The sequence below is a fragment of the Streptomyces sp. NPDC002640 genome (assembly GCF_053592575.1).
In genome coordinates this window covers 108845-166515 of sequence record NZ_JBSFVZ010000012.1, presented here as the reverse complement: position 1 = coordinate 166515, position 57671 = coordinate 108845, and the positions used below count along the sequence as shown (strand labels likewise).

The window sequence follows — 57671 nt, the reverse complement described above, 5'->3', positions numbered from 1 at the left end:
CAGGGTCGACGCGGCGGTCAAGGCCCCCGCCCTCGCTCCGGGGCCCGCGGCCCCTCGCCCGCTGCCGCCCGGCCCGCTGGGGATACGGATGCGTGACGTGAGCTTCGACTACGGCGCGGGGTCCGTACTGGACGGCCTGGACCTGACCGTCCCGCCGGGCCGGACCCTCGCCCTGGTCGGCGCCTCGGGAGCCGGCAAGTCGACCTGCGCCCATCTGCTGGCCCGCTTCTGGGACCCGTCCCGGGGGACGGTCCAGCTGACACCGGCCGACGGCGACGACCCCGTCGACCTCCGCGACGTGAGCGATCCCGACCTGCGCGCGGCGGTCGCCCTCGTGGGGCAGGAGGCGCCGCTGTTCCACGGCACACTCGCCGAGAACCTGCGGCTCGCGGCGCCCGACGCGGACGACGGCCTGCTCCGGCGGACGGCGCGGCTGTGCGGGGTCGACCGGATCGCCCCGCTCGACACCCTGGTCGGTGAGCGGGGCGCCACGCTCTCCGGAGGGCAGCGCGCCCGCATCGCCCTGGCGCGGGCGCTGCTGGCCAGGCCGAGGATCCTGGTCCTGGACGAGTCCACCGCACACCTCGACAACGCGAGCGACGCCGCCCTCGCCGCCGCCCTCCGCACGGAGAACCGCACCACGGTCGTCATCGCGCACCGCGCGGCCACCATCCGCAGGGCCGACCGCATCGCCGTCCTCGCAGGTGGACGCGTCGTCGAGGAGGGCTCCTGGGACGAGTTGTCGACGCGTCCGGACAGCGCCCTCAACCGGGTCCTCGCCTCCGACGCGGCGAACGGCCCGGACGGGGCCCGGGCGAGGTAGGCCGTCCGGCCATGGGCGCGGCGAACGGCCCGGCACGTCGAGTTCCGATGTCCGCCGGAGCGAACCGGAGCAAAGCGGTGCCGGTCAGGGCGTGGGCGGAGCACCGGGCGCGGGATGTGCTTCCCAGGCCTCGGCCAGGCTGCTGTGGAGGGGGAAGATGCTGTCGGTGCCGGTGAGGGTGAGCAGGCGCAGCATCTGCGGGGGCGGCGCGGCCAGGACGAGCTGCCCGCCGGTGTCCTGGGCGTGTCGGCGCAGGCGCAGGAGGGTGTTGAGGCCGGAGGAGTCGCAGAAGGTGACGCCTGTCAGGTCCAGGATGACGGTGGGGTGCTCGCTGAGCGCGTTCTCGACACCGCGGCCGAGTGCTGCCGCGGTGGTCAGGTCGAGTGGGCCGGTCACGGTGAGGGCGGCTGTCCGTCCGCGGGTGTCGGTGAGGTCGACCTTCAAGGCGGAGTTCACGGTCGGCTGTCCCCCTCCTTCGAGGTCGGCAGATCGCTGGCGGGCAGCCCGGCCAGGATGGCCGCCGGTTCGGTGTTCTCCAAGGCGGGACCGAGCCATTCGCACATCATGACGGTGGCGTCGTCCTGGAGGTCGCCGTGGTGGTAGTCGAGGACGGCCTGGACCAGGCGGCGCAGGGTTTCGGGGACGGGCAGGCCGTCGGCGTGCCGGCGGATGAGGAAGTCGGTGAAGCGTTGCAGGCCGAACTCCTCGTCGCCGTGGCCGCGGGCTTCGGTGATGCCGTCGGTGTAGAGGACGATGCGGTCCCCGGGCTCGAGCTGTTCGCGGCAGACATGGCTGGGCAGCCCCAGGCCGGTTCCCATGGGATGGGCCGGTCGGCACTTGAGGTGGCTGACCCACCGGTGGCTCCGGATGATCACGGGCGGGTGATGGCCGCGGTTGACCCAGCTCAGCATGCCGGTGCGGGTGTCGAGGGTGGCGAGGATGCCGGTGACGTACCGCCGGTGGTCGTACTGCTCGATCAGAGCCTGCTCGACGGCCTCGCCCTTGGCGGCGAGGCCGGCTCCCCGGCGGCGGGCGCTGCGGCAGGCCCCGAGCGCCAGGGCTCCGCACAGCCCGGCGGCGGCGTCGTGTCCCATCGCGTCGAAGAGCGTCAGATGCACCAGAGGGCCGTCGATGGCGTACTCGAACACGTCGCCGCTGATCCGGTAGGCCATTTCCATCGAGGCGGACACCACCACCCGCCCGTCGGCGTAGGTGCGCGGAGGCATCAGGTTCCAGGCCATCTCCGCCCCGATGTCCATCGGCTCGGTCCGCGTCAGGCGGGCGAGGGTGTCGCTGGAGGTGCGCTTGGAGACGATGAGCAGCGCCAGCAGCGCGGCGAGACGGGCCACGTCCTCGCGGGCCCGCGCATCGTCGTACGCGGAGCGCAGCCGCAGCATGCCCAGACGCTCGGTACCGTCCACCACGGGCACCCACCATCCGGGACCTGCCGCCTCCTGCGGTGGAGCCGACGTGATGCGGCCGTACTGGTAGGCCCATCCGGCGGCCGTGCCCTCGATACGGATGACCTGTTCCGCGTCCGGGGGTGTCTCACCCGCTCCGGGCAGCAGACGCAGCTGCCGGCGCCGGACGTCGGCGACATAGATGCGCAGGTCGGTGAAACCGGCGGCGCCGGCGTGTTCGGCGGCCGTCTGCGGCAGCGCGTCCAGGGGCATCAGGTGGCTGGCCGCCAGCAGACCTGCGAGCATCGCCCGCCCACCCGCCTCACGGTCCGTATCCACAGCCTTTCCTCTCGTCGCCCCACAACGGCCCGAGCCGCTCTCGTACCCCGGCGGTCCCACCGCACCACACGGCAGCCGCCGCTGCCAGCGGGGCAAGCTGTTCGGCCCTTCGGCGCCCTGGTGGCTCGACCGGTGAGCGCGCCGAAGCGGCCTGCCTCCTCGCCGCGTCCGTCGCTTGGTCCAGACCATTGACCCTCGGCCGGACGCGCTCCTAGCATGACCGGCACAGCGGTGGCCGGAAATCGCGGCCGCCGTGGCGCCCCGTGCGCTTCTCCCCCCACCGGCAGGCCTGCGATCCGTCATGCCCGCACACCGTCGTATCCGGCAGGCCGTACGGGCCCGAGGAGAAGAGTGAACACCACCGTCAGCGGATCCGTCCTGTCCCGTGGGCAGGAACGGCTCTGGTTCCTGAACCAGTTGGAGCCCGGGGACGCCTCGTACAACATCCCGCTGGTGCTCCGGCTCACCGGCGTGCTGGACCGCTCGGCGCTGCGGGCGGCCCTGGACGCGGTGGTCGCCCGGCACGACGCGCTGCGCACCCGGTTCCCCGCCGAGGACGGGCGCCCGCGAGCGGTCGTCGAACCGCCCGCCCCGGTGCTCCTGGAGGAGACGGACCTGCGGGAGGACCCCTCGGCGGAGGCCGGCGAGCTCGCCCGGCGCGTCAACCTCGGCTTCGACCTGGCCCGCGGCCCCCTGCTGCGCGCCGCGCTGCTGCGCACCGGCGAGAACGTCCACGTGCTCTGCCTGGTGTTCCACCACATCGTGGCCGACGGCTGGTCGCTCGGGCTGCTGCGCGCGGAACTCGCCCGCCACTACGCCGACGTGTGCGCGGGCCGGGCCCCGGACCTGACCCCCGCGCCCTCGTTCCTGGCCCACGCCGCCGCGACCCGTGAACGCGCCGACGGCGAGGAGGTCGCCGAGGCGCTCGCGCACTGGCGTGACACGCTGGCCGGCGCGCCGGCGCTGGAACTGCCTCTGGAGCGGCCCCGGCCCACCCGGCCGAGCAGCGCCGGAGCCTTCCTCACCCGGCGGCTGCGGGGTCTGGGGCCGCAGCTGGACGCCTTCGCCCGGGCACGGCGGCTCACCCCGTTCATGGTGCTGGCCGCCGCCTACCAGGCGGTGCTGCACCGCTGCACCGGGCAGGACGACTTCTGCGTCGGCGTGCCGACCGCGGCCCGCACCACGCCGGAGAGCGAGGAGACCGTCGGCTACTTCTCCAGCACCCTCGTGCTGCGCGCCGCCCTCTCCGGCGCCCCCACCTTCGACGCCCTGCTGCGCCGCACCCGCTCCGCCTGGATGCGCGCGCTGACCCACGGTCACGTGCCGTTCGAGCGGCTCGCCGAGGAGCTCCGGCTCGAACGCGACCCCGGGCGCACGCCGGTGTTCCAGACCCTGCTGACCGTGCACACCCAGGAAGGCGGGGCGCTGGAGGAGCACCGGTTCGCCGGGCTGACCTGCGTCGAAGGGGACGGCGGGCACACCGCCAGCAAGTTCGAACTCACCCTGGACGTACGGCGCGAGGGCAACGACCTGGTGGCCGTCCTCGGTCACCGGACCGACCTGCTGGAGCAGGCCTGGGTCGCCGCGCTCGGACGGCGTCTGGAGTCCCTGCTGCGCGCCGGGATCGACGCCCCGGACACCCCCGTCCATCTGCTGCCCGTCCTCGACGAGGCCGAGGCGTCGGAGACGGTGCTCCACGGGCCGTCGCTGCCCGGCCACCCCGGCACGGTGCTCGAGGCGGTCGACCGCGCCGCCGCCGGGGCGCCGGACGCGGTGGCCCTGGTGGGCGGAGGCGAGACGCTGTCCCACGGACGGCTGGCCGACGAGAGCGCCCGGCTGGCGGCCCGGCTGGCCCGGCACGGGGTCCGGCGAGGCGACGTGGTGGCCTTCTGCCTGCCGCGCGGCCCGCTCGCGGTGGTCACCATGCTGGCCGCCTGGCGGGCCGGCGCGGCCTACCTGCCGCTGGACCCGGGATACCCGGCCGCCCGGCTGGCGTTCATGCTCTCCGACAGCGGCGCCCGGGTCCTGGTGACCGAGGACGGGACCGCGGTGGAGGGACTCCCGGGCGGCGTCCCGGTGGTGGCCGCCCGGGCGGCGGACGCCGCGGACCCCCAGGACCGGCCCGCGGCACGCGCCACGCCGTCGCCGCCCCGGCCGGAGGACGGCGCCTACCTCGTCTACACCTCCGGCTCCACCGGCACGCCCAAGGGCGTCCTGGTCCCGCACCGGGCGCTGGCCGCCCGCGTCGCCTGGATGCGCGAGGGCTACCGGATCACCTCCGCCGACCGGGTGCTGCAGTTCGCCTCCCTCTCCTTCGACACCTGCGCCGAGGAAGTGTTCCCGGCCCTCGCCTCGGGCGCCGCCCTGGTGCTCGCCGAACCCGGCGCGGGCCTCCCCGAGCAGCTGGCCCGCGAGAGCGCCGCCGGGCTGACCGTGCTGGACCTGCCCACCCCCTACTGGCACCACCTGGTCGCCGACCTCGACGCGACGCCGTGGCCGGACACCCTGCGGCTGCTGATCCTGGGCGCCGACCAGGTGCGTCCGGAGGCCGTCGCCGCCTGGCGCACCCGCTTCGGCGACCTTGTCCGCGTGGTCAACTCCTACGGGCCCACCGAGACCACCGTCATCGCCACCACCGCCGAACTCGAAGCGGCGGACGCCGCGCGCCGGCCCCCCATCGGCGTGCCGATCGGCGGCACCCGGGTGACCGTGCTCGACCGGCACGGCGGGCCGGTGCCCCCGGGCTCGCCCGGCGAACTGGTGGTGGGCGGCGCGGGAGTGACGTACGGCTACCTGGGCCGGCCGGGCGCCACCGCCCGGGCCTTCGTGCCCGACCCCGACGGGCCGCCCGGCTCCCGCCGCTACCGCACCGGGGATCTGGTGCGCCGCCGGTCCGACGGCGCCCTGGAGTTCCTCGGCCGCATCGACGGCCAGGTCAAGGTGCGCGGCTTCCGGGTCGAGCCCGGCGAGACCGAGAGCGCGCTGCTCGCCCTCGACGGGGTGGGGCAGGCCGTGGTCACCGTACGTGAGGACGCCCTGGTCGGTCATGTCGTGGCCGCCGCGGGCCGGCCCGCGCCCGATCCGGACGCGCTGCGCGCCGCCCTGGCGGCGACGCTTCCCCCGCACCAGGTCCCCGGCGTCCTGCTGGTGCTGGACGCCCTGCCGCTGACGCCCAACGGCAAGCTGGACCGGCGCGCGCTGCCCGATCCGCGGAGCCTCGCCCGGTCCCGTCCCGCCTACGAGGCGCCGCGCACCGAGGCCGAGGAACTGGTGGCGGAGGTCTGGCAGGAGGTCCTGGGCGTGGAGCGGGTCGGCGTCCTGGACGACTTCTTCGACCTGGGCGGGCACTCGCTGCTCGCCACCCGGGTGGTCGCCCGCATCCGCGCGACGGCCGATCTCGCGGTGCCGCTGCGCACCCTGTTCACCCACCGCACCGTGGCCGCCTTCGCCGACGCCGTCGAAGCCGCCCTGGTCGCCGAGCTCGCCGAGCTGTCCGAGGAAACCGCCGAGGAACTGCTCGCCGCCCAGGACGCCCTGGCGCAGGACGTCCTGCCACAGGAAGCCCTGGCGCAGGACGTCCGCGAAGGGACAAGCACCGTCTCATGAGCACCGACACCACCCCCGCCGCGGACGAGCTCTCGGCGGCGAAGCGGGAACTCCTCAAACGGCGGCTGCGCTCCCGCGCCTCGGCCCGACGGGCGGTGCCGCGCCGCCCCGACGACGCCGTGGTCCCGCTGTCCTTCGCCCAGGAACGGCTCTGGTTCATGGAGCAGTTCGCGCCGGGCACCGCCGCCTACAACATCCCGGTGGCGCGCCGGCTGCGCGGCCCCCTGGACCGGGCCGCACTGCGCCGCGCCCTCGACGCCTCGGTCCGGCGGCACGAGACCCTGCGCTCGCGCTACCCGGCCACCGAGGACGGCCGGCCGGCGCTGGAGATCCTCGGCTCACTGCCCGTGGAGCTGCCGGTGGTGGACGCCGGCGACGAGACGGAGGCCGCGCGGCTGGCCGACGAGGCGGCCGCCGAGCCGTTCGACCTGGAGCGGGGCCCGCTGTGGCGCGCCCTGCTGATCCGGCTGGACGCCGAGGACCATGTGCTGCTCCTCGTGGTGCACCACAGCGTCGGCGACGGCTGGTCCAGCGAGGTGCTGGTCGGCGAACTGCTGCGCGGATACGCGGCGTACACGGCGGGCCGGCCGGACCCGCTTCCCGAACTCGAGGTCCACTACGGCGACTTCGCCCTCTGGCAGCGGGAGCGGCTGTCCGGGGACCGGCTGGCCGCCGAGGTCGCCCACTGGGCGGACGAGCTGGCGGAGGTCGAACCCCTGGAGCTGGCCCTGGCCGCGCCCCGCCCGCCCCGGCAGACCTTCGAGGGAGCCGGCTACGGCTTCACCGTCCCCCGCGACCTGCTGGACCGGCTCGCCGCCGTCGGCAGCCGGCACGACGCCACCGTGCACATGGTGATGCTGGCAGCCTTCCAGGTGCTGCTCGCCCGATACGGCGGCCGCCGCGACTTCGCCGTCGGCTCGCCCGTCGCGGGCCGCCCGGAGCCCGAACTCGAGCCGCTGATCGGCATGTTCGTCAACGTCCTGGCCCTGCCCGCGCGGCTGGAGGGAGACCCGTCCTTCACCCAGCTGCTGGAGCGCGTCCGGGAGACCTGTCTGGAGGCGTACGCCCACCAGGAACTGCCCTTCGCGCAACTGGTCGCCGAACTGAACGTGCCGCGCGACGTCAGCCGCCCGCCGGTCTTCCAGGCCGTCCTGGCCGTCCAGAACTACGCCGTCGAACGCGGGACGCCGGAGGGACTCGGACTGGAGGTCGAGCCGTTCGGGCTGCGCGCCGGCGGCACCCGGTTCGACCTGGAACTCTTCCTCCAGGAGTGGCCGCAGGGCCTGATCGGGGCGTTCAACTACAACACCGACCTGTTCACCGAGGCCGCCGTCGCCACCCTCGCCGGCCATCTCGACCGGCTGCTGCGGGCGGTGGCCGACCGTCCGGACGTCCCGCTGTCCGCCCTCGACGCCCTCTCCGGCGAGGAACGGGCCTTCGAGCTCACCGCGTTCAACGACACCGCCGTCGACCGCCCGGACACCACGCTGACCGCCATGGTCGCCGAGCGGATCGCCCGCACGCCGGACGCGGTGGCGGTCTCCTTCGAGGGCGCCGACGCCCTCACCTACGCCGGACTGGACGCGGCGGCCGACCGGATCGCCTACCGGCTGGCCGCCGAGGGAGTCGGCCCCGGCAGCCTGGTCGCCGTCTGCGCCGAGCGCTCCCCCGAACTGGTCGCCGCGCTCCTGGGCGTCCTGCGCACCGGCGCCGCCTACACCCCGCTCGACCCCGAGTACCCGGCCGAACGGCTGACGTTCCTGCTCTCCGACAGCGGCGCGTCCGTCCTGCTCACCCAGCGGCGGACACCGGCGCCCGAGGGCGGCACGGCCCGTGTCCTGCACCTCGACGACCCCGCCGCGTGGCCCGACCCGCCGGCCGGCAGCGCCCGCCCGGCGGGCCCCACGCCCGCCGACACCGCCTACCTGATCTACACCTCCGGCTCCACCGGCCGGCCCAAGGGCGTCCCCAACACCCACCGGGCCATCGCCAACCGGCTGCGCTGGATGCAGGACGCCTACCGGATCGGCCCCGGCGACACCGTCCTGCAGAAGACCCCGGCCGGCTTCGACGTCTCCGTCTGGGAGTTCTTCTGGCCGCTGATCACCGGCGCGCGCCTGGTGTTGGCCCGCCCAAGCGGGCAGAAGGACGCCGCCTACCTGCGCGACCTCATCGACGAGGCCCAGGTCACCGTCGCCCACTTCGTGCCCTCGATGCTCTCGGTCTTCCTGGCCGAGGAGGGACTCGAGGACAGCTGCCGTTCGCTGCGGCGCGTGGTCTGCAGCGGCGAGACGCTTCCCGCGGACACCGCCCGGCAGTTCGCCGCCCGGCTGCCCCGGTGCGCGCTGGCCAACCTGTACGGCCCGACCGAGGCCGCCGTCGACGTCTCCTCCTGGGAGTGCGAGGGACCGCTCGGCACCGTGCCCATCGGCCTGCCGATCCACAACACCCGCCTGTACGTGCTGGACGAGGCGCTGCGCCCGGTGCCGCCCGGCGCCCCGGGCGAACTGCACATCGGCGGCGACGCCGTCGCCCTCGGCTACCACGGCCGTCCGGGCCTGACCGCCGCCCGCTTCGTGCCCGACCCGTACGGACCGCCCGGCTCCCGCCTCTACCGGACCGGGGACCTGGCCCGCCGCCGGCCCGACGGCGCCCTGGAGCACCTGGGCCGTATCGACCAGCAGGTGAAGATCCGCGGCATGAGGATCGAGCCGGGGGAGACCGAGGCGGCGCTGCGCGCCCTGGACTTCGTCGCCGAGGCCGCGGTGGTGGTCCGCGAGGACACCCCCGGCGACAGGCGTCTGGTCGCCTACCTGGTGCCCCGGCGTTCCGCGCGGGAGGCTCCGGAGCCCGATCCGGCCGAGCTGCGCGCCGCGCTGAAGGTCACGCTGCCCGAGCACCTGGTCCCCAACGCGTTCGTGGTCCTGTCCGCCCTTCCTCTCACCCCCAACGGGAAGCTGGACCGCCGGGCGCTGCCCGCCCCGCAGGCCCGCCGTGCCGACGGCGGTGTGCGGGCGCCCCGCACCGAGGCGGAACGGGTGCTCGCGCGGATCTGGGCCGAGGTGCTGGGCCTGGAGGAGGTCGGCACCGACGAGGACTTCTTCGACCTCGGCGGCCACTCGCTGCTGGCCACCCAGGTGGTCGCCAAGGCCCGCCGCCGGCTCCCCGAGGCGGGGGCCCGCCCGGTCGGCGTGATGGACCTGTTCACCTGCCGTACGGTCGCCGCACTCGCCGCGCTGGCCGAGCTCGACGACGCCGACCGCGGCCCCCGCCGGCTGCTGCACCGCCTCACCCGGCCGGTGGACCCCCGGCGACGCCGGCTCACCCTGGTGTGCGTGCCGTTCGGCGGCGGCAGCGCGGTCGTCTACCAGCCGGTGGCCGACCTGCTGCCCGACGACGTGGAGCTGTGGGCGGTCTCCGTCCCCGGCAACGACCTCGGCGTCACCGAGGAGCGGCTGCCGTTCCCCGAGCTCGCCGAGCGGCTCGCCGGGGAGATCCGGGAACGCGTCGAGGGCCCGCTGGTGGTCTACGGCCACTGCGCGGTCGGCAGCGCCCTGTCGGTGGCCGTCGCCCGCCTCCTCGAGTCGTCGGGCCGGGAGCTGGAGGCGGTGTACACCGGCGCCCAGTTCCCCTTCGCCAGGCCCCGCTCCCGGGTGCTGACCGCCCTGTCGAAGATCGCCTCCATGGACCGTCTGGTCAACGACCGGGCCTACGTCAACTGGCTGACCGGCATGGGCCTGGACACCTCGGAGATCGACGAGGAGCAGATGCTCTTCATCGTCGGCAACATGCGCCGGGACACCGAGGCGGCCGAGGAGTACTTCACCCGGGCGATCGCCGAGACCGCCGCGGGCGCGCCGAGGCTGCGCGCCCCGCTGATCTCGCTGGTCGGCGACCGGGACCCGGCGGCCGACTTCTACCAGGAGCGCTACCGGGAGTGGCTGCTGCTCGCCGAGCGGTCGGCGGTGGCGGTGCTCGACCAGGGCGGCCACTTCTTCGTGAAGTTCCGGGCCGCCGACGTCGCCGAGGCGGTCACCACGGTGCACCGCGCGCTGCTCGACGGCGACACCGCGCGGCTGCCGTCCCGGGACCCGGACAACTCGTGGTGGTTCCACGCCGAGACCGGGCGGCCCGGGCAGCCGGAGGACACCGGCGGGACGCCGCCCCAGGACGCCGGGACACAGCCCCAGGACGCCCGGGCACACCCCCAGGACTCAGGGGCGGCGGCCGGGACCGGTGAGGGCCCGCAGCCCGGCATGGGCCGCTTCCTCACCGTCGCGGGCGGACAGATGGCCTCCATCATGGGCTCCGCGCTGACCGAGTTCGCGCTGCCCGTCTGGATGCTCCTGGAGACCGGTTCGCTCACCCGCTACGCCCTGTACGCGGTCGTGGCCATGCTGCCGGGCATCCTGGTCGGGCCGGTGGCGGGCGCCCTGGTGGACCGGCTCGACCGGCGCCGGGTGATGCTGGCCGGCGACGTGGCCGCCGGTGCCACCCAGGCGGGGATGCTGGGCCTGCTGCTGACCGGGAACCTGCACTCCTGGACCCTGTACCCGCTGCTCGCCGTGCTCTCCGTCGCCCTCACCTTCCAGCGTCTCGCCTATTCCTCGGCGGTGCCCCAGCTGGTGCCCAAGCGCTACCTCGGGCACGCCAACGGCGTGGTCCAACTCGCCTTCGGCGCGGCCCAGTTCGTGGTGCCGTTGGTGGCGGTGGCCCTGATGAGCGTGATCGGCCTGCAGGGCATCCTGATCCTGGACGTGGCGAGCTACGCCCTGGCCGTCGGCGTCCTGCTGGTGGTGCGCTTCCCGCGGACCATGCCGTGGAGCCGCCGGGAGTCCCTGGGCGAGGAGATCAAGCACGGCTTCGGGTACTCCTGGCGCAACCGGGGCTTCCGCTCGATGCTGCTCTGGTTCGCCGGCCTGAACGTCTTCCTCTCCCCGCTGTTCCTGCTGGCCACGCCGATGGTGCTGGCCTTCGACGACCTCGGCGGGGCGGCCCGGGTCGCGGTGGCGGGCGGCGCGGGCGCGCTGCTCGGCGGCGTCGCCATGGGGTTCTGGGGCGGGCCGCGCCGGCACCGGATGCGCGGCATGCTGGGACTGGCCGCCGGGCTGGCGGTGGCGGCCGCCGTCACCGGGCTCCGCGCCGACCTGTGGGTGGTCGCCGCCGGCGTCTTCGGCATGTCCTTCGCCCTGTCCATGGTCAACGGCGTCTACGCGACGATCGTGCAGACGAAGGTCCCCCAGCGGTTCCACGGCCGGGTGTTCGCCCTGAACACCCTGGTCGCCTGGTCCACGCTGCCGCTGGGGCACGGGGTGATCGCGCCGCTCGGCGCCTCCTTGTTCAACCCGCTGATGGAGGACGGCGGAGCGCTGGCCGGCCTTCTCGGCCCGCTGATCGGCACCGGGCCGGGCCGCGGCATCGCCCTGATGTACGTGCTGTTCGGCCTAGCGATGGCGGCCCTGGTCGCCCTGGGACTGCGGCTGCCGACGCTGGCCCGCTTCGACCGCGAGGTGCCGGACGCGGAGCCCGACGACCTGGTCGGCCTGCGCGAACGCGCCCGCGCCCGCGCGGCCCTGACCACCGCCGAGGGGCAGTCGTGACCGCCCCGGCGTCCCGCGCCGCGACCCGCCGGACGGCTGCCGTGCGGCCCGCGCCGCCCGGGTCGCTGCCCCGGCTGCTCGCCCACCGTGCGGCCCTGCACCCGGAGCGGACCGCGATCGTCAACGGGGAACGGCGGCTCTCCTTCGGGTCCTGGCAGACCCGTTCGGGGGCGCTGGCCGGCGCGCTGCGCTCGGCCGGCCTGCGGCCCGGGGACCGGGTGGGGCTGCGCTTCGGCGGCGCGGACTGGACCGAGTACGCCGTCGCGTTCCTCGCGGTGCTGCGGGCCGGCGGGGTCGCGGTGCCGCTCTCGGCCCGGCTCGCCCCGGCGGTCACCGCGCACGCCCTGGCCGACAGCGGCGCCACCCTGCTGCTGCACGCCACCACGGCCGCGCCGCCGGCTCCGCCCGGCAGGACGCCGGCCGTCAGGACGCTCACCGAGGAGGCCGCCGCCGGCCTCCCGGAACCGCCGGACCTGCCCCCGGCGGACCCGGCGGCCGACGCGCAGATCCTCTACACCTCCGGCACCACCGGCGTCCCCAAGGGCGTCACCGCCCGCCACGCCAACCTGGCGTACGGCTGCGTCCTGGACGAACGGCGGCGCCCGTTGCGGCACTCCGCCGCCTTCCTGCACGCCTTCCCGGTCGGGACCAACGCCGGGCAGACCATGCTGGTCAACGCCCTGGACGCGGCGGCGGTCTGTGTGGCCGCCCCGCACTTCACCCCGCTGCGGTTCCTGCGGCTGATCGAGGAGCACCGGGTCGGCAGCGTGTTCGTCGTCCCGGCGATGGCGATCGAACTGCTCTCCTCGCCGGCCCTGGACCGGTCCGGGCGGGACGGCGTGCGGCTGGTCGGTTCCACGGCCGCGCCGCTGCCGCTGCCGGTCGCGGCCCGGCTCGCCCGCGCGTTCCCCCGGGCACAGATCGCCAACTACTACACCTCGACGGAGGCCGCGCCCGCCCAGGTCACCCTGCTCTTCGACCCGGAACGCCCGGACTCCCCGGGGCGGCCCGCGTCCCTCGACCTCCTGCGGATCACCGACGACCGGGGCGCCCCGCTGCCGGCCGGCCAGGCCGGCGAGATCTGGCTGCGCTCGCCCACCGCGACGCGCGGCTACCTGGGCGAGCGGGACGACGAGGTGTTCCGGGGCGGCTGGGTGCGGATGGGCGACCTCGGCCGGATCGACGAGGACGGCTTCCTGCACCTGATCGACCGGGAACGCGACGTCGTCAAGTCGGGGGCGCACAAGGTGTCCACCCTGCAGGTGGAGAACGCGCTGCACGCCCATCCGCTGGTGGCGGACGCCGCCGCGCTGGGCGTCGCGCACCCGGTGCTGGGCAGCGTGGTGGCCGCCGTGGTGGTGCCCCGGGGCGAACTGACCGCGGGCGCCCTGCGCGCCTTCCTGCTCGACCGGCTCGCCGCCCACGAACTGCCGGCCACCGTCCTGTTCCGCGACGCGCTGCCGCGCAACGAAGGCGGAAAGGTCGTCAAGCGCGAGCTGCGCCGCATCCTGGACGAGGAGACATCCCGATGACCGCCCCCTTCCCGCCCGTCCCCCTCACCCCGGCCCAGCACGGCGTGTGGATCACCGAGCAGGCGCTGGACTCCGGCTCGGCCTACCACCTCTCGCTGACCGTCACCCTGGACGGCCCGCTCGACCCGGCGGCGGTGGCCGCGGCCTGCGCCGAGGCGGTGCGCCGTCATCCGGCGCTGGCGTGCCGGATCGACCCCGAAGGGCCCGCCCTGGTGCCCGGCCCGCCGCCGGTGCTGCGGGAGGTGGATCTCACCGGGGAGGAACCCGGCAAGACCGCCGAGGACGAGCGGGCCGCCCCCTTCGACCTCACCGCCGGGCCGCTCGCGCGGTTCACGCTGCTGCGGCACGGGGAACGGGAGCACACCCTGCTGGTCGTCGCCCACCACCTGGTGTTCGACGGCGAGTCCAAGGACGTGCTCCTCGCCGACCTCGCGGCGGCCTTCCGCGGCGAACGGCCCGCGGGCCCGGTCCCGCCCCTGACCGCGGAGCGGCCCTTCGCCGACGAGGAGGTCCGGGGAGCCACCGCGTTCTGGGCCGGGCGGTGGCGGGAGCCGGCCTCTCCGGTGCTCCCGGGGCTCGCCGCCGCCGGGGCGGGCACCACCCCGGCGGCCGGAGCCGCCGCCTCCTTCCGGATCACCGGAGCCCGGCACACCGCCGTCTCCGCCGCGGCCGCCTCCCTCGGCGTGACCCGGTTCGAACTGCTCACCGCCGCCTGGCACGCCCTGCTGGGCCGCTACGGGGACCCGGCCCCGGTCACCGCCGTGGAACTGTCGGTCCGCCCGCCGGGCGATGCCCGCCCGGCGGGCCTGTACGTCAACGAACTGCCGCTGTTCACCGCCCCCGCCGACGGCCTCTCCTTCGGCGAGTTCGCCCGGGCGGTCCGCGCCGAGCTGCGCGAGGTCTACCGGTACCGCGCCGTCCCGCTGGGCCGCGCGGTGCGCGCGCTCACCCCGCGCACCGCGCTCACGCCCCTGTCGGTCAGCTACCGGCGGCGCGCGGACGTCCCCGCGCCGCGGTTCGGCGAGGCGTCCGCCGAGGTGTCGTGGGCCGACTTCGCGGGCACCGCGCGCAACCTGGCCCACCTGCAGCTGGTCGACTCCGCCACGGGACTCGAGGGAAGCCTGCAGTACCGGGCCGGGGCGTTCGCCCCGGGCGCCCCCGAGCGGATCGTCCGGCACTTCACGACCCTGCTGGAAGCCGCGGCCGCCGGCCCGGAGACGCCGCTCGGCGACCTGCCGGTGCTGCCCGCCGACGAGCTCGCCGCGCAGCTCGACATCCCGGCCGCCCGGCCGGAGACCGCGGCCGCCACGGTGCCGGAGCTGTTCGCCGCGCGGGTCGCCGGGTCGCCGGACGCGGTCGCCCTGGTCTGCGGCGGCCGGAGCTGGACCTACCGGCGGCTGGGCGCGCTGGTGGCCGCGTTCGCCGGCCGGCTGGCAGCGCGGGGCGTGGGTCCCGGCGACCTGGTCGCCGTGGAACTGCCGCGCTCCGCCGAGCAGGTGGTGGCGGTCCTCGGCACCCTGGCGGCCGGCGCGGCCTATCTGCCGCTGGACCCCGACTACCCGGCCGAGCGGCTGGCCTTCGTCCGCGGAGACGCCGCGCCCTCCGTCCGGGTCACCCGCTTCCCCCAGGGGCCGGACGAGCTGACGCCGGCCCTGGAGGACGGAGCGCCGCAGGCCACCCCGCCCGCCGGCCCCTCCTCCGCCCATCCGGCGTACCTGCTGTACACCTCGGGCTCCACGGGCGCCCCCAAGGGCGTCGAGGTGCCGCACTCCGCGCTGGCCAACCTCCTGGCGGGCATGGGTGAGCGGCTCGGTTCCCGCCCGGGGGACCGCTGGCTGGGTCTGACCTCGCTGTCCTTCGACATCTCCGCCCTCGAACTGTTCCTGCCGCTGACCACGGGCGGCTGTCTGGTGCTCGCCCCCGAGGGCGGCTCCCTGGACGGGGCCGCCCTGGCCGAGCTGATGGAACGGGAGCGCGTCAGCCACGCCCAGGCGACGCCCAGCGGCTGGCGGGTGATGGTGGACGCCGGACTGCGCCGGCCGGAGCTGACCGCGGTCACCGGCGGCGAGGCGCTGCCCGCCCCCCTGGCCGCGGAGCTCACCGCCCGGACCGGGCGGGTGGTGAACGCCTACGGCCCCACCGAGACGACCGTCTGGTCCACGCTGGCCGAACCCGTCGAGGAGAACGGCCGGGTCGTCATCGGCGGACCGCTCGCCAACACCCGCGCCTACGTGCTGGACGACCGGCTCCGGCCCGTCCCCTGCGGCCTGCCGGGCGAGCTGTACCTCGGCGGGCTGGGCGTCGCCCACGGCTACCGGGGCCGGCCGGGGCTCACCTCCCGCCGCTTCCTGCCCGACCCGTACGGCCCGCCCGGCTCCAGGATGTACCGCACCGGCGACCTGGTGCGCCGTCGGCGACCGGGCGCGGCCCTGGAGTTCGCGGGCCGGGCCGACACCCAGGTCAAGCTGCGCGGGCACCGGGTGGAGCTCGGCGAGATCGAGGCACGTCTGCTCACGCATCCCCGGGTCGCCCAGGCCGCGGCCGCGCTGCGCGGCGCCGACGGCGACGCCCGGCTGGTCGCCTACCTGGTGGCCGACGGGCCGCGGCCCGGGCCCGGTGAGCTGCGCGAGTGGCTCGCCGCCGCGCTGCCCCCGGCGGTGCTGCCGTCCGGCTACGTGTTCCTGGACGGCTTCCCGCTCACCCCGAACGGCAAGGTGGACCGGGCGGCGCTCCCCGAGCCGCCGCGCGAGGACGGCGTGGACCAGGCGCGCCCGGAGGGCGGGCCCGCAGTGGGGGAGGGCGAGGACGAGGTGACCGCCGCCGTCCTGGCCGTCTGGCGGGAGGTGATGCGCCTGGACGACCTCGGCCCCGACGAGGACTTCTTCGACCTGGGCGGCCATTCGCTGATGATCACGGCGATCGCGGCCCGTATCCGCAAGCAGATGGGTGTGGTCGTCCCTCTGGACGTCTTCTTCGACACCCCCACCGCGCGCGGCGTCGCGGACGCCGTCGCCGACCTTCTCGAGGAGCAGCAGTGAGCACAGCGGAGCCCCGGTACCAGGTGGTCGTCAACGAGGAGGAACAGCACGCCCTGTGGCCGGCCGCCGCGCCGCTGCCGCCCGGGTGGCGCGCGGAGGGGTTCACCGGCAGCGAGGAGGAGTGCGCGGCCCATGTCGACGAGGTGTGGCCCGACATCCGCCCGCTGAGCCTGCGCCGCCGGATCGCCGACGAGGCGTCCCGGTGAGCGGTCTGGAGGAGCGGCTGGCCGACATGGTCTCGGCCGCCACCGACGGGCAGCTCTCCGCCGCCGAGGTCCTCGGCTGCCGGGCGTCGTTCGCCGAACTCGGGGTCTCCTCGCTGGCCCTGCTGCGGCTGGCGGACGCCTTGGAGGAGGAGTTCGGCCTCCAGGTCGACCTGGGCGATCCCGCGTTCCACCATGAGGGCCCTGCGGGGCTCGCCGGGCGGCTGCGGCCGGCCGATGTCTGACGGGCCCTCCGGCGGCGTCCGCCTGACCGTCCCGTTCCGCGGGGAGCGGGCCGGCCGGGCGCCGCTGACCTGGGGGCAGCGGGCCATCTGGCACGCCATCGGCCGCACCGCGCCCAACGACCACTACTTCAACCTGGGCCGGGTGCTGCCGCTCGCCGGCCGGGGACAGGCCGTTCCCGAGGAACGGTTCACGGCCGCGGTGGCCGCTCTGATGGCCCGGCACGAGGCGCTGCGCACCCGCCTGGAGACGGCGGACGGCGAGGACCGGCAGCGGCTGTTCGCCGACGGCGTGCTCCAGGCCGAGGTGGTCGACGCGGCCGGCCCGGCGGCCGGCCCGGCCGCAGCCGCGCTCCTGCAGCGCCTGTCGGGCGCCCGGTTCGGCTACCGGGACGAGTGGCCGGTGCGGGTCGGCGCGGTGCGCGGTCCTGAGGGCGTCACCCACGCCGTCCTGGCGGTGTGCCATCTGGCGGCCGACGGGCACGGCATGGAGGTGCTGGTGCGGGACCTGCGGCTGCTGGTCCGGCGCGGTTCGGCGGGCGGCCCGCCGGCCACCGCCCCGCTGGACCTGGCGCTCGAGCAGCACGGTCCCCAGGGCCGCCGGCGCGGCGCGGCGGCGCTGGCGCTGTGGGAGGACGGCTACCGGCGGATGCCGCCGGCCATGTTCCCCGAGCCGGTGGCCGAGCCTCTGACGCCCCGGTTCTGGACCGGCCGGCTGGTGTCCCGCGCGCTGGCCCGGGCCACCGACGCGGTGGCCGCCGCGCACCGGGTCAGCGGTTCGACGGTTCTGCTGGCGGCGTGCGCCGCGCTGGTGGCCGCGGGGCACGGGCATCCGCTGGCCGCCGTGATGCCCATCGCCGGCAACCGCGCCGGACGGGACCTGCGCGACATGGTGTCCACCCTCTCGCAGGACGCCCTCTTCCTGCTGGAGACACCGGACGCGTCCGTCACCTTCACCGAGCTGCTGCCCGGGGCGTGGCGGGCGGCGCTCGCCGGTTACCGGGCCGCCTCCTACCCGCCCGGCGACTGGGACGCGATGCGTGCCCGCGTCGGCCGGGAGCGCGGCACGGAGGTCCATCCGTACTGCTGCTTCAACGACATGCGGCTGGCCGAGCGGCCGGCCGCGGAGGGCTCCCCGGATCCGGAGGCGCTGCGGGAGGCCCGGCGCGACACCGTGTTCGACTTCCCGGCCACCCAGGAGCGGGTGGCCTGCCGGTACTGCGTCCATGTGACCGGTGACGACGAGGCCCTGACCGTCACCTTGACCGCCGACACCGCCTATCTGCCGCCGGAGACGATCCGGGCCCACCTGGAGGCGCTGGAGGAGGTCGTGGTGGCGTCGGCCTGCGGTACGCCGCCCCGCCTGTCCGACCTGCCCCGTCTGCTGGTGCCGGCCGGGGCCGCGGCGGCGGCCGCGGGAGGGGAGTCCTGATGCCCGGCGCCACCGGCCCGGCGCCCCGCCCGGCCGGCGCCACCGCCCCGGTGCCCCGCCCGGTCGTCCGGGCGGAGTCGACGTCCGTTCCGCAGGGCGGGCGGCTGCGGTTCCATGTCTCCGCCGGCGACGGCGGTCCGCTGCGGGGGCGGGTCGTGGTGAGCGACCCGGTCGGCGGCGCCGTCATGCTCAAGGCCCCCGTCTGCGGGACGTCATGGGAGCTGGAGATACCCGGCGACTGGCCGAGCTCCCTCTGCCGGGCCGTCTTCCACGACGACCGGGAGGAGGAACCGGAGCCGCTGACCGACGCCGAGCACGAGGTGTGGTTCGTGGTGCGTGCCGCCACGCCGGGCGAGACCTCGGCGATCCTCGTCTCGGTGCCGTTCGCCACCTGGCGCGCCTACCACCGGTCCGGCCAGCCCGGCCGGAGCCTGTACTACGCGGAGCAGCCCGGCCGGGCCACCCGGGTGCGCCTCGACTCTCCCGGCGGAGGGCCGCCCCCCGAGCGCTGGGAGGAGCCGCTGCTGCGCTGGCTGCCGGCGGCCGGCTACCGGGTGGAGTACTGCTCCAACCTGGACCTGCACGACGGCGGCGACCTCCTGTCGGCCTACCGCCTGCTGGTGGTGAACGGGCACGACGAGTACTGGACGGCCGGGATGCGCGACAGCGTCGAGGAGTTCGCCCGGCGGGGCGGCAACCTCGCCTTCTTCGCCGCCAACACCGCCTGGTGGCAGATCCGGCTGGAGGACGGCGGACGCACCATGGTCTGCCACCGCGACGCCGCGACCGACCCGCTTTCGGCCGTGGATCCGCGCCTCACCACGGTCGAGTGGTCCAGCGCCCCGGTCGGCCGCCCGGAGAACGCGATGACCGGGGTCAGCTTCCGCAACGGCGCCGGCGCCTGGGGCGACGGCATGGCGGTGATCGGCCGGGAGTCGTACACCGTGCGTTTCGCGGACCACTGGGTGTTCGAGGGGACCGGTCTGGCCGACGGCGACTCCTTCGCGCTCGGCGCGCTGGGCTACGAGACCGACGCCTGCGAACTCGACTGGTCGGCGGGCACGCCCCGGGCCACCGGCCGGGACGGCACCCCTTCCTCCTTCGCGGTGCTGGCCACCGCGGATCTGCGGCACTGGCGGCGCTGGGGACAGGGCGGCTGGGCGACCATGGGGGTCTTCCGGCTCGGCGCGGGCACCGTGTTCAACGCCGCGACCATCAACTGGGGCCGGGCGCTGGGCGATCCGGCTGCCGACCGGATCACCCGCAACGTCCTGGACCGGCTGGGCGGGGCGGTTCCCGGCGAGCCGTGGCAGGTGATCGGCCGTGCCGACGGGCTGCGCTCGGTGGCCGCCTGCGAGGGCCTGCTGTTCGCGGCCTCGGCGGACGGCGAGCTGTTCTGCCGGGAGCCCTCCGAGCAGAACCTGCCGTGGCGCCGGGTGGACGTGGCCCCCGAGCCGGGCCTGCGCTGTCTGACCGCGCCCCGGGAGGCGGCCGGTCCGCTGCCGCTGAGTCTGTACGCCGTCACCGCGGACGGCAGGCTGCTCGAGCGGGACCCGCTGCCCTCCCACGCCCCCTGGCGGACCGCGGGCACGGTGCCGCCGGACACGGTGGCCCTGGCGCTCTGCGACGCGGGGCTGTTCGCCGTCACCGCCGGCGACCGGCTGGCGTACCGTCCGGCCACCGGTCCGTCGGCCTCCTGGCGCACGCTGGGCCCGGCCGGCGGGGCGACCGCGCTGGTGTCCCTGAGCGCCCGGCTGTACGCCCTCACCCCGGACGGCCTGGCGGGCCGGCCGCCGGTGACGGGCCCGGCGCCGTTCACCGGCGTCGCGCCGTTCCCGCCGTCGCACGCCCTCGCCTCGTACGCCGGACGGCTGATCGCGATCACGCCGGACGGCCGCCTGATCAGCCATCCGGCGCCGACCGCCACCGAGCGGTGTGCGGTGCACGCTCCCACCCCGCGAACCTGACGGAGCGACAACCGATCACCTGACGACCGCCACCGCCCCACCCTGCGCGCCGCCGGCCTTCGGGGAAGCCCGCTTCATGATCACGGTCACGACGCCGTAGGCGTCGGCCGGCTCCAGGCCACGCTCCGTGGCCACCGGGGGAGGGGGGCGAGCGGCGTGGCAAACCGGATGGCAGGCCGCCGGGACGGGTTGTTAGCCTCGCCGGATGAGCATCCCGTCGCCCGAAGAGATCCGCGCCCTGCACGAGGAGTGGGCGCCCACCCCCGAGGCGTTCCGGTCGGTCCACACCCACTGCGAGATCGTGTGGCGGATCGCCGAGCACCTGATCGAGGCGTCAGGGCTCGACGTCGACGCCGAGCTGGTGCGCGCCGGCTGCCTGTTGCACGACATCGGGGTCTACCGGCTCTACTCGGACGACGGGGTGCTGGATCACAAGAACTACATCCGGCACGGGGTGCTCGGCCATGAGGCGCTGGAGAAGGCCGGGCTGCCGGAGACCCTGCGGCGGTTCTGCTCCTGCCACACGGGTGTCGGGGTGACCCGCGAGGACATCGAGCGGCAGGGGCTGCCGCTGCCGCCGGGGGACTACGTGGCGCAGACGGTGGAGGAGAAGCTGGTGATGTACGCGGACAAGTTCCACAGCAAGTCCCGGCCCACCTCCCTGCTGACGCCCGACGAGTACGCCGCTCATGTCCGCCGCTTCGGCGAGGAGAAGGTCGTCGCCTTCCAGGAGTTGCGCGCGGCCTTCGGCGACCCCGATCTCGGGCTGCTGTCCTCCCTCGAGGCGCTGGAAAGCCGGTCGGCATGACGACCGAGCTTCCGTCCGCGACCACCGACCCGCTGTCCGCCCTGTCCTGGCCGCTGGCCACCGAACGGCTGACCCTGCGCCGGGTGACCCCCGGCGACGCCGAGGCCATGTGGCGCTACCGGGGGCTGCCCGAGGTGTCCCACTGGCTGACGTTCCGGCCGGGGAGCCTCGACGACTGGCGGCGGCTGCTGGCGGCGCCGGACCGGCTGGCCACCACGCTGGTGGCGGAACGTGACGGTCGTGTCGTCGGTGACTTCTACCTGCGGGTCGAGGACGCCTGGGCGCAGCGGGAGGTCGCCGATCGCGCCCGCGGCGTCCAGGCCGAGCTGGGGTGGGTGCTCGACCCGGACCTCGGTGGCCGCGGGTACGCCACCGAGGCGTGCCGTGCGCTGCTGCGGGTCTGCTTCGAGGAGCTGCGGCTGCGGCGCGTGGTGGCCAACGCCTTCGCCGACAACGAGGCGTCCTGGCGCCTGATGGAACGGCTCGGCATGCGGCGCGAGCAGTACACCGTGCGTGAGTCGCTGCACCGTGATCTGGGCTGGATCGACGGGATCTCCTACGCGCTGCTCGCCGACGAGTGGGAGGAAGCGCGGGGGGCGGCCTCCGCCTGAGCGGACCTCCGCGGTGCGGTCGTGCGGCGCAAGGTTCCGGCTCGCACGGGTGAATGCGGGGGCCGAGGCGGCCGAGGGCGGCGGGAGAGGGGAATTCCGTCCACGCGCGACGGCACATCCGCCGGTCGCGTTCCCTGCCTCTCTCCCGTTGGAGGAACCCATGCGCGTACGCCGCGCCACCGTCACCGTCGTCGCCGCCTTCGCTCTCGCCGCCCTGGGCGTGAGCAGCGCCGCCGCGGAGGACGCCCCCCGCGATCAGCAGCACCACGCCCAGTCCTCCGAGCACGGCAAGGACGCGGACAAGGACAAGAGCCGCGAGCACGGCAAGGACAAGGACAAGGGCAAGGACAAGGACAAGGACAAGGGCAAGGACAAGGACAAGGATCGCGAGCACGGCAAGGACAAGGGCAAGGACAAGGACCGCGAGCACGGCAAGGACAAGAGCCGGGAGCACGGCAAGGACAGGGGTCACGAGCACGACAAGGGCAAGGACAAGGGCAAGGACAAGGGCCGCGACCACGACAAGGGCAACGGTCACGAGCACGGCAAGGGCAAGGACCACGGCAAGGACGAGGGCCGCGACCACGGCAAGGACCACGACAAGGACAAGGGCCGCGACCACGGCAAGGACAAGGGTCACGAGCACGACAAGGGCAAGGGCCACGGCAAGGACGAGGGCCGCGAGCACGGCAAGGACCAGGGCAAGGACGAGGGCCGCGAGCACGGCAAGGACAAGGACAAGGACAAGGGCCGCGACCACGGCAAGGGCAACGGTCACGAGCACGGCAAGGGCAAGGGCCACGGCAAGGACGAGGGCCGCGAGCACGGCAAGGACCAGGGCAAGGACGAGGGCAAGAACCGCGGCAACGAGCACGGCAGGGGCCACGGGCACCACGACGGCCGTGACCACGGCAAGCAGCAGCACTGCGACGGTGACGTGGTCGCCGCCGGCACCCGTTGGGCGTCGTGGAACGGCAGCTACTCCACCTACGCCGTGGTGTGCTCCACGGTCGAGTTCGACGACTGAGTTCGCCGAGGCCGGTTGAGGCCGGCCGGCAGTGGCTCCTCAGAGGTTGCGGAGGCCGTCCAGGACGGCCTCCAGCAGTGAGGGGTCGCTGCCGTCGGCGGAACGGTCGGGCATGGCGTGGATCAGGAAGCCTCCGTGGAGGAGGTCCGCGACGACCACCTTGGCTACCTGCAGCGGCAGTTGGAGCAGGGTCGCCAGCTCGGCCACCGAGAGGGCCTGCCCGGCGCAGAGCCGCACCGCGGCCAGGCCCTCCGGCGAGACCGCCTCGTACGGGGGGCTCGCCGCCGTCCGGACCAGTGAGCCGGACTCCAGCGGCACGGCCGGACGCGTCCGGCCCACGGTCACGGCGTAGGCGCGGACCGACGTCGTCTCCTGGGTCACCCACGGGTGCGGCCGGGCCACCTCAGTGACCGCCCGGCCGGTCGGCGGCGCGCCAGGCGCCCCCGGTGTACGGGCCGAACAACGCGTCGTCGGCCGGGGAGACGGGGGACGCGGGGGAGACGGGCTCGGACACCGCGGGCGAGGCCCCCGTCGTCCGGCCGCCCCGCGCCGGACGGCCCCGCACCACGCGTCCGGCCGCCGGCACGGTCCTGAGCTCCGGCCGGTCGGACCTCACCTGGGCGAGGGGAAGGGTGTCGGCGGCCGGAACGGGACGGCGGTGCTCCGGCTGCTCGCGGCCCGCGGGATCCTCCTCGGTCCGCTGCAGCAGGCTCGCGGGGAGGCGGACGAGCGCCTGCACCCCGCCGTAGAGGTTGGTCTGGAAACGCACCGCCAGCCGCAGCCGCTGGGCGACCCGGGCCACCACCGCCAGGCCCGTGCGGCCGTCCTCCCCGTCCGGCTCACGGACCAGGGAGACCAGTTGGTTCATCTCCTCGAGCTGGTCGCCGGTGAGGCCGGGACCCTGGTCGTCGATCTCGACGACCAACCCCTCGCGGGCCAGCGCGGTCCGCACCGTGACCCTCGTGTCGGCGGGGGAGAAGCGGGCCCCGTTCTCCGCGAGCTCGGCGATCAGGTGGATGACCTCGGCGGCGGCCGGACCCGCCAGCGCGTACCCGGCGGGCGGCGGCGCCACCTGGATCCGCGTGTAGTCCTCGGTCTCGGCGGCGGCCTGCCGCAGCACCGTGGAGAGCGGCACCGGACGGCGGACGTTCCGCGGCAGCCGGCCGTCGAGGACGGCGACGCTCTCCACCGCGCGCTGGGTCCGGGTCACCAGGTGGTCGATCCGGAAGAGCACGTCCAGCAGTTCCGGATCCTCGGTGCGGTCGTGGGCGTCGTCGAGGAGTTCCATGGCCCGCAGGACCAGTGTCTGGATCTTGCGGACGATGGCGAGGGAGGCGTCGGTCTGCCGGCCCGCCCCGGCGGTCAGCACCGCCGTGTAGGCGTCGGTCAGCGTCCGGCGCACCGTCTCCTCGAGGCCGGCGACGGCGCCGGGCGGGCGGGCGGTCCCGGTCGCCGGGGGGTCGGGCAGCTCCAGCGGCAGCGGGGTCTCGCCGCGCCGGACCCGGTGGGCGGCCCCCTCGAGTTGCCGCAGGCCCGCCTCCAGCAGCTCGCCCAGCCCTTGGGCCAGCGCCGCGGCGGACTCCTCGCGGGCGGCGGCCGAGGCGGCGGCGCGGCGGGCGGAGACGGTGGCCGTGGCGGTGACCGCGGCACAGCCGATGGCCGCGCAGATGCCCGCGCCCACCGCGGCCGAGGTGGGTAACGGCGAGAGGGCGGCGGCGTAGGCGGCACCAGCCAGGAGGGTGGCCGAGGCGGCGGGCAGGGCGCCCAGCGCGGTCGCCCGGCGCAGGGGAGCGCGGTCCAGGGGAGCGCGCCGCCCCGCCGGCGGATCCGCTGCGGGCACGGCGGACGTGGACCGGTGCTGCGGCGGACGCGTTGCCATGCGGAGCCCTCCTCCCCACACTGCCGGGTCCGCCGGGTGCGCGTGCCGGTGGGCGCGCGCGGGGCGGCGACAGGCAGGAGTGGTGGAACAAGTGGGACCAGACCAACGCGGATTATGCCCGTGGGAAGTGGACGACGACCGGACAAACGGGGAGCCCGGTGGCCCGGAAGACCGGTCCTGGCCGACTTTCGTCGCCCGCCGCCGGGCCTTCGGACCTCCTGTGCGACGGAGTTCCCGCACCTCGGGCGGGAGGCGGTGTTCCGGTGCGGCCCGTCCGCGGGTGACGTCGTCTCCCGCCCCCCTTGCCGCACTTTGGCCGAATCGGTCCCGTCCCGCGAGGGCCCCGCAGCAGCCACGGGCGACCCCGGACCACCGCACCCGGCGGTCGCCCGGAACCCCACGCGCGGGGGCGGCTCGTTCCCCCGCCCGGCGGACCCGGCCTGCGGAGTGCGGGACGGCTGGCCAGGCTGGGCATCATGGATACCGAGGCTCCCGCCAGGCGCACGTTCGCCGCAGAGTTCAAGGACGCGGTCCGCCCGCGCTCCGCGCTGCTCGTCCTGGGCGTGCTGGCGCTCGGCGTGCTCTTCATCGCCTCGTACGCCGGCGCCTTCCACCAGCCCAAGCCCAGGGACATCGCGTTCGGCGTCGTCACCGCGGAGCAGGGGCCGCGCTCCACCCGCCTGGTCGAGCAGCTCGACGCGCTGCCCGGGCGGCCCCTCGACGCCCGGCCGGTCGCCTCGGCCGAGGAGGCGCGACGGCAGATCGAGGACCGGACGCTCTACGGCGCACTGGTCGTCGACCCGCGCACCCCCGCGGACCGGCTGCTGGTCGCGAGCGGCGGCGGCTCCCCGGTGGCCGACGCGCTGGAGGAGGTCGTCGGCCGGGCGGAGGCACGGCAGGGCCGGCAGCTGCGGACCGTCGACCTGGTGCCCGTCGAACGGGGCGACGCGCGCGGGCTGTCGTCGTTCTACCTGATCGTCGGCTGGTGCGTGGGCGGCTACCTGTGCGCCGCCATCCTGGCCGTGGGCTACGGCGCGCGCCCGGCCAACCTCCCCCGGGCGGTGATCCGGCTGCTGGCCCTCGCCGTCTACGCCGTGCTCCTGGGGCTGCTGGGGGCGGTGGTGATCGGACCGGTGCTGGGCGCGCTGCCGGGCAGCGTCATGGCGCTGTGGTGGCTCGGCGCGCTGGTGGTGTTCGCCACCGGGGCCACCACGTTCGCCTTCCAGGGCGCGTTCGGCATCATCGGCATCGGCCTCACCGTCCTGGTGGTCGTCATCGCCGGCAACCCGAGCGCGGGCGGCGCCTATCCGTACCCGCTGCTGCCCCCGTTCTGGCGGGAGATCGGGCCCGCCCTCATCCCCGGCGCGGGCACCTGGACCGCCCGGTCCGTCGCCTACTTCGACGGGCGGGCCGTCACCGGGCCGCTGCTGGTCCTCGGCGCGTGGGCGCTGGGCGGCACGCTGGTGACGCTGCTGCTGTCGTCGCTGCGTCCCGGCCGACGGGCGGTCGAGGAGAGCGAGGTCCGCCAGATGTGACCACCACCCCGACGGCACGCGGCCCCCGCCTCGCCGCCGCCTCGCCCCGGCCGCGGTCCGGCCTCGGCCCGGCTTCAGTCCGGGAGGTGGCGCAGCGCGAACCAGAGCTCCATCCGCACGTCCGGATCGTCCAGGTCCGCCCCCAGGAGCGCCGCGCAGCGGGCGATCCGCTGCCGGACGGTGTTGCGGTGCACGGAGAGCGCCACGGCGGTGCGGTCCCAGCTGCCGTGCAGGGAGAGCCAGGCCCGCAGGGTCCCGGGCAGCGCGGGGAAGCCGGCGAGGGGCGCCAGCAGGGCCCGGGCGTGCTCCTCCGCCTCCCCGGGCGGCAGCAGGTCGGCCAGGCGTCCCCCCGGGCCGTGCCGGACCAGCGGAACCCGGGTGGCGCGGGCCCGGCCCAGGGCACGCGCGGCCTGCGCGTCCCCGGCCGCCAGGTCCTCCGGATCCACCACGGCGCTCACCCCCAGCCTCCAGCCGGGCCGCCGCTCCACCCGGCCGCCGGCGGGCACCAGCACCCGCACCAGACCGCCGGAGAGGTCGACCAGCGGCGAACCCAGCGCCTCGCCCAGCTCCGCGGCGGCCGCCGGGGCCGGGTCCGCGGCGTCCGCGGAACCGGCCTCCGGGCGGGCGTGAACCACCGTCCAGCGCTCGGCCCCGAGCAGCGGCGACACCTCCCGCGCACCGGCGCCCAGCAGCAGCCGCACCAGGGCCGCCGACCGGGCGGCGTCCGGGCCGTCGCCCCGCTCCCCGGTCAGCAGCGTCAGCAGCACCGTGGCCACCGCGGTGATGGTGTGGTCGCCCGGCTCCGTGCCGCCCGTCAGCCCCAGCGCGCCGCCCGTCCCCGCCCCGAGGGCGTACGCCGCCAGCCGCACGCCCTCCACCGTGTCGGTGGCCGAGGACGGCGCCGGGGAGACCGGCGATGGGGAGGGCAGACCCGCAGCCGACGTGACCGCAGCCGAGGTGACCGCAGCCGACGTGACCGCGACCGATGACACCGCGGCCGACGAGCCCGCAGCCGACGAGCCCGCAGCCGACCCGACCGGCGCCGACGAAACCGCAGCCGACGCGCCCGCCGCCGACGGCCGTACCACCCGGGCCAGCCCGGCCAGCGCCGCCCGTACCCGGGGACCCGGCTCCTGCCCGGCCGAGGCGCCCTCCGCCCCGTCCGCGTCGTACAGCACCGCCCAGCCGCCCAGCGCCCGGGCCAGCTGCCGCAGCACCGCCGGCACCGGATCGGGCCGCGAGGCCGCCGCCGCCAGGCTCCGCTGGGCCTCGGCGACCCGCCGCACCTCCGCCAGCCGGGCCCCGGCCACCAGCTCGCCGACCGCGCGGGCCACCGCGGAGAACGTGGTCCCCGGCGGCACCTCCACCAGCGGCAGCCCGCGCGCCCCGCAGGCGGCGACCAGCGCGCGCGGCACCGTGTCGTGCACCGGCGCCACCCCGAACCCCAGCGCCGCGCCGCCCGCGGCCAGGATCCGCTCCACATAGGCGTCGAAATAGGCGTCGAAGCACCCGGCGTCCGCCTCGGCGGGCACCTGCACGCCCGCCGTCAGCAGCAGTTCGCCGCCCAGCAGGTACGGGAACGGGTCGGCCATCTCCGACGCCTGCGCCCAGTGGACGTCCCCGTCGCGCGGCCCGGCGAGGTGCACCAGACCCAGATCGGCCCGCGCCAGCAGCGCAGCCAGCGGCACCGGGGGAGTGGGCGGGAGCGCCGGTGCGGAGGTCATGGTGGATGTTTCCTCTGGTTCTCGCCGGTCAGATGGAGGAAACGTACACTTCGCAGCCGTCGCCGGGCCGTCTAGGGTCGGTCGGTGGTGCGCTCCGCGCGGGTGACCCCGGCGCCACGTACCCTCGGAACCGGTGACAAGAAGGGCCTCACCCCATGACTTCCTCGAGCAACGACCGGACGCCCCGCGGACCCGTCGACTCCTCGCGGATCCCGCGCTACGCGGGACCGGCGACCTTCGCCCGGCTGCCCCGCCTGGACGAGGTCGGCACGGCCGACGTGGCGGTGGTCGGCGTCCCGTTCGACTCGGGCGTCTCCTACCGGCCCGGCGCCCGGTTCGGCGGCAACGCCATCCGCGAGGCGTCCCGGCTGCTGCGCCCCTACAACCCGGCGCAGGACGCCTCTCCGTTCGCGCTTGCGCAGGTCGCGGACGCCGGGGACATCGCGGTCAACCCGTTCGACATCGACGAGGCCGTCGAGACCGTCGAGGCCGCCGCGGACGACCTGCTCGGCACCGGGGCCCGGCTGATGACGCTGGGCGGCGACCACACCATCGCGCTGCCCCTGCTGCGGTCGGTGGCGAAGAAGCACGGCCCCGTCGCCCTGCTGCACTTCGACGCCCACCTGGACACCTGGGACACCTACTTCGGCGCCGAGTACACCCACGGAACGCCGTTCCGGCGGGCGGTCGAGGAGGGCATCCTCGACACCTCGGCCCTCTCCCACGTCGGCACCCGCGGACCGCTCTACGGCAAGCAGGACCTCACGGACGACGAGAAGATGGGCTTCGGCATCGTCACCTCGGCCGACGTCTACCGCCGTGGCGCCGACGAGGTCGCCGACCAGCTCCGTCAGCGGATCGGGGACCGGCCGCTGTACATCTCCATCGACATCGACTGCCTCGACCCGGCGCACGCCCCCGGCACCGGCACCCCGGAGGCCGGCGGCATGACCTCGCGGGAACTGCTGGAGATCCTGCGGGGCCTGGCCGACTGCAACCTGGTCTCCGCGGACGTGGTCGAGGTCGCCCCCGCCTACGACCACGCGGAGATCACCTCCGTCGCGGCCTCCCACACCGCCTACGAGCTCACCACCATCATGTCCCGCCAGATCGCGAAGGCCCGTACGCAGTGACCCACGACCACGACCTGGTGCTCCGCCCGACCGCCGCGCAGACGGAGGCGGCGCTCAACCCTCCGCCCGGCCGCCTGGGCGGGGACCTGGTCGTGGAGACGCTGGCCGGGCTGGGCGCCACCACGGTGTTCGGCCTGCCCGGCCAGCACGTCCTGCCCGTCTTCGACGCCCTGCGCCGCTCCGGCCTGCGCTACGTCGGCCTGCGGGTGGAGAACAACGCGGGCTTCGCCGCCGACGCCTACGGCCGGATCACCGGCGAGGCCGCCCCGCTGCTGCTGTCCACCGGCCCGGGCGCGCTGACCTCGCTCGCCGCGCTGCAGGAGGCCGCCGCCGCCTCCGCGCCGGTGCTGGCCATCAGCGGCCAGATCCCCTCCACCGGTCTCGGCGGACGCCGCCGCGGCCACCTCCACGAACTGGAGGACCAGGCCGCCTCCGTCCGCGGGATCGTCAAGTCGGTGCACACCGCCCGCACCCAGTCGCAGATCCCGTCCGCGATCGCCGAGGCCTGGCGCTCCGCCCTCACCGTGCCGTTCGGGCCGGTCTGGGTGGAGATCCCGCACGACGTCCTGGCGGAGCCGGCCCGCGTCCCGCAGGTCACCGCCGTGGACGCCACCCCGGAGGAACTTCCGCCGCGGCCCGAACTCACCGCCGTCGCCGCCGATCTGCTGGCCCACGCCGAGCGCCCGGTGATCGTCGCGGGCGGCGGGGTGATCCGTTCGGACGCCTCCGGAAAGCTCCGGCAGCTCGCGGAGAAGCTGGCGATCCCGGTCGTCACCACCTTCGGCGGCAAGGGCGCCTTCCCCTGGACCCACCCGCTCTCGCTCCGCTCCTGGCTGGAGGACCGGCACACCACCGACTTCCTGGAGGACGCCGACGTCCTGCTGGTCGTCGGCTCCGGGCTCGGCGAACTCTCCTCCAACTACCACACGCTGCGGCCCCGCGGCACGATCGTGCAGATCGACGCCGACGCCGGGAAACTGGAGGCCAACCACCCCGCCCTCGGCGTCCACGCCGACGCCCGGCTCGCCCTCCAGGCCCTGCTGGAGACCCTGGAACCGGTCCCGGCGCGAGAGCACACCGAGCCCGCACGGCGGGTGCGGGGGCTCCTCGACCGGGTCGACGCGCGCATCGCCGCGCAGGGCCTCGAACGGGAGCAGGAGATGCTGGCCGCCGTGCGCTCGGCGCTGCCCTCCGGCTCGCCCTCGTTCTGGGACATGACCGTCCTGACCTACTGGGCGTGGTCCGCCTTCGACGCCCGCCGCCCCAACACCATGCACTCGGCGCAGGGAGCGGGCGGCCTCGGCTACGCCTTCCCCGCCGCCCTCGGCGCGGCCGTCGCCGAACCCGGGCAGCCGGTGCTCGCCGTCTCCGGCGACGGCGGCGCCCTCTACTCCGTCGCCGAGCTGGCGACGGCCCGTCAGCACGCGCTCGACGTCACCTGGCTGATCGTCGACGACGGCGGCTACGGCATCCTCCGCGAGTACATGACCGACGCCTACGGCGAGGCCCACGGGACCGAACTGCCCGGCCCGGACTTCGTCGCCCTGGCCGAGTCCTTCGGCGTGCCCGGCGTGCGGACCACGCCCGAGGACCTGCGCGCCGACCTGGCCAAGGCGCTGGCCGCCCCGGGTCCCTCGGTGGTGGTGCTCCCGGCGGCCCCGCGCATGTTCGCCCCCACCCACCTGGGCCGAAGCGCGGGCTGACGCCCCTACGGGGCGCGGGCGGCGGGCGTCATCCCCCGGTATGACACGCCGCCCGCGGGTCCGTCCCAGGTCGCCCCCCGGAACCGGAGGGCCGGATGACGGACCGGCCCCCCGGCGGCTGCCACGATGAATCGGTCACCTCGCACACGACCGATCCACAGGAGCACCACCGTGAACACCCCCTCCACCCCGGGCCGCGTGAGCGCCCCGGTGGCCGCCCGAGCGGCCGAGCTGACCAAGATCTACGGGCAGGGCCAGACCCGGGTGGTCGCCCTGGACCAGGTCTCGGTCGACTTCCACCAGGCGGAGTTCACGGCCATCATGGGGCCCTCCGGCTCCGGCAAGTCCACGCTGATGCACTGCGTCGCCGGCCTGGACTCCTTCGACTCCGGGTCGGTGCGCATCGGCGGCACCGAACTCGGCTCGCTCAAGGACAAGGACCTCACCCGGCTGCGCCGCGACAAGATCGGCTTCGTCTTCCAGGCGTTCAACCTGGTGCCCACCCTCACCGCGGCGGAGAACATCACCCTCCCGCTCGACATAGCCGGCCGCAGGCCCGACCGGGACTGGCTCGACAAGGTGATCGCGATGGTCGGGCTCTCCGGACGGCTCGGCCACCGCCCCGCGGAGCTCTCCGGCGGCCAGCAGCAGCGGGTCGCGGTGGCCCGCGCGCTGGTCTCCCGCCCCGACATCGTCTTCGGGGACGAACCCACCGGCAACCTCGACTCCCGCTCCGGGGCCGAGATCCTCGGCTTCTTCCGCGAGTCCGTGCGCGACCTGGGGCAGACGGTCGTCATGGTCACCCATGACCCGGTGGCCGCGTCCTACGCGGACCGCGTGATCTTCCTCGCCGACGGCCGGGTCGTCGACGAACTCAGGGAGCCCGACGCCGAGGCGGTGCTGGACCGGATGAAGCGGTTCGACGCCAGGACCCGCGTCAGCTGAGTCGCCGCACCCCTCCGCTCCCCACACCCCCAGGACCGATCACCCCCATGCTCCGCACCGCCCTGCGCACCGTGTTCGCGCACAAGGCACGACTGCTGATGACCACCCTCGCCGTGATGCTCGGCGTGGCCTTCGTCTCCGGCACCCTCGTCTTCACCGACTCCGTCTCCGACGCCCAACGGGCCGGCGCCATGCAGGGCTTCGACGGCGTCGACGTCGCCGTCCGGCCCGAGCCCGCCGAGGGCGACGACCGTCTCCGCGAGACCCCCGAACTCACCGAGAAGGTACGCCGCACCGCCGAGGCCGCCCCCGGCGCCGAGCGGGCCGTCGGCGTCGTCACCGGCTTCACCGCCGTCGCCGGCCGCGACGGCGCGACCGTCGGCGACGGTTTCCGGTCCCAGGGCGGCAACCTCTGGGACGCCGACGACCCGCGCCACCCGCTGACCGGCGGACGCGCCCCCGACGGCCCCGACGAGGTCGTGCTGGACGAGCGCACGGCACAGCGGGCCGGCTACCGGATCGGCGACACCGTCCGCCTCTCCGTGGACGGCCCCGTCCTCACCCCCACCCTGACCGGCCTGGTCACCACCGACGACGGCAACGTCACCGCCGGCGGCACCCTCGCCCTCTTCGACACCGCCACCGCGCAGAAGCTCTTCCACAAGACCGGCCGCTACGACGAGATCCACGTCGCGGCCTCCGCCGGAACCACCCCCGACGCCCTGCGCGGCGCCCTCGCCGCCGACCTGCCCGACGGGTTCACCACCGTCACCGGCGAGAAGCTCGCCGCCGACCAGGCCGAGCAGATCGCCTCCCAGATGGAGGAGCTGAAGCACGGTCTGCTGGTCTTCGCGGGCATCGCCCTCTTCGTCGGCACCTTCATCATCTCCAACACCTTCGGCATGCTGGTCTCCCAGCGCACCCGCGAACTCGCCCTGCTGCGCGCGGTCGGCGCGTCCCGCGGGCAGATCACCCGGTCCGTGCTGGCCGAGGCCGCCGTCATCGGCGTCGTCGCCTCCGCCGCCGGGCTCGCCGCCGGCATCGGCATCGGCGCCGGCCTGCGGGCCCTGGTGGGCAGCCTCGGCGCGGGCTTCCCCGACGGGCCGCTGGTCGTCGCGCCCGCCACCGTGGCGGCCGCGGTGGCGGTGGGCGTCCTGGTCACCATGGGCGCCGCCTGGCTTCCCGCCCGCCGGGCCGCCACGGTGCCGCCGGTCGCCGCCATGAACGGCACCCACGCCGCCGCCACCGTGAAGTCGCTGGTGGTCCGCAACACCCTCGGATCGCTGCTCGCCGTTGCCGGGACCGCGGTCGTCCTGCACGCCACCACGCTGGACGGCTCCGCCGCGCAGGCCCCGATGGGGCTCGGAGCGGTGCTGCTGATCGTCGGCGTGTTCGTGCTCACGCCGCTGCTCTCACGGCCCTTCGTGCTGCTCGCCGCACCGGCGCTGCGCCTGTTCGGAGTGTCCGGCCGGCTGGCCCGGCGCAACGCCGTCCGCAACCCCCGGCGCACCGCCGCCACCGCCTCCGCCCTGACGATCGGCCTCGCGCTGATCACCGGCATGACCGTGGCGGCGAGCAGCCTGCAGACCTCCATCGACAAGATGGCCTCCTCCGCGGTCGAGGCCGACTACATCGTGTCCATGGCCAACGGCAGCACCCTCTCCACCGACGTGGCACGCCGTCTCGCCGAGGCGGACGGCGTGGTAGCCACCAGCCCGCTGCGCATCGTGCCGGCGCAGGTCGAGGACAGCACCGAGTACCTGACCGGCGTCGACGGCACCACCATCGGAGACCTGACCGAACTGCCCCTCGCCGCGGGCGAGTTCCGGGTCGGAGGCGACCGGGTGGTGGTCGACGAGGCGCTCGCCGGCCACCACGGCTGGCGGCCCGGTGACACCTTCACGGCACGCCACCAGGACGGCGCCCGGCAGGAGCTGACGGTCTCCGGCGTCTACCGCGCCAACCAGATGTTCCGCGGCGTCTTCGCCGACGTCCGCACCCTCGAGCCGCACCAGAAGGAGGTCTCCGACTTCCAGGTGATGGTGAAGACGGCGGACGGCACCTCCCCGGAGGCCAAGGAGCGGTTGCGGAAGGTGCTCGGCGACAACCCGGCGCTGCGCGTGCAGGACAAGCAGGACGTCTCCGACGAGCTCGGGCAGGCGTTCACCCTGGTGCTCAACATGCTCTACGGCCTGCTCGCCATGGCGGTGGTCGTGGCGGTGCTCGGCGTGGTCAACACCCTGGCCATGTCGGTCTTCGAACGGACCCGCGAGATCGGACTGCTCCGGGCGGTGGGCCTGCACCGGGCCGGAGTGGCGCGCACGGTGCGCCTGGAGTCGCTGGTCATCTCCCTCTTCGGCGGCGTGCTCGGCATCGGCCTCGGCGTGTTCTTCGGCTGGGCGGCCGGTGAGCTGATCGGCGCGAGCATGGGCACCTACGAACTGGTGCTGCCGTGGGGGCGGATCGGCGTCTTCCTGCTGCTCTCCGCGCTGATCGGCCTGCTGGCCGCGTTCTGGCCGGCCCGGAGGGCCGCGCGGCTCAACACGCTGGCCGCCATCCACAGCGAGTAGGTCCGGCACGGCGGCGCGGGCCGTCCCCTCCGGGTCGGCCCGCGCCGCCTCGCTCGGCCGCCGCTCCGGTCATGCCGCGCCGCCGCGCCGCCGCGCTCGGCCCGTTCCGGGTGTGCGTGGCCCGCGGCGGTCATGCGCGGCCCGAGCGGACCCGCGAGCCGGCGGCCTCCGAGGACCCGTCGGCGTCCTCCCGGCCGCCCCGCCGGTCCCGGCGCCAGTCGGCCACCGCCAGGCCCAGCGCCGCCGTCATACCGATCAGCGCGGCCCCCAGGGCGATGGCCAGGGCGTCGCGGAAGTTGTCGTCGTCCCGGGCGAGCACCAGGTAGAACAGGCCCGGCAACGCGGCCGTGCCCACCGCCGCGCCCAGACGCTGACCGGTCTGCAGCGCCCCGCCCGCCGCTCCGGCCATGCGGACCGGGACGTCGCGCAGGGTCATGGTGATGTTCGGCGAGATCACCGAGCCGCTGCCCATGCCCGCCACGAACAGGGCGGGCGCGGCCAGCCAGGTCGCGGCGCCCTCCGGGGCGAAGCGCAGCAGCAGTGCGGTGGCGCTCATGCCGACGATCACCGCGGCCAGCCCGCACACCGTCAGCAGCCGGCCCAGCCGCTCCACCAGCCGGCCCGCGATCACCGCGGCGCCCGCCGAACCGACCGCGAACGGGGTCACGGCGAGGCCCGACTCGAGCGGCGAGTAGCCCAGACCGTGCTGGAAGAAGAGGGCGAACACCAGCCAGACGCCGCTGAAGCCCACGAAGTAGAGCGTGCCGACGCCCGCGCCGACCGCGTAGCCACGGGTCTGCGTGAACAGCCGCAGGTCCAGCAGCGGCTGCCCGCCGGCCCTAAGGACACGGCGCTGCCAGAGGACGAAGACGCCGATCAGCGCGGCGCCGACCAGGAACAGCCACCACAGCCGGTTCAGTCCTCCGGCCTCGGCCTGCACCAGCGGCAGCATCACCGCGAGCACGCCCACGCCAAGGAGCAGCACGCCCGGAACGTCGACCTGCCCCTTGCCGGTCGGCCGGGTGCGGGGGAGCAGCCGACGGCCGAGCAGCACGGCCAGGACGCCGATGGGGACGTTGACGTAGAAGATCCAGCGCCAGCCCTCGCCCCCCGAGGCCAGGGCCAGGATCAGGCCGCCGACGATCGGGCCGACCGCGCTGGAGATGCCGACGGTGGCGCCGAAGAAACCGAAGGCGCGGGCGCGTTCGGGCCCGCGGAACATCTGCTGGATCAGTGCCGAGTTCTGCGGGGCCATGCAGCCCGCCGCCAGGCCCTGCGCCAGCCGCGCCACCACCAGCCAGGTGATGCCGGGGGCGGCCCCGGCGAGGGCGCTGCAGACCACGAACGCGCTGAGCGCCAGCAGGAAGATCCGCCGCCGGTTGAGCGCGTCACCGAGCCGCCCCGCCGTCACCAGCGCGAGGGCGAAGGTGAGCGCGTAGCCGGAGACCACCCACTGCACCTCGGCCGGATTGGCGCCCAGGTCGCTCTGGATGGTGGGCAGGGCGACCGCCACGATCGTCACGTCGAGCAGGCTCATGAAGCCGGCGACCAGGGTCACCCACAGGGCGCGCCACCGGTTGGGGTCCCGCTCGCCGACGGCGGCCCCCTTCCCGGCCGGGGACCGTCCGCCGGACGCCGACGTCGACGATGTCACGAAGAGCTCCTCTCACCAGGGCGGCCGCCGCGGCGGCAGGGGCGGCGGCCCGCCGGCGCTCCCCGGCGCCCGGACGCGGACCGCCCCCACCGGGACAACCTGCCCCGGCGCGCACGGGTCACCGGCACACGGCGCAGGTTTTCCGCCGCGGGGGCGTCACGGGTGGGCAGGACGGCGGTCACCCGGGGCGGCCGCTCGAGCCCACCGCGGCGACCGCGGCGTCGATGCGGTCGGCCAGTTCCAGGTCCGTGGTCGTCACGGCGTCCACCGAACGGGTGCGCACGGTGAAGGTGATCCCGTCGTCCGACAGGGCGTGGGCCACGTGGCGGTGCAGCTCCCTGGCGTCGTCCTCCACCTGGTGGAGCAGCGGCGGTACCCGGTCCCGGGGCAGCCCGACGGTGCGGGTCAGCCGGTGGCCGTCGCCGCTCCACTGCGGGCGCCGGCGCAGCGCGGCGCTCAGCTCCCGTTCGGTCAGCGGCGTGTCCTCGCCCGGCAGCCGCTCCGGGTGGGCCTCCGGAGCGGTGAACGCCTCGTCGAACCCGGAGGGCAGCCCCGCCACGAGGTGCCGCCCGAGATCCGGGTCGTCGCGGGCGATCAGGGACAGCACCGAGCGCGCCACATGGCGGCCCTGCTCCGGCGGGGCCTGCAGATGGGCCGCGACCTCGCCGTAGAAGTCGGTGACCGTGCCGCCGGAACGCGGCACGGTGGCGTGGACGGCGTCACGGTCCGGCCCCGGCACGGCCCGGCGCAGCCGCTGCCGGGCCTCAGGGTCGAGATGGAGCGTGAGGACCGCCAGCGTCACCTTGATCGCACGGGCCGCCCGTTCGGAGGGCAGGCGGGTGCGCGCGGCGGCGTCCTCGACCAGGCGTCGGTGGGTGATCATGTCGTCTCCCGCTGCGGGTCCGGTGGGGCGCGGTTCGGCGGCCGAGTACCCAGCCGCCCGTCGGGGGATGCGCGGACGGGCGGCGGCGGAAGGACCGGTGTAGGGGGTGCCGGGGCGGGTACCTCGGGCTGGGTCCGCACCGGTCAGACCGCGCAGAGGAGCGTCAGCGACGTGAACGAGCCCCAGCACCCGGGCGAGAAGCACCCCACTCCCGAGTTCTCCTCCCAGGACCAGCCCCATCCCGGCCGGACCGCGCCCATGGACCCGCCGCCCGACCACGGCGAGAAGTCCTACCGCGGCTCGGGGAAGCTGGAGGGCCGCAAGGCGGTCATCACCGGCGGCGACTCGGGCATCGGCCGCGCCGTCGCGCTGGCCTTCGCCCGCGAGGGCGCCGACGTGCTCTTCACCTACCTCGAGGAGGAGGGCGAGGACGCCCGGGAGACCGCCCGCCTGGTGGAGGAGTCCGGCCGCCGCGCGGTCGCCGTCACCTGCGACATCCGCGAGGAGGCCAACTGCCGCTCGCTCATCGACCGGGCGGTGGAGGAGTTCGGCCGGATCGACGTCCTGGTCAACAACGCCGCCTACCAGATGTCCCAGCCCGACGGCATCGAGGCGATCTCCACCGAGCAGTTCGACCGGGTGATGCGCACCAACCTGTACGGCATGTTCTGGCTCTCCAAGTTCGCCCTGCCGCACATCCCCGAGGGCGGGTCGATCGTCAACACCACCTCCGTGCAGGGATACCAGCCGAGCCCGCACCTGCTCGACTACGCCATGACCAAGGCCGGCATCGTGGCCTTCACCCAGGGCATGGCGCAGATGCTGGCCGAGCGGGGCGTGCGGGTCAACGCGGTCGCGCCCGGGCCGGTGTGGACCCCGCTGATCCCGGCGACCATGCCGGACACCAGCGAGTTCGGCAAGCAGTCGCCGCTCGGACGTCCCGCCCAGCCGGCCGAGATGGCCCCCGCCTACGTCTTCCTGGCGTCCCAGGAGGCCTCGTTCATCACCGGCGAGATCGTCAACGCCACCGGGGGCACCCCCCTGCCGTGACACGCCCGCCTGCACAGGCGTGCCGGCGGCACCGGCGGGCACCGGAACGGACAGAGGGGCGCCGCCGGACGGACCGGCGGCAGCAACCGACCACGGCGGGAACGGACAGAGCACATGGCACACCATCCGGACGGCGGCGGCCTCGCGGGACGCCTCAGGGCGGCACTCCACCGCACCCACGGCGCGTACGCGGACGGCGGAGAACGGCCGCTGGGCGGCTACCTCGCCGCGATGACGGCCTTCGGCGCGTACACCGCGACCTGGGCCGTCGCCGTCCGGCGCCGGGGCCGCCCGCTGCCCGAGCGCCCCGACCCCTGGGACGTCGCGCTCACCGCGGTGTCCACCTTCCGGCTCAGCCGGCTGCTGAGCAAGGCCTCGGTGACCAGCCCGCTGCGCGCGCCGTTCACCCGGTACGTCGGCCCGGAGGGCCCCGCGGAACTGCACGAGGAGGCCCGGGAGGAGGGCGGCCGGGAGACCGTGGGTGAGCTGATGACCTGCCCGTTCTGCACCAGCGTCTGGGTCGCCTCCACGCTGACCGCAGGGCTGCTGCTGGCGCCCCGCGCGACCCGCACCGCGATGGGCGGCCTGACCGCCCTCGCCGGGGCCGACGCCCTCCAGCTCGGCTACGCGGCCCTGGTCCGCAAGGCCACCGGGGAGGACTGAGCCCCCGGTCGCGCCGTTCACTCCTCCGACGGCGCGACCAGCCCGGCCTCGTAGGCGATGATCACCAGCTGCACCCGGTCGCGGGCGTCCAGCTTGGCCAGCAGCCGGGTCAGGTACGTCTTGGCGGTGGCCACCGTGATGTGCAGCCGCTCGGCGATCTCCGTGTTGGTCAGGCCCCGGCCCACCAGGGTCAGCACCTCGGTCTCCCGTTCGGTGACCCGGTCCGGCAGCGCGGACGGCGCGCGCGCCGGGCCGGTGGGGCGCGCGGCGAACTCCCTGATCAGCCGCCCGGTGACCGCCGGGGCGAGCAGCGCGTCGCCGGCCGCGACGACCCGGACCGCGGCGAGGATGTCGTCCAGCGCCATGTCCTTCACCAGGAAGCCGGACGCCCCCGCCCGCAGCGCCCCGTAGACCGACGCGTCGTCGTCGAAGGTGGTCAGCACCAGGACCCGCGCCGTGCCGGCCCCGGTGATCCGGCGGGTGGCCTCGATGCCGTCCGTCCCGGGCATCCGCAGGTCCATCACCACGACGTCCGGGGCGAGTTCGGCGGCCAGCCGGACCGCCTCGGCCCCGTCGCCCGCCTCACCCACCACCTCCAGGTCCGCGGTCTCGGCTGCCACCATGCGCAGGGCGGTGCGGATCAGCGGCTGGTCGTCGACGAGCAGCAGACGCACGGTCATCGGGATTCCGCCTTCTCACGGAGGGGACGTCCGCCGGGCCCGGCGGGCAGGGGCAGCCGCGCGGTCACCCGGAAACCGGCGCCGGGAAGGGGGCCCGCCTCGAGGGCTCCGCCCAGCAGGGCGGCCCGCTCGCGCATGCCGGCCAGACCGAAGCCGCTCCCGTTCCGGGAAATCCCGGGCCGGGCCGTTCCAGGCCGGGGCGTCCCGGGCCGGGGCGTCCCGGCGTGCCCTGGGTCGTCCACCTCCACGGTGACCTCCTGCTCGCCCTGGTCGACCCGTATCCGGCAGCGGTCCGCGCCCGAGTGGCGGACCACGTTGGTCACCGCCTCCTGCGCGATCCGGAACGCGGCCAGGCACACCTCCGGCGGCAGCCCCCGCAGCGTGCCCCGCAGGTCGACCTCCACCCGGACCCCCGCCGCGGTGGTCCGCGCGGCGAGGCGTTCCAGCTCGTCCGCCAGACCCGCGAAGCCACCGACGGCCTCGCCGGGGAGGGCGGACGCCGCCGCGTCCCGCGGGGACGGGTCGGCGGCGCGCAGCGCTCCGAGGATGCGGCGCAGGCCGCCCAGCGTCTCGCGGCCCGCCTGTTCCACCGCCACCATCGCCTCCCTGGCCAGTTCCGGCCGGGTCTCCAGCACCCGGGCCGCGGCTCCCGCCTGGAGCGCGATGATGCCGAGGCTGTGGGCCACAGTGTCGTGCATCTCCCGCGCGATGCGCAGCCGTTCGGCGGTCACGGCTTCGGCCGCGGCCCTCCGGCGCAGCTCCGCGTCGTGCGCCCGTGCCTGGTGCACCAGGCGGCCGGCCAGCCAGGCGACGGCCACCGTCAGCGCCACGAACGGCTCGTCGGCCGTGCCGGTCTCCCCGCCGGTGGACGCCCGCACCGCGAGGTACCCGCCGAGCACGCCGAGCGCCGACCCGGCCGCGTACAGGGCCTCGCGCCGCGGACGGACAGCCGCGACCTGGGCCAGCGCCACGTCGACCCCGAGGAACTGCGGCGGCGGGATCTCGTCCTGCCCCCAGGCGGCCGCCAGCACCACCGTCCCGGCGAGGACCAGGGCGTAGGCCGCCACCGGCCGGCGCCGGGAGACCGCGGCGGCCGCGAGGACCAGGAGGAGGGCCACGACCAGCAGCGCCCGGGGGAGGAGACCGGCCAGTCCGTCCCGCGGGTAACTGGTGGAGTAACCGGGCCCGGTGGGCGCCAGGACGTACACCACCACCGGATGCAGTGCGGCCGCGCACCACACCAGCGCGGGCCACACGCCCGGGGGAAGGCGCCGCAGCGGCGGGGGAGTCGACGGGACAGGCATCCCCCGATGGTGGCACGCTCCTCCGCCCCGGGCGTCGACTCACGGCTGTACGACCGGGGTCGACAGGGAGGCGGCCCCTTGCCGACCCCCGCCGGACGGCACCGTGGACGCCATGATCGACGTCACGCACCTGACCAAGCGCTACGGCGGCGTCACCGCCGTCGACGACCTGACCTTCACCGTCCGCCCGGGACGGGTGACCGGCTTCCTGGGGCCGAACGGGGCGGGCAAGAGCACCACCCTGCGGGTCCTGCTCGGCCTCCACCGCCCCACCGCCGGCGCGGCCACCGTCGACGGGCGCCCCTTCCCGGCGCACCGCCGCGGGCTCCGCCGGGTCGGCGCCCTCCTCGACGCGCAGGAGGTACAGGGCGGGCTCACCGCCCGGGCCCACCTGGCAGCCCTCGCCCGCGCCCACCGCATCCCGCCCGGCCGGGTCGGGGAGGTGCTGGAGGAGGCCGGACTCGGCAGCGCCGCGCGCCGCAGGATCGGCGGGTTCTCGCTCGGCATGCGGCAACGCCTGGGCATCGCCGCCGCCCTGCTGGGGGACCCGCCCGTCCTGGTCCTCGACGAGCCGCTCAACGGCCTGGACCCGGAGGGCGTCCGGTGGATCCGCGGCCTGCTGCGGCGCCTCGCCGCGGAGGGCCGCACCGTCCTGGTCTCCAGCCACCTGATGTCCGAGATGGAGCACACCGCCGACGACCTGGTGGTCGTCGTCGGAGGCAGGCTCGTCGCCGCCGAGAGCCTCGCGGACTTCTCGGCGCGCGGCGCCACCGGACGCGTCACCGTCCGGACCTCCGCCGCCGACGCGCTGAGCGCCCTGCTCGCCGCCGAGGAGGCCGACGTCCGCAGGGAGGGCGAGGTCCGCAGGGAGGGCGACGTCCGCGCGGAGGGTGAGGTCCGCCGGGAGGCCGACGTCCGTACGGAGGGCGAACGGCTCGTCGTCACCGGTCTGGACGCCGGCCGGGTGGGCGAGATCGCCCGGCGGCACGGCATACCGCTGTCCGGGCTCCACACCGAACGCCCGTCCTTGGAGGAGGCGTTCCTGCGCCTGACCGCCGACGCCGCCCGGAGTGCCGAGGGAGACATCCGATGACCACCGAACCCCGCCCGCGCCTCCGCGACCTGATCGCCGCGGAGTGGATCAAGCTCCGGTCCCCGCGGTCCACCTGGATCTCCTACGGCGCCGCGGCCCTGACGGTGATCGCCCTCAACGCGGGCACCGCCTACGACACCTACGCGCACTGGGAGGAGCGGACCCCCGCCGACCGGACCGCCTTCGTCGCGGCCGGCATCCCGCTGCAGGAGGCATACACCGTCAACGCCGCCGTGGTGACCATGGTGGCCCTCTGCGTCCTCGGAGCGCTCCCGCTCCTCGGTGAGTTCGCCACCGGCGCCGCCCGCACCACCTTCACCGCCGTCCCGGCCCGCGGCGAGGTGACCGCCGCCAAGGCCGTGGTGGTCGCCGCCGCCGCGGCCGTCTGGGGCGTGCTGGTGACCGCGGTCTCCTTCGTCGCCACGCAGGCGATCCTCGACGGCCGCGGGGTGGGCGTCGCCTGGGGACATCCCGGCGCGGCCAGGGTCCTCGTGGCCTCCGCGCTGCTGGCCCCGGTGTGCGCGCTCACCGGGCTCGCCCTGGCCGCCGTGCTGCGGCGCACCGCGGCCACCGTGCTCGCCTCGGTGACCGTCGTCCTGGTGCTGCCGCTGCTGCTCACCGAGGACCGGCACTGGACGGCCGTCGCCCGGCACGCGCTGCCCTTCCCCGCCTGGCTCCGGCTCACCGCCCCCGACGCGCCGCCCACGCCGTTCCCCTGGACCGGGGCCGGCGCCTGGACCGTCCTCGCGGGGTGGGCCGCGGCCGCCGCCGTGGTCACCGTCCTCGCGGTCCGGCGACGGGACGTGTGACCTCGTCGCCGCCCGCCGGCCCGCCCGGGCCGGAGGCGCGGAAGAGCCGCAGCTCCGGATCGGTCACGTCGTCGGAGCGCAGCAGCTTCACGTCGGAGTGGTAGCTCATCGACGTCAGCCACGGCATCCGGTCGCCCTGCCGGGGGAGGTCGTCCACCGCCCGGCGGATGTAGCCGGCGGCGAAGTCCAGGAAGGGCCGCGTGGGCATGTCCGGGTCGCTCGGTTCCGGGCAGGCCGCGTCGTACCCGTGGGCGTCCAGGTGCGACAGGAGACGGCAGAAGTGCTCGCAGAGCAGACCGATCTTCAGCGTCCAGGAGGAGTTGGTGTACCCGATGGCGAGCACGAAGTTCGGCACCCCGGAGAGCATCATGCCCTTGTAGGCCACGGTCCCCGACAGCCTCACGGGCGTGCCGTCCACCGTGATGGCGATCCCGCCGACCGCCTGCACGTTCAGCCCGGTGGCCGTGACCACCAGGTCCGCCTCCAGCTCCCGGCCCGACTCCAGCAGGAGCCCGCGCCCGGTGAAGCGGACGATCCGGTCGGTGACCACCTCGGCCGTGCCCCGGCGGATCGCCGTGAACAGGTCGCCGTCCGGCACCGCGCACAGCCGCTGGTCCCACGGGTCGTACGGCGGACGGAAGTGCTCGTCCACCGGGTAACCCGCGGGCAGCAGCCTGGTGTTGACCTTGCGGATCAGCCCGCGCGCCGCCTTCGGGAACCGCTGGGCGAACGACCAGACGGCACGCTGCTGGAGGATGTTCTTGCGCCGGGTGAGGGCGTACCCGCGTTCCTCGCCGAACCACCTGCGCAGCACGGCGGCGATCCGGTCCTCCCGGGGCACCGGCATCACGTACGTGGGCGTGCGCTGGAGCATGGTGACGTGCGCGGCCGTCTCCGCGAGGGCGGGGACCAGGGTCACCGCCGTGGCCCCGCTGCCGATCACCACCACCCGCAGGCCGGTGTGGTCCAGGTCCTCCGGCCAGTGCTGCGGATGGACGACCGTGCCCGCGAAGTCCTCACGGCCCTCGAAGTGCGGCGTGTAGCCCGCGTCGTAGCGGTAGTAGCCGCCGGCGCAGAACACCCAGCGGGCCCCCAGCCGCAGGCGCTCACCGGTGTCGGTGCGCTCCACCTCGGCCAGCCAGCGGCACTCCTCGCTCGACCAGGCCAGGGAGACCACCCGGTGGTGGTGGCGGATGTGGGCGTCGAGGCCGTTCTCGGTCACCGTCTCGCGCAGGTACGCCAGGATCCGCGGCGCGTCCGCGATGGCCTGCCGGTCCCGCCACGGCTTGAACTCGTAGCCGAAGGTGTGCAGGTCGGAGTCGGAGCGGACGCCCGGATAGCGGAAGAGGTCCCAGGTGCCGCCCGTGGCGCCGCGCGCCTCGAGGATCGCGAACGTCCTGTCCGGGTGCTCCGTCCTGAGGTAACGGCCGGCGCCGATCCCGGAGATGCCGGCTCCGACGACCAGGACGTCCAGCTGCTCGACAGGCGTCTCGCTGGGGCTCACCGCGTCACTCCGCTCCGGTCGGGGGTGCTCCGATCATGCGCCATCCGCACCGCTACAACCAGCCGTTGCGCTTGAATCCGCGGTGGATGAAGAAGCAGGCCACCACGATCACACCGATCGCCCAGGCGTACCCGTACCGCCACCCCAGCTCCGGCATGTGCTCGAAGTTCATGCCGTACACGCCGCACACCATGGTGGGCACGGCGATGATCGCCGCCCAGGCGGTGATCTTCCGCATGTCCTCGTTCTGCGCCACCGTCACCTGCGCCAGATGCGCCTGGAGCACGGAGTCCAGCAGGGCGTCGAAGGAGGTGATCTGCTCGGTGACCCGGGCCAGGTGGTCCGCCACGTCGCGGAAGTACGCCCTCATCTCCTCGCCGACCGGGGCCGCCGGGTCGGTCGCCAGCCGTGCCAGCGGCAGGGCCAGCGGCACGGCCGCCCGCTTGAACTCCAGCAGCTCACGCTTCAGTTGGTAGATGCGCCCGGGATCGGCGGTGCGGTTGTCGGGGGAGAAGACCTGGGTCTCGACCGCCTCGATGTCGTCCTGCACGGCCGCGGCCACCGAGAGGTACTCGTCGACGACGTGGTCCGCCACCGCGTGCAGCACCGCCGACGGCCCGTACGCCAACTGGGCGGGACGGGACTCGAGTTCCTCGCGCAGCGGGCCGAGCGAGCCGTGGCTGCCGTGGCGGACCGTCACCACGAAGCGGGGACCGGTGAAGACCATGATCTCGCCGGTGTCGACCACCTCGCTGGTCGCGGTCAGTTCGTCGTGCTCCACGAAGGTGACCGTCTTGAGGACGGAGAACAGCACGTCGCCGTAGCTCTCGACCTTGGGCCGCTGGTGGGCGTGGATCGCGTCCTCCACCGCCAGCGGATGCAGCCCGAACAGCTCGGCCACGTCGGCGAACTGCTCGGCGGTCGGCTCGTGCAGCCCCAGCCAGACGAAGCCGTCACGGTACCGGCGGGCGAGACGGACCGCCTCGTCCACGCTCCGCGGACCGTCCTGCCGGACACCGGCCCGGTAGACGACGCAGTTCACCACCGTCGAACCGAGGGGGGAGCGCGCCGGGTGGTTGAGATCGACGCGGCGGCCGCGCCGGGCCAGCCGCGCCACCTTCCGCAGGTTGCCGACCATCGACATGTGGGTGCCACGCTCCTTCGCCCGACTCGGCCTTCAGCGCCGCCCATTGTGCCCGCCCGGTGGCGTCTCGTATCGCGGCACGGCGTTGACGCCCCTTCGGGCCGCGTGCTTGCATCGGAGCATGCCGCGCCAGATCCTCACCTGCCGCCGCTGCGTCGACCTGGTCCGTGTCGCCGCGGCGCTCTGTCGCGTGGCCTGACCCGGAGTTCCCTCCGGTCCCTCCCTCCTCCCGGTCGTACCGGTGAGCAGCCCCTGAGCCGTTGAGCGACCGCGGCCCCCTGCCCCGCCGTCCGCGGGGCCGGCTCGTCGCACCCAGCACCCAGCGCCCCGCACCCTCGCTCGTCGCCGCTCCGGCCTGCCCGCGCGGTCCCGCCGGCCTGCGCCGTTCGCCGTGACCCGCCCGACCCGACCCGCCCCTCGCCGGGGCGTCGCGTCGGCGTGCCCGCGCAGCCGCCTCCTCGTGTTCTCCGGTCCGCAGGACCACCGCCGCCTTCCCAGGAGTGACCTCCCATGGCAACCGTCCTCTCCCTCTCCGGCAGTCCGTCCCCCACCTCCCGCACCGCCCGCCTGCTGCGCCACCTGGACGCCCGGCTCGCCGCTCAGGGGCACCGTGTGGTCCCCCTGGACGTCCGCACCCTGCCCGCCGAGGCGCTGCTCGGCGCCGACTTCGGCGATCCGGCGATCGCCTCGGCCACCGCCCTGGTGGCGGAGGCGGACGGCGTGGTGATCGGCACGCCCGTGTACAAGGCCGCCTACTCGGGCCTGCTGAAGTCCCTGCTGGACCTGCTCCCGCAGTACGCGCTGGCCGGCAAGACGGTGCTGCCGCTGGCCACCGGCGGGTCCACCGCCCATGTCCTGGCCATCGACTACGCGCTTCGCCCGGTGCTGAGCTCCATGGGCGCCGGCCACATCGTCCAGGGCTGGTTCACCCTCGACAAGGACATCACCGTCGCCGAGGACGGCACGGTGACCGTCGCCCAGCCCGCCGCCACGGCGCTGGAGGGCGTCGTGGACCAGTTCTCCGCCGCCCTCGCCGACCGGGCCCGCCGGGCCGTGGTCCGCGCCGTCGCCGCATGAGCCCCCGCCCCCGCCCCCACCCCGGTTCCGACCCCCACCCCGACCCCGCGACCCCTCCCCGAAAGGCGACCCTCCGGTGACCCTCACCTTCCACTGGTTCCTGCCCACCAGCGGCGACAGCCGCCACGTCGTCGGCGGTGGCCACGGCGTCCGCCCCGGCGCCGCGGGCGGAGACCGGCCGCCCACCGTCGGCTACCTCACCCAGATCGCCCGCGCGGCCGAGGACGTGGGCTTCGCCGGCGCGCTCACCCCCACCGGCACCTGGTGCGAGGACGCCTGGCTGACCACCGCCATGGTGAGCCAGCGCACCGAGCGGCTGAAGTTCCTGGTCGCCTTCCGCCCCGACTCCGTCTCGCCCACCCTCGCCGCGCAGATGGCCTCCACCTACCAGCGCCTCACCGGCGGACGGCTGCTGGTGAACGTGGTGACCGGCGGCGAGCGCCGCGAGCAGCGCTCCTACGGCGACTTCCTGGAGAAGAACCAGCGGTACGAGCGCACCGACGAGTTCCTGCACATCGTCCGCGGCCTGTGGGCCGGCGAGCGGGTCACCCGGACCGGCCGGCACCTGCGGGTGGAGGAGGCGGAGCTCAGCCGGCTGCCCGACCCCGCGCCGCGGATCTACTTCGGGGGCTCCTCGCCGCTCGCCCTCGAGGTCGCCGCCCGGCACGTCGACGTCTACCTCACCTGGGGCGAGCCGCCCGCGGCCGTCGCCGAGAAGATCGCCCGGGTGCGGGCGCACGCCGAGGCGCTGGGCCGCCGGGTGCGGTTCGGCATCCGGCTGCACGTCATCACCCGCGACACCTCCGACCAGGCCTGGGCGGAGGCACGCCGGCTGCTGGACGGCTTCGACCCCGAGACCGTCCGCGCCGTCCAGGAAGGGCTCGCCCGCAGCGAGTCCGAGGGTCAGCGACGCATGCTCGCCCTGCACGGCGGCGGCCACGACGGCCTGGAGATCCACCCGAACCTGTGGGCGGGCATTGGCCTGGTCCGGGGCGGGGCGGGCACCGCGCTGGTCGGCAGCCACCAGGAGGTCGCCGACCGGATCGAGGAGTACCACGCGCTCGGCATCGACGAGTTCGTGCTCTCCGGCTACCCGCACCTGGAGGAGGCCTACTGGTTCGGCGAGGGCGTCCTGCCCCGCCTCGCCGACCGCGGCCTGTGGAGCCACCCGGCCCGCACCCCGGACGCCCCGGACCCCGTGCTGGTCCCCTTCGCGACGGCCGCCCGCTGACGCACGGGCGGCCCGGTCCGGCGGCGCCTTCACGGGAAGGACGCCGCCGGCCGGGCCGCCGGTGGGGCCGGGGAACGGCCGGTGGGGCCGGGGAACCGCTGGTGTGGCCGGGGAACCGCTGGTGTGGCCGGGGCCGCGGACTACCCCTGGTCCGCCGCGAAGGAGGCCATCCAGGCGAGGGCCGCGTTCCAGTTGATGGTCAGCTCGTTCGTCGACCACGACTGGATGTCGTCCACGTAGCAGAACTGGCCGGTGCAGCCCCGCAGCAGGTTCTGCGCGACCGGGTCCTGGATGCTCGAGTTCGGACCGCCCGACAGCGTGCCCGCCGGCGGGTTGGGCAGGCTCGGGTCGAGCTGGCGGGCGTACCACCGGCTGTGCTGGTTGACCGAGGTGACGTCCCCGTAGCCGGTCACGTACGAGATGTTCAGCGCGTTGCGGCCCAGGACGTAGTCCAGGCTCTGCAACGCCCCGTCGCGGTAACGGCGTTCACCGGTCAGGTCGTACGCGGTGGCGATCACGTGGGCGTTGTTGAGGATCTGCGCGTTGGAACCCCAGTCGTAGACGTTGTCCTTCGGCGCGTACGGCATGCCGTACGGGTGCTCGCGCAGGGTGGTCAGGTACTTCTCCGCCCCCTGGACCACCGAGGCGCGGACGGATCGCAGACCCGGCAGGCGGTTGGGCACGGTGGCCAGGTCCAGCCGGCCGGCCGCCGCGGTGCGCTGCCAGTCGAAGCCGAGCGGGCTCCAGATGTCCGCCGTGTGGACGGGGGACTTCAGGACGAACCGCTCGTACTCGCCGTCACCGGTGGTCAGGTACAGCTGCGCGGCCGCCCAGTAGAACTCGTCCGAGGCGTCCGTGTCCGGGTACGCGCCGCCGCCGATGCCGTCGTCGGGGTCCGGCAGGACGTCCGGGTGGGCGAGCGCGGCCCGCCACGCCGTGCGGGCGGCGTCCAGGGCCTTCTTGGCGAACGCCTTGTCGTAGGGCTTGTAGAGCCGGGCCGCCTGCGCCGCCGTCGCCGCCAGGTTCAGGGTGGCGGTGGTGGTCGGCGGGTGCAGTTCGCGCTTCTTCGGGTCCAGGTGCGGCATCAGCGGCAGCCCGGTCCACTCCGAGTCGTGGATCTTGTGGTGGGCCATGCCGGCCAGCGGCTGCCCGGCCGGCACCTGCATCCGCAGCAGGAACTCGAGCTCCCAGCGCGCCTCGTCGAGGACGTCGGGAACCTTGTTGCCGGACTCGGGGATGGCCAGGGTCCCGTCGCGCAGGGTGCCGGGGCTGCCGGTGCGGGCGTACAGGGAGCGCTCGTAGGTGCGCAGCAGCTCCCAGGTGGAGATGCCGCCGTTGACGACGTACTTGCCGTGGTCGCCGGCGTCGTACCAGCCGCCGGAGACGTCCAGCGAGTAGTCGCACACCCCCGGCTGGCAGGGCACCTCGGTGTCGCCCTGGTTGGGCTCCACACCGACGTGGCCCGCCGGGCGGCCGTAGCCCGGGCGCAGGTCCTCGCGGATCTCCTGGCCGCTGCGCTGGGTGTAGTAGAACTTCAGCGCGTCCAGCCGGAGCTTGCGGTAGGCCTCGGCGGAGATGTCGAAGGGACGGCTCGTCTCGCCGTCGGCGACCAGGACGAAGCCCTTGCCGCCGCCGCGGTAGGAGCCGAAGTCCACCGAGTGGACGTTCTCACCGGAGGAGGCGTCGGTGCCGCGCGGCACGGTCCGGCCGCGGGCCACCGTGGAGCCGGAGGCGTTCCGCAGCTCCCAGGGCAGCGCCTCGGTCGCCTCCGTCACCAGCGTGGCGTTCTTCGGCCCGTTCGGCAGGTAGGCGACCTGGTTGACGCGGACCCGCGGCCCGGTGTCCGGCTCGTACTCCTCCGGCGGCACGCCGCCCACCAGGGAGACGTCGTCCAGGCACATCTTCCAGGCGTCGGCGCTCCCGCCGGCCTGGAAGGCCACCTGCGCCCCCGCGGTGTCGGCCGGGGCGGTGAACGTGTAGCTGTAGGCGTTGCCGGAGACGCTCAGCTGCGGGCTGACCTCGAAGTAGGTGTCGTACGGCTCGGCGGCCAGGCCCACCACCGCGCGCACCACGTGGTCCGCCGGGGTGCCGGTCGCGGAGAACGACAGCCGGTACGTCTGCCCCGCCTGGAGCGTGAGGTCGTTGTGGCCGACGATCGCGTCCCAGCGGTTGGCGGTGCCGCCGGGTATCGCGGCGCACAACTCGCCGTCCTCCACGGCGGTGGTGACCCCCGCGCTGCTCCACCAGGGGTCGGTGGACGTGTCGAAGGTGCCGTTCTGGATGAGCTCGACCTCGTCGGCGCCCGCCGGGCCGGCGGGCAGGGCGAGGGCGGCCGCCAGCAGGGCCGTCACGCCGAGCAAGGTGGTTCTGCGTCGTTTCACGTCCGGGGCTCCTCGGTCGCGGTGCGGGTGGTCACGGGCGTGCCCGACCGGGCGCGGAAGCCTCTGGCGCAAGTCTCTGTGGGAGCGCTCCCATTGCCCGGTAGGCGGTCATGCTCATGCACATCTGACCCGGCGTCAATGGGATGGACGGGACGGATGCGGGGCCAGGGGGAAAACGCGTCGCCGGACCATCCGCGGGAGGGGCGGGGCACGGGAAAGCCGCCGCCGGGTCCCCGCTCGCGCGCGACGGGCGCGCGCGGGGGACCCGGCGACGGCTCGAACCGCGGAGGCGTCCGCGGTACCGCACCGGCACCGGTGCCGGAACGGGTGCCGGCACCTGTCCCGGCACCTGTCCCGGCACCGGTCCAGGTGCCGGTCCAGGTGCCGGTCTCGGCCCGGCCCGGCCCGGCCCGGCTCAGGCGATCGACGCCGAGACGATCGCCGAGACCGCCAGGTTGCAGGAGGCCGTCACCCACACGGCGGGGTGGGGCTCGGGCTCCACCAGGGTGGCGCCGAGCTTGCCCGGGGTGACCAGGTCCACCACCAGGAAGGCCACGGCCATCATCACCAGACCCAGCAGGCCGAAGACCGCCGTCGACACCAGGCCCTTGCCGAAGTCGTCGTACGTGGTCCAGATCGACGTGAACACGATGCCGCCGATGCCCAGCAGCGCGGAGCTGAGCAGCAGGGCGGCGTTGCGGTTGCGCTGCTCCCAGATCTGGCGGCCCAGCTTGCCGGGGGTCAGCAGGTCGATGAGGAAGATGCCGAGAATCAGCAGGACCACGCCCAGGGCGCCGTACGCGGCGGCCCGGCCCAGGCCTTCGATGATGTCGTTCATGAGCTGTCGGCTCCAGGGTGAGTGATCAGCGAGTTCAAGGAGAGGCAAAATCTAGCGCAGATGTTCGGCCTGCGGGCCGGGAGTGGGGCGGTCCGGTGTGGTCACCCACTGTTCGCCCGGACTTCGCCGTGGCGTCCGCGGTCGTGCGCCCGGCCGCTTGTACCGTCCCGCCATGCCGACCGACCCTTCGGTGATCCGGCTCATGGCCGTGCTCGCCGTCCTCGTCCTCGCGCCGCTCTCGCTGGCGCTGGGCCTGCGTGCCCTGCAACTCGCCGGGCTGCTGCGCCCCGCGCGCCAGGAGACCGGTCCGGTGGTCCGCCTCGCCTCCGGCCCCGCCCCGCGGCGCCCCCGCGCCGGCGGCCTCCCCGGCGCGGTCGGCTTCGCCCTCGGCTCGGTCGCGCTCGCGGCCTGCGCCGCGCTGGCCGTGCTGACGGCGGTGCGCGGGCAGGCCTGAACCTGGCGGCGGGTCAGGCCTGCCCGGCCGGTCGGGTACGACCGGCCGCCCGGTCAGCGCGTGGCGCCCTCCGGCCACACGACGGTGACGGGGAGACGCACGCCGAGCGCGTAGGCGACGGTGTCGGCGGTGCCGCCGTGGCCGCGGGCCGGCAGGCCGTCCCAGACGGCGAGCAGTTCGTCGCACAGCCCGACCAGGATCTCGCCCGCCACCTGCCGGGCCTGCGGCGTCACCGAGGCCATGCCCGTCGGGTGGACGCCCCGCGCCTGCTTGAGCAGGTCGTCGTAGACCGAGCGGTGTTCGGACGGGAGCGTCTCGCGGTAGTCGTCGGCGGGCACGACGACCTCCACCGCCGCCCCGGCGTCCAGCGCGGCCCGGGCCAGCAGGCTCTCCGGCCCTTCGGCCGCGCAGGTGACCACGGTCAGGGCGCCCGGGTCGTAACGCCTCAGTCGTTCGGCGAGCAGCTCCTGGACCTCGGAGACGATCGGGTGGCTCAGGCCGCGGTGCCCGGTGATTCCCACACGCATGACGCGATTCCTCTACACGTACGAAAGCGGAACGTGGTGTCGAACTCGCGCACCATAGCGCCGAGTCGGGGGTGCCTCGTGCCGACGGGGACCGAACTCGTCGCGGCAGCGCCATTGACACCGCCCGTCCCACCGCCGAGTCTGCCGATCGGCAACGGAGCCGGGCGACAAAGGGGTTGGGGCACCATGCGGAAGAGCCGCCGCAGAGCAGCATCCGGACTGGCCGCGCTGGGCGCGGCGGCGTTGATGGTCGGCGGGGGAGCGGCGCCCAGTCCGGCGACGCCCGCCGAACGCTACGTGGCGCTGGGGGACTCGTACACCTCCGGGCCGGGCATCCCCCGGCAGGTCGACGCCGGCTGCGCGCGCTCCGACCGCAACTACCCCTCGCTCACCGCGCGCGAGCTCCGCGTGGCCTCGTTCACGGACGTCAGCTGCGGCGGCGCGACCACAGCCGACATGTGGCGGGCGCAGGGCAGCAACCCGCCGCAGCTCACCGCGGTCTCCAGGACGACCACGCTGGTGACCGTGCAGATCGGCGGCAACGACATCGGGTTCGGCGAGATCATGGCCACCTGCGGCCGACTGGGCGCGACCGACCCGGCCGGCGCGCCCTGCACCGCGCATTGGACCGCCGGCGGCGCCGACGTGCTGGCCGACCGCATCGAGGCCGCCGCGCCGCTGGTGGAGAAGGTGCTGGACGCCGTCCACCAGCGCTCGCCGCGGGCCCGGGTGTACGTGCTGGGGTACCCGCCGATCCTGCCGGAGACGGGCCCCGGCTGCTGGCCGCAGGTGACGACGGCTGCCGGTGACGCCCCGTACCTGCGGGCCACCGCGAAGCGGCTCAACGCCATGCTGCGCCAGGTCGCGGAGCGCTCGCGGGCGCGCTACGTGGACACCTACACCCCCGCGATCGGCCACGACGCCTGCCGCCCGCCGGCCGAGCGCTGGATGGAGCCGCTCGTCCCGGCCTCCCCGGCCGCCCCCTACCACCCGAACGCGGCGGGCGAACGGGCCATGGCCGACGCGCTGCTGGAGCGGCTGGCGGAACCGGGCCGGGGTCGCCGCTGACGGCGCCTCCACGAACCCCGGGCCGGCGTTTGCCGCCCCGGGGCTCCGGCCAGGTACCGGGCATGAGCGACTTCAGATTCTCCTTCAACGTCTTCGGCCTCCCCGCACCCGACGCCTTCGACGACCTCTGCCGACGCGCCGAACGGCACGGCTACGACGTGCTGTTCGCCGCCGACCACCTCGGGATGCCCGCGCCGTTCCCGGTACCGACGGCGGCCGCGCGGGCGACCGAACGGCTGAGGGTCGGCACCCTGGTCCTCAACTCCCCCTTCTGGAACCCGGCCCTGCTCGCCCGTGACGCCGCCACCACCGACGTCCTCACCGGCGGACGGCTCGAACTCGGACTGGGATCGGGCCACATGAAGTGGGAGTTCGACGAGGCCGGCATCGCCTGGCAGGGGTTCGCCGACCGCGCGGAGCGGCTGGAGGAGACCGTCACGGAACTCGGGCGGCACTTCGCCGCCGACGGGTTCGCGCAGCAGGCGGCGATGCGGGAGGCCTACGGCATGCCCGTGCTGCGCCCGGTGCAGCGGGCCGGATTCGGCGGCTGGGGACCGCCGCTGATCATCGGCGGCACCGGGGACCGCGTGCTGCGGATCGCCGCCCGTCACGCCGACACCGTGAGCGTGGCGGGCGCGTACCAGATCAAGGGGAAGCCGCCGGGGACCTTCCGGATCGGCACCGCCGCCGAGGCCGCGGAGCGGGTGGCCTTCGCGCGTTCCTGCGCCGGGGACCGGGCCGCGAGCCTGGAGTGGCACGCGCTGGCCCAGATGGTGCTGGTGACCGACGACCGGGCCGGCGCGGCCGAGCAGGTGGTGGAGCGGTTCGGCCCGACCATGACCGTCGAGGACCTGCTGGACACGCCGTACGTCCTCATCGGCACGGTCGACGAGATGGCGGCGCAGATCCTGCGCGGCCGGGAGCGGTTCGGCTTCACCCACTACACGGTGCACAAGCCGTACATGGACGCCTTCGGCCCGGTGATCGAAGCCGTCCGCCGGGCCGAGGGCCGAGCCGGGCAGCCGTCGGCTCAGCGGCCGTCCACCGACTCCATGAAGTCGAGCATCCGGGCGTGGGTCTCCTCGGGCCGGTCGATCCAGGGACCGTGACCGGTGTCCTCCAGCACCGCCACCCGGGCGGTGGGAAGCAGCCGCCGCACGCGCTCGGCCTGCACCCCGGCCCGCACCAGCGGGCTGCGGCGGCCGAACACCAGGTGCAGGGGCACCGTGACCGAAGCCAGTTCCTCGTCGGTGAGGGGGTCGGGGGTGGGCCTGCGGGTGCGGAAGGCGCGCGCCCCGGTCTGCGCCATGTCGCGCAGTTCCGGGATCAGGAGCACCGGCTGGTCCAGCAGGGCGGCCAGACGGGGCCGGAACCGCCGGGGTGCGAAGGTGGCGAAGAGACCGGCGAAGATCCAGGCGAAGAAGCGCAGCCCCACCTTCTCCAGCCCGCCGGGGTCCAGGGCGGTCACCGAGGCCAGCCGCTCCGGGCGCAGCCGGGCCTGGTTGAGCGCCAGCCAGCCGCCGTAGGACGCGCCGACCAGGTGGACACGGTCCAGCCCCAGCCCGTCCAGCGTCTCGTCCAGCCACCGGGCGGACCGCTCCGGCCGGAAGATGTGCTCCCGCTGCACGCTGCGGCCGGCGTCGCCGGGGGTGTCCAGGGTGTAGACCGTCCGCGCGGCGGTCAGCGCGGGGGTGGCGGTGTACCACATGGCGGAGCAGGAGCCCGCCCCGTGCAGCAGCACCACGGGCGTGCGCCGCGCGGCCCCGGGATCGACGGGGTCGTACCGGTAGACGCGGGTGGTGGCGAAGGAGGTCTCCACGTCCAGCTCCTCCGCCACGGGAGCGCCCTGGGCGAAGGCGGCGTCGCAGGCGGCGAAGTAGCGGTCCCGCAGGGCCTCGTCGGCGTAGTGGCCCAGTTCGGCGGGGTCACGGGCGATGCTGACGCTCTTCGGCACGGCTGCCTCCTGCGGGTGTCGCGGTTTCGTGGTACGACCGTATCACGAACGTGGTACGGCTGTACCATCACCTGGTCCGGAGGCCCGAGGAGCGGAGCAGTCGATGCCGAGGCGTGTGGATCACGACGAGAGGCGCACCGAGATCACCGAGGCGCTGCTGCGTGCCGCGCACCGCCGAGGGCTGCACGCGGTCGGGATGCGCGACGTGGCCGCCGAGGCCGGCGTGTCGCTGAGGCTGGTGCAGTACTACTTCGACACCAAGGAGAAGCTGCTGCTGCACGGGCTGCGGCTGCTGGTCGAGCGGTTCGGTGCGCGCACGGCCGCGCGGCTGGCCGCCGGCCCGGAGGAGCCGGGGCCGCGGGAGACGGTCGAGGCGCTGCTGCTGGCCGCCCTCCCCGTCGACGAGGAGAGCCGCGTGTTCCACCACGTGTACACCGCCTACGCGGTCCTGGCCGTCACCGACGAGACGCTGGCCGCCCAGCCGTTCATCGGCGACCCCGACGCGGCGGAGGACGTCGTCGCGCGGCTGCTGGCCGAGGGGCAGGAGGCCGGCGACGTCCCGGCGGAGGTCGACGCGCGGCTGGAGGCGGTGTCCCTGCTGGCCATGTCGGCCGGACTGGGCACCGGTGTGCTCGTGGGTCAGCGCGACGTGGCGTCGGCGGTCGCGGCGATCCGGTACCGGCTCGACCGCGTCTTCACGGGCGCGGGCGCGGGCGGGGGCGGGGGCGCGGGCGGCCGGGCGGCCCCGGTGGACCCGCGGGGCCCGGCGGGCGCGGGGGAGGGGTGTTCCGGCGGCCTGCCGTAGGGCGGCTGCCGGGCGGCGGCCGTGCGGCGGGCGGACAGGGGCCGGGCGCGGCCAGGCGGCGATCCGGCAGTGAGCGGACGCTGCCGGGCGGTGGACGCGCGGCGGGCGCACGGCCGTCGGGCGGGTGCCGGGCGGGCGGTCGTGGAGCGAAGGGCGGGAAGCCGTCGGGCGGCGGTCGGGGGCCGGGCGGAAACGGTTCCGTCCGTACCCTCCCGGACAGGCGTACCGGTCGGTATGCTCCGCGGTGACTCGTCGTCGCTCCGGGAGGAAACCCGTGTCCGAGGCCATCGACTCCCGTACCGCGCTGCGGATCTGCCCGCTCTGCGAGGCCACCTGCGGACTGGTGCTCACCGTCCGGGACGGCCGGGTGACCGGCGCCCGGGGCGACCGGGAGGACGTGTTCAGCGAGGGCTTCGTCTGCCCCAAGGGCGCCGCCTTCGGCCAGCTCGACACCGACCCCGACCGGCTGCGGGCGCCCCTCGTCCGCGAGGGCGGCGAACTGCGCGAGGCCACCTGGGAGGAGGCGTTCGCCGCCGTCGCCGCCGGGCTGGCACCCGTGCTGGAGCGGCACGGCGGCGCCGCCACCGGCGTGGTGCTCGGCAACCCCAACGTGCACACCATGGCCGGAGCCCTCTACCCGCGCCTGCTGATCGGTGCGCTCGGCACCGGCAACCTCTTCACCGCCTCCACCCTCGACCAGATGCCCAAGCACGTCTCCTGCGGACTGCTCTACGGCGACCCCAACGCGATCCCGGTCCCCGACCTGGACCGCACCGACCACCTGCTGATCGTCGGGGCCAACCCGCTGGAGTCCAACGGCAGTCTGTGCACCGCCCCCGACTTCCCGGGCCGCCTCAAGGCGCTGCGCCGCCGCGGCGGCACCCTCACGGTCGTCGACCCGCGCCGCACCCGCACCGCCGCACTCGCCGACCGGCACGTGGCGATCCGCCCCGGCGCCGACGCCCTGCTGCTCGCCGCGATGGCGCACGTCCTCCTCGACGAGGGCCTCGCCGACCCCGGCGAACTCGCCGCACACCTCGAAGGGCTCGAAGAACTCCCGGCAGCGCTGCGGGAGTTCACCCCGGAGGCGGTGGCCCCCGCCTGCGACGTCGACGCCGGCACCATCCGGGAGCTGGCCCGTGAACTGGCCGCCGCGCCCACCGCCGCCGTCTACGGACGCATCGGCAGCTGCACCGTGCCGCACGGGACCCTGGCGAGCTGGCTGGTGGACGTGCTGACGATCCTCATCGGCAACCTCGACCGCCCGGGCGGCGCGATGTTCCCCCTGGCTGCCGCGAGCAGGGCACCCCGCCCCGCCGGCCCCGGCCGCGGCTTCGGCCTGGGCCGCCGGCGCTCCCGCGTCTCCGGACACCCCGAGGTCAAGGGCGAACTGCCGCTGGCCGCCCTGGCGGAGGAGATCGACACCGCCACCGACGAGGGCGAACCGATCCGCGCCCTGGTCGTCGTCGGCGCCAACCCGGTGCTCTCCGCACCCGACGGGGAGCGCCTGGACCGGGCGCTCGCCTCGCTGGACTTCATGGTGAGCGTCGACCCCTACCTCAACGAGACCTCACGCCACGCCGACGTGGTGCTGCCCCCGCCCCCGCCCGCGCAGAGCCCGCACCACGACTTCGCCCTCAACGCCCTCGCGGTGCGCAACCAGGCCCGCTACACCCGCCCCGCCGTGCCGCTCGAACCGGGCCGCATGGCGGAGAGCGAGATCCTCGCCCGCCTGGTCCTCGCCGTGGGCGGAGCACCCGCGGCCGACCCCGGGACCGTCGACACCATGGTCGTCTCCCGGACCCTCGGCCAGGCCGTCCAGGACCCGCACTCCCCGGTCCACGGCCGGGACCCGCAGGAACTCGCCGCCGCACTCACCGGCGAGGACGGCGTGGAGCGCCGCCTCGACCTGATGCTGCGCCTCGGCCCCTACGGCGACGGCTTCGGCGCCCGCCCCGGCGGACTGTCCCTCGCCACCCTGCTCGACCACCCGCACGGCGTCGACCTCGGCCCCCTCCGGCCCCGCGTCCCCGAGGTGCTGCGCACCCGCAGCGGCCGGATCGAACTGCTGCCCCGGCCGATCGCCGAGGACCTGCCCCGGCTGCGCGAGGCCCTCCGCCGGCCCGCCGACGACATGGTGCTGGTCGGACGCCGGCACCTGCGCGCCAACAACAGCTGGCTGCACAACCTCCCCGCCCTCACCGGCGGGACCAACCGCTGCACCCTGTACGTCCACCCCGAGGACGCGGCCCTCCTCGGCATCGCCGACGGCACGCCGGTACGGGTCAAGGGCGCCGGGGGAGAGGTCACCGCCCCCGCCGAGATCACCGACACGGTGCGCCGCGGCGTGGTCAGCCTGCCCCACGGCTGGGGCCACGACCGGCCCGGCACCCGCACCCGCCACGCCTCCGCCGACCCCGGCGCCAACGTCAACC

The 57671-nt window shown here is 75.2% G+C and carries 43 protein-coding genes (2 of these 43 running past the window's edge); 28 read left to right on the top strand and 15 right to left on the bottom strand.

The window, feature by feature from the left end; genetic code table 11:
- On the top strand, positions 1–823 hold the end of the coding sequence (locus ACWD3O_RS18155) for an ABC transporter ATP-binding protein (protein WP_451416532.1). It extends 1097 nt beyond the left edge of the window; the window shows 823 of its 1920 coding nt (coding positions 1098–1920); its start codon lies beyond the left edge, outside the window; its stop codon occupies positions 821–823.
- Positions 824–907: 84 nt separating this feature from the next.
- Here ACWD3O_RS18155 and ACWD3O_RS18150 read toward each other — a convergent pair whose 3' ends face one another.
- Positions 908–1279, bottom strand: a complete 372-nt coding sequence (locus tag ACWD3O_RS18150) for an STAS domain-containing protein (protein ID WP_451412579.1) — start codon at positions 1277–1279, stop codon at positions 908–910.
- The gene (locus ACWD3O_RS18145) at positions 1276–2529 is read right to left on the bottom strand and encodes a PP2C family protein-serine/threonine phosphatase (protein ID WP_451412613.1); all 1254 of its coding nucleotides are present in this window, start codon (positions 2527–2529) and stop codon (positions 1276–1278) included. The genes ACWD3O_RS18150 and ACWD3O_RS18145 overlap by 4 nt, the downstream gene beginning before the upstream one ends.
- Before the next feature lie 384 nt (positions 2530–2913).
- Between ACWD3O_RS18145 and ACWD3O_RS18140 the strand changes: the two genes are divergently transcribed.
- The 11 genes from ACWD3O_RS18140 (at position 2914) to ACWD3O_RS18090 (ending at position 22628) form a co-directional block, all read left to right on the top strand.
- Positions 2914–6168 (top strand): amino acid adenylation domain-containing protein, encoded by a 3255-nt coding sequence (locus ACWD3O_RS18140; RefSeq protein ID WP_451416531.1) that lies wholly within the window; start codon positions 2914–2916, stop codon positions 6166–6168.
- Complete coding sequence (locus tag ACWD3O_RS18135) at positions 6165–11768, top strand: amino acid adenylation domain-containing protein (RefSeq protein WP_451416530.1); 5604 nt, start codon at positions 6165–6167, stop codon at positions 11766–11768. The genes ACWD3O_RS18140 and ACWD3O_RS18135 overlap by 4 nt, the downstream gene beginning before the upstream one ends.
- A gap of 41 nt (positions 11769–11809) precedes the next feature.
- On the top strand, positions 11810–13300 hold the full coding sequence (locus ACWD3O_RS18130; protein WP_451416599.1) for a class I adenylate-forming enzyme family protein: 1491 nt from the start codon (positions 11810–11812) through the stop codon (positions 13298–13300).
- Entirely contained in the window at positions 13297–16338 is a 3042-nt protein-coding gene (locus tag ACWD3O_RS18125) for a non-ribosomal peptide synthetase (protein ID WP_451416529.1), read from the top strand. Before ACWD3O_RS18130 ends, ACWD3O_RS18125 begins: the two co-directional genes overlap by 4 nt.
- Complete coding sequence (locus tag ACWD3O_RS18120; protein ID WP_451412583.1) at positions 16335–16544, top strand: MbtH family protein; 210 nt, start codon at positions 16335–16337, stop codon at positions 16542–16544. The genes ACWD3O_RS18125 and ACWD3O_RS18120 overlap by 4 nt, the downstream gene beginning before the upstream one ends.
- Positions 16541–16786 (top strand): phosphopantetheine-binding protein, encoded by a 246-nt coding sequence (locus ACWD3O_RS18115; RefSeq protein WP_451412584.1) that lies wholly within the window; start codon positions 16541–16543, stop codon positions 16784–16786. Before ACWD3O_RS18120 ends, ACWD3O_RS18115 begins: the two co-directional genes overlap by 4 nt.
- A complete protein-coding gene (locus tag ACWD3O_RS18110) occupies positions 16779–18215 on the top strand; it encodes a condensation domain-containing protein (RefSeq protein ID WP_451416528.1) in 1437 nt (478 codons plus the stop codon). Before ACWD3O_RS18115 ends, ACWD3O_RS18110 begins: the two co-directional genes overlap by 8 nt.
- Positions 18215–20182 (top strand): N,N-dimethylformamidase beta subunit family domain-containing protein, encoded by a 1968-nt coding sequence (locus ACWD3O_RS18105; protein ID WP_451416527.1) that lies wholly within the window; start codon positions 18215–18217, stop codon positions 20180–20182. Before ACWD3O_RS18110 ends, ACWD3O_RS18105 begins: the two co-directional genes overlap by 1 nt.
- 205 nt (positions 20183–20387) lie before the next feature.
- Positions 20388–20990: an HD domain-containing protein gene (locus ACWD3O_RS18100; RefSeq protein ID WP_451416526.1), complete on the top strand. Its 603-nt coding sequence runs from the start codon at positions 20388–20390 to the stop codon at positions 20988–20990.
- Entirely contained in the window at positions 20987–21601 is a 615-nt protein-coding gene (locus ACWD3O_RS18095; protein WP_451416525.1) for a GNAT family N-acetyltransferase, read from the top strand. Before ACWD3O_RS18100 ends, ACWD3O_RS18095 begins: the two co-directional genes overlap by 4 nt.
- Before the next feature lie 160 nt (positions 21602–21761).
- Positions 21762–22628 carry a hypothetical protein gene (locus ACWD3O_RS18090; protein ID WP_451416524.1) on the top strand — a complete coding sequence of 289 codons (867 nt, stop codon included), beginning with the start codon at positions 21762–21764 and terminating at the stop codon, positions 22626–22628.
- 39 nt (positions 22629–22667) lie between these two features.
- Here ACWD3O_RS18090 and ACWD3O_RS18085 read toward each other — a convergent pair whose 3' ends face one another.
- A complete protein-coding gene (locus tag ACWD3O_RS18085) occupies positions 22668–23009 on the bottom strand; it encodes a DUF742 domain-containing protein (protein ID WP_451412604.1) in 342 nt (113 codons plus the stop codon).
- A 22-nt stretch (positions 23010–23031) separates the two neighbouring features.
- Positions 23032–24507, bottom strand: coding sequence for a sensor histidine kinase (locus ACWD3O_RS18080; RefSeq protein WP_451416523.1), 1476 nt, complete (start codon positions 24505–24507; stop codon positions 23032–23034).
- 473 nt (positions 24508–24980) lie between these two features.
- On the opposite strand from ACWD3O_RS18080, the gene ACWD3O_RS18075 reads away from it, so the two are divergent.
- On the top strand, positions 24981–26042 hold the full coding sequence (locus ACWD3O_RS18075) for a DUF3533 domain-containing protein (protein WP_451416598.1): 1062 nt from the start codon (positions 24981–24983) through the stop codon (positions 26040–26042).
- Between the two features lie 74 nt (positions 26043–26116).
- Here ACWD3O_RS18075 and ACWD3O_RS18070 read toward each other — a convergent pair whose 3' ends face one another.
- Positions 26117–27766 (bottom strand): helix-turn-helix domain-containing protein, encoded by a 1650-nt coding sequence (locus ACWD3O_RS18070; RefSeq protein WP_451416522.1) that lies wholly within the window; start codon positions 27764–27766, stop codon positions 26117–26119.
- Between the two features lie 155 nt (positions 27767–27921).
- Here ACWD3O_RS18070 and speB point away from each other — a divergent pair, with 155 nt between their 5' ends.
- From speB to ACWD3O_RS18050, 4 genes are all read left to right on the top strand, one after another.
- Positions 27922–28899 carry an agmatinase gene (gene speB / locus ACWD3O_RS18065; RefSeq protein ID WP_451416521.1) on the top strand — a complete coding sequence of 326 codons (978 nt, stop codon included), beginning with the start codon at positions 27922–27924 and terminating at the stop codon, positions 28897–28899.
- Positions 28896–30602: a thiamine pyrophosphate-binding protein gene (locus tag ACWD3O_RS18060; protein WP_451416520.1), complete on the top strand. Its 1707-nt coding sequence runs from the start codon at positions 28896–28898 to the stop codon at positions 30600–30602. Before speB ends, ACWD3O_RS18060 begins: the two co-directional genes overlap by 4 nt.
- Before the next feature lie 126 nt (positions 30603–30728).
- Complete coding sequence (locus tag ACWD3O_RS18055; protein ID WP_451412610.1) at positions 30729–31547, top strand: ABC transporter ATP-binding protein; 819 nt, start codon at positions 30729–30731, stop codon at positions 31545–31547.
- Positions 31548–31594: 47 nt separating this feature from the next.
- The gene (locus tag ACWD3O_RS18050; RefSeq protein ID WP_451416519.1) at positions 31595–34117 is read left to right on the top strand and encodes an ABC transporter permease; all 2523 of its coding nucleotides are present in this window, start codon (positions 31595–31597) and stop codon (positions 34115–34117) included.
- Between the two features lie 130 nt (positions 34118–34247).
- Here ACWD3O_RS18050 and ACWD3O_RS18045 read toward each other — a convergent pair whose 3' ends face one another.
- Together ACWD3O_RS18045 and ACWD3O_RS18040 are read right to left on the bottom strand one after the other, a co-directional pair.
- Positions 34248–35771, bottom strand: coding sequence for an MFS transporter (locus tag ACWD3O_RS18045; RefSeq protein ID WP_451416518.1), 1524 nt, complete (start codon positions 35769–35771; stop codon positions 34248–34250).
- A gap of 178 nt (positions 35772–35949) precedes the next feature.
- Positions 35950–36654, bottom strand: a complete 705-nt coding sequence (locus ACWD3O_RS18040) for a DUF2267 domain-containing protein (RefSeq protein ID WP_451416517.1) — start codon at positions 36652–36654, stop codon at positions 35950–35952.
- A 171-nt stretch (positions 36655–36825) separates the two neighbouring features.
- Here ACWD3O_RS18040 and ACWD3O_RS18035 point away from each other — a divergent pair, with 171 nt between their 5' ends.
- Together ACWD3O_RS18035 and ACWD3O_RS18030 are read left to right on the top strand one after the other, a co-directional pair.
- Positions 36826–37704, top strand: coding sequence for an SDR family oxidoreductase (locus tag ACWD3O_RS18035; RefSeq protein WP_451413593.1), 879 nt, complete (start codon positions 36826–36828; stop codon positions 37702–37704).
- Positions 37705–37818: 114 nt separating this feature from the next.
- Complete coding sequence (locus ACWD3O_RS18030) at positions 37819–38367, top strand: DUF1360 domain-containing protein (RefSeq protein WP_451413594.1); 549 nt, start codon at positions 37819–37821, stop codon at positions 38365–38367.
- 17 nt (positions 38368–38384) lie between these two features.
- On the opposite strand, the gene ACWD3O_RS18025 is transcribed toward ACWD3O_RS18030, so the two are convergent.
- Positions 38385–39047 carry a response regulator gene (locus tag ACWD3O_RS18025; RefSeq protein WP_451416516.1) on the bottom strand — a complete coding sequence of 221 codons (663 nt, stop codon included), beginning with the start codon at positions 39045–39047 and terminating at the stop codon, positions 38385–38387.
- Positions 39044–40351 (bottom strand): sensor histidine kinase, encoded by a 1308-nt coding sequence (locus ACWD3O_RS18020; protein WP_451416515.1) that lies wholly within the window; start codon positions 40349–40351, stop codon positions 39044–39046. The genes ACWD3O_RS18025 and ACWD3O_RS18020 overlap by 4 nt, the downstream gene beginning before the upstream one ends.
- A 112-nt stretch (positions 40352–40463) precedes the next feature.
- On the opposite strand from ACWD3O_RS18020, the gene ACWD3O_RS18015 reads away from it, so the two are divergent.
- Positions 40464–41444: an ATP-binding cassette domain-containing protein gene (locus tag ACWD3O_RS18015; RefSeq protein WP_451416514.1), complete on the top strand. Its 981-nt coding sequence runs from the start codon at positions 40464–40466 to the stop codon at positions 41442–41444.
- A complete protein-coding gene (locus ACWD3O_RS18010; RefSeq protein WP_451416513.1) occupies positions 41441–42253 on the top strand; it encodes an ABC transporter permease in 813 nt (270 codons plus the stop codon). The genes ACWD3O_RS18015 and ACWD3O_RS18010 overlap by 4 nt, the downstream gene beginning before the upstream one ends.
- Here ACWD3O_RS18010 and ACWD3O_RS18005 read toward each other — a convergent pair.
- A complete protein-coding gene (locus ACWD3O_RS18005; protein WP_451416512.1) occupies positions 42219–43757 on the bottom strand; it encodes a flavin-containing monooxygenase in 1539 nt (512 codons plus the stop codon). The genes ACWD3O_RS18010 and ACWD3O_RS18005 overlap by 35 nt on opposite strands.
- 52 nt (positions 43758–43809) lie before the next feature.
- Positions 43810–44901 (bottom strand): magnesium and cobalt transport protein CorA, encoded by a 1092-nt coding sequence (locus ACWD3O_RS18000; protein ID WP_451416511.1) that lies wholly within the window; start codon positions 44899–44901, stop codon positions 43810–43812.
- Positions 44902–45411: 510 nt separating this feature from the next.
- On the opposite strand from ACWD3O_RS18000, the gene ssuE reads away from it, so the two are divergent.
- Both ssuE and ACWD3O_RS17990 read left to right on the top strand, forming a co-directional pair.
- A complete protein-coding gene (ssuE, locus tag ACWD3O_RS17995; protein WP_451413601.1) occupies positions 45412–45978 on the top strand; it encodes an NADPH-dependent FMN reductase in 567 nt (188 codons plus the stop codon).
- Between the two features lie 76 nt (positions 45979–46054).
- Positions 46055–47209, top strand: coding sequence for an LLM class flavin-dependent oxidoreductase (locus tag ACWD3O_RS17990; protein ID WP_451416510.1), 1155 nt, complete (start codon positions 46055–46057; stop codon positions 47207–47209).
- A 140-nt stretch (positions 47210–47349) separates the two neighbouring features.
- Here the strand turns inward: ACWD3O_RS17990 and ACWD3O_RS17985 are convergent, their stop codons facing one another.
- Positions 47350–49590 (bottom strand): glycoside hydrolase family 9 protein, encoded by a 2241-nt coding sequence (locus tag ACWD3O_RS17985; protein WP_451416509.1) that lies wholly within the window; start codon positions 49588–49590, stop codon positions 47350–47352.
- Between the two features lie 415 nt (positions 49591–50005).
- Positions 50006–50428 (bottom strand): DUF350 domain-containing protein, encoded by a 423-nt coding sequence (locus tag ACWD3O_RS17980; protein WP_451413604.1) that lies wholly within the window; start codon positions 50426–50428, stop codon positions 50006–50008.
- A 172-nt stretch (positions 50429–50600) separates the two neighbouring features.
- Here ACWD3O_RS17980 and ACWD3O_RS17975 point away from each other — a divergent pair, with 172 nt between their 5' ends.
- Positions 50601–50882: a hypothetical protein gene (locus tag ACWD3O_RS17975; protein ID WP_451416508.1), complete on the top strand. Its 282-nt coding sequence runs from the start codon at positions 50601–50603 to the stop codon at positions 50880–50882.
- 53 nt (positions 50883–50935) lie between these two features.
- Here ACWD3O_RS17975 and ACWD3O_RS17970 read toward each other — a convergent pair whose 3' ends face one another.
- A complete protein-coding gene (locus ACWD3O_RS17970) occupies positions 50936–51409 on the bottom strand; it encodes a hypothetical protein (RefSeq protein ID WP_451416507.1) in 474 nt (157 codons plus the stop codon).
- 186 nt (positions 51410–51595) lie between these two features.
- On the opposite strand from ACWD3O_RS17970, the gene ACWD3O_RS17965 reads away from it, so the two are divergent.
- Together ACWD3O_RS17965 and ACWD3O_RS17960 are read left to right on the top strand one after the other, a co-directional pair.
- Positions 51596–52477, top strand: coding sequence for an SGNH/GDSL hydrolase family protein (locus ACWD3O_RS17965; protein WP_451413607.1), 882 nt, complete (start codon positions 51596–51598; stop codon positions 52475–52477).
- A gap of 62 nt (positions 52478–52539) precedes the next feature.
- Entirely contained in the window at positions 52540–53586 is a 1047-nt protein-coding gene (locus ACWD3O_RS17960) for an LLM class F420-dependent oxidoreductase (protein WP_451416506.1), read from the top strand.
- Here the strand turns inward: ACWD3O_RS17960 and ACWD3O_RS17955 are convergent.
- Positions 53508–54431, bottom strand: a complete 924-nt coding sequence (locus ACWD3O_RS17955; RefSeq protein ID WP_451416505.1) for an alpha/beta fold hydrolase — start codon at positions 54429–54431, stop codon at positions 53508–53510. The genes ACWD3O_RS17960 and ACWD3O_RS17955 overlap by 79 nt on opposite strands.
- A 103-nt stretch (positions 54432–54534) precedes the next feature.
- Here ACWD3O_RS17955 and ACWD3O_RS17950 point away from each other — a divergent pair, with 103 nt between their 5' ends.
- Positions 54535–55236 carry a TetR/AcrR family transcriptional regulator gene (locus ACWD3O_RS17950; protein ID WP_451416504.1) on the top strand — a complete coding sequence of 234 codons (702 nt, stop codon included), beginning with the start codon at positions 54535–54537 and terminating at the stop codon, positions 55234–55236.
- A gap of 274 nt (positions 55237–55510) precedes the next feature.
- Positions 55511–57671 carry the 5' portion of a molybdopterin-dependent oxidoreductase gene (locus ACWD3O_RS17945; protein WP_451416503.1) on the top strand. It continues 86 nt past the right edge of the window, so the window shows 2161 of its 2247 coding nt (coding positions 1–2161); it begins with the start codon at positions 55511–55513; the stop codon falls past the right edge of the window.

Bases quoted from the DNA above. Each gene is read 5' to 3' on its own strand.
- ACWD3O_RS18145 (WP_451412613.1), bottom strand. From the start codon at position 2,529: ATGCTCGCAGGTCTGCTGGCGGCCAGCCACCTGATGCCCCTGGACGCG.
- ACWD3O_RS18135 (WP_451416530.1), top strand. From the start codon at position 6,165: ATGAGCACCGACACCACCCCCGCCGCGGACGAGCTCTCGGCGGCGAAG.
- ACWD3O_RS18125 (WP_451416529.1), top strand. From the start codon at position 13,297: ATGACCGCCCCCTTCCCGCCCGTCCCCCTCACCCCGGCCCAGCACGGC.
- ACWD3O_RS18110 (WP_451416528.1), top strand. From the start codon at position 16,779: ATGTCTGACGGGCCCTCCGGCGGCGTCCGCCTGACCGTCCCGTTCCGC.
- ACWD3O_RS18105 (WP_451416527.1), top strand. From the start codon at position 18,215: ATGCCCGGCGCCACCGGCCCGGCGCCCCGCCCGGCCGGCGCCACCGCC.
- ACWD3O_RS18100 (WP_451416526.1), top strand. From the start codon at position 20,388: ATGAGCATCCCGTCGCCCGAAGAGATCCGCGCCCTGCACGAGGAGTGG.
- ACWD3O_RS18095 (WP_451416525.1), top strand. From the start codon at position 20,987: ATGACGACCGAGCTTCCGTCCGCGACCACCGACCCGCTGTCCGCCCTG.
- ACWD3O_RS18090 (WP_451416524.1), top strand. From the start codon at position 21,762: ATGCGCGTACGCCGCGCCACCGTCACCGTCGTCGCCGCCTTCGCTCTC.
- ACWD3O_RS18080 (WP_451416523.1), bottom strand. From the start codon at position 24,507: ATGGCAACGCGTCCGCCGCAGCACCGGTCCACGTCCGCCGTGCCCGCA.
- ACWD3O_RS18070 (WP_451416522.1), bottom strand. From the start codon at position 27,766: ATGACCTCCGCACCGGCGCTCCCGCCCACTCCCCCGGTGCCGCTGGCT.
- speB (WP_451416521.1), top strand. From the start codon at position 27,922: ATGACTTCCTCGAGCAACGACCGGACGCCCCGCGGACCCGTCGACTCC.
- ACWD3O_RS18055 (WP_451412610.1), top strand. From the start codon at position 30,729: ATGAATCGGTCACCTCGCACACGACCGATCCACAGGAGCACCACCGTG.
- ACWD3O_RS18050 (WP_451416519.1), top strand. From the start codon at position 31,595: ATGCTCCGCACCGCCCTGCGCACCGTGTTCGCGCACAAGGCACGACTG.
- ACWD3O_RS18040 (WP_451416517.1), bottom strand. From the start codon at position 36,654: ATGATCACCCACCGACGCCTGGTCGAGGACGCCGCCGCGCGCACCCGC.
- ACWD3O_RS18030 (WP_451413594.1), top strand. From the start codon at position 37,819: ATGGCACACCATCCGGACGGCGGCGGCCTCGCGGGACGCCTCAGGGCG.
- ACWD3O_RS18025 (WP_451416516.1), bottom strand. From the start codon at position 39,047: ATGACCGTGCGTCTGCTGCTCGTCGACGACCAGCCGCTGATCCGCACC.
- ACWD3O_RS18020 (WP_451416515.1), bottom strand. From the start codon at position 40,351: ATGCCTGTCCCGTCGACTCCCCCGCCGCTGCGGCGCCTTCCCCCGGGC.
- ACWD3O_RS18015 (WP_451416514.1), top strand. From the start codon at position 40,464: ATGATCGACGTCACGCACCTGACCAAGCGCTACGGCGGCGTCACCGCC.
- ACWD3O_RS18010 (WP_451416513.1), top strand. From the start codon at position 41,441: ATGACCACCGAACCCCGCCCGCGCCTCCGCGACCTGATCGCCGCGGAG.
- ACWD3O_RS18000 (WP_451416511.1), bottom strand. From the start codon at position 44,901: ATGTCGATGGTCGGCAACCTGCGGAAGGTGGCGCGGCTGGCCCGGCGC.
- ssuE (WP_451413601.1), top strand. From the start codon at position 45,412: ATGGCAACCGTCCTCTCCCTCTCCGGCAGTCCGTCCCCCACCTCCCGC.
- ACWD3O_RS17980 (WP_451413604.1), bottom strand. From the start codon at position 50,428: ATGAACGACATCATCGAAGGCCTGGGCCGGGCCGCCGCGTACGGCGCC.
- ACWD3O_RS17975 (WP_451416508.1), top strand. From the start codon at position 50,601: ATGCCGACCGACCCTTCGGTGATCCGGCTCATGGCCGTGCTCGCCGTC.
- ACWD3O_RS17970 (WP_451416507.1), bottom strand. From the start codon at position 51,409: ATGCGTGTGGGAATCACCGGGCACCGCGGCCTGAGCCACCCGATCGTC.
- ACWD3O_RS17965 (WP_451413607.1), top strand. From the start codon at position 51,596: ATGCGGAAGAGCCGCCGCAGAGCAGCATCCGGACTGGCCGCGCTGGGC.
- ACWD3O_RS17960 (WP_451416506.1), top strand. From the start codon at position 52,540: ATGAGCGACTTCAGATTCTCCTTCAACGTCTTCGGCCTCCCCGCACCC.
- ACWD3O_RS17950 (WP_451416504.1), top strand. From the start codon at position 54,535: ATGCCGAGGCGTGTGGATCACGACGAGAGGCGCACCGAGATCACCGAG.